58 protein-coding genes (2 of these 58 only partly in view) are annotated in these 56046 nt (G+C 72.0%); 14 read left to right on the forward strand and 44 right to left on the reverse strand.

Annotation, left to right across the window (positions count from 1 at the left end):
• The 6 genes from ku to SD460_RS28030 all read right to left on the reverse strand — a co-directional run.
• On the reverse strand, window positions 1-731 hold the 5' portion of the coding sequence (ku, locus tag SD460_RS28005; RefSeq protein ID WP_290060006.1) for a non-homologous end joining protein Ku. The gene continues 154 nt to the left of window position 1, outside the view; 731 of the gene's 885 nt are visible here — the first part of the coding sequence; it begins with the start codon at window positions 729-731; its stop codon lies off the left edge, out of view.
• Window positions 732-805: 74 nt separating this feature from the next.
• A complete protein-coding gene (locus tag SD460_RS28010) occupies window positions 806-2032 on the reverse strand; it encodes a styrene monooxygenase/indole monooxygenase family protein (protein WP_318306950.1) in 1227 nt (408 codons plus the stop codon).
• Between the two features lie 19 nt (window positions 2033-2051).
• On the reverse strand, window positions 2052-2672 hold the full coding sequence (locus SD460_RS28015) for a GTP-binding protein (protein WP_290060008.1): 621 nt from the start codon (window positions 2670-2672) through the stop codon (window positions 2052-2054).
• Window positions 2647-3015 (reverse strand): DUF742 domain-containing protein, encoded by a 369-nt coding sequence (locus SD460_RS28020; RefSeq protein WP_290060010.1) that lies wholly within the window; start codon window positions 3013-3015, stop codon window positions 2647-2649. The genes SD460_RS28015 and SD460_RS28020 overlap by 26 nt, the downstream gene beginning before the upstream one ends.
• Before the next feature lie 29 nt (window positions 3016-3044).
• The gene (locus SD460_RS28025; protein ID WP_125315245.1) at window positions 3045-3482 is read right to left on the reverse strand and encodes a roadblock/LC7 domain-containing protein; all 438 of its coding nucleotides are present in this window, start codon (window positions 3480-3482) and stop codon (window positions 3045-3047) included.
• Window positions 3479-4717 (reverse strand): sensor histidine kinase, encoded by a 1239-nt coding sequence (locus SD460_RS28030; protein WP_318306951.1) that lies wholly within the window; start codon window positions 4715-4717, stop codon window positions 3479-3481. The genes SD460_RS28025 and SD460_RS28030 overlap by 4 nt, the downstream gene beginning before the upstream one ends.
• Before the next feature lie 349 nt (window positions 4718-5066).
• Between SD460_RS28030 and SD460_RS28035 the strand changes: the two genes are divergently transcribed.
• The 4 genes from SD460_RS28035 to SD460_RS28050 are packed head-to-tail and all read left to right on the forward strand — an operon-like array spanning window position 5067 to window position 10586.
• Window positions 5067-5732 (forward strand): TetR/AcrR family transcriptional regulator, encoded by a 666-nt coding sequence (locus SD460_RS28035; protein WP_290062880.1) that lies wholly within the window; start codon window positions 5067-5069, stop codon window positions 5730-5732.
• On the forward strand, window positions 5726-7459 hold the full coding sequence (locus SD460_RS28040; RefSeq protein ID WP_290062879.1) for an ABC transporter ATP-binding protein: 1734 nt from the start codon (window positions 5726-5728) through the stop codon (window positions 7457-7459). Before SD460_RS28035 ends, SD460_RS28040 begins: the two co-directional genes overlap by 7 nt.
• Window positions 7456-9465 carry an ABC transporter ATP-binding protein gene (locus SD460_RS28045; RefSeq protein WP_318306952.1) on the forward strand — a complete coding sequence of 670 codons (2010 nt, stop codon included), beginning with the start codon at window positions 7456-7458 and terminating at the stop codon, window positions 9463-9465. The genes SD460_RS28040 and SD460_RS28045 overlap by 4 nt, the downstream gene beginning before the upstream one ends.
• A 56-nt stretch (window positions 9466-9521) precedes the next feature.
• Window positions 9522-10586 (forward strand): DNA polymerase ligase N-terminal domain-containing protein, encoded by a 1065-nt coding sequence (locus SD460_RS28050; protein ID WP_318306953.1) that lies wholly within the window; start codon window positions 9522-9524, stop codon window positions 10584-10586.
• Here SD460_RS28050 and SD460_RS28055 read toward each other — a convergent pair.
• The 4 genes from SD460_RS28055 to SD460_RS28070 form a co-directional block, all read right to left on the reverse strand.
• Window positions 10576-10956, reverse strand: coding sequence for an SPW repeat protein (locus tag SD460_RS28055; protein ID WP_318306954.1), 381 nt, complete (start codon window positions 10954-10956; stop codon window positions 10576-10578). The genes SD460_RS28050 and SD460_RS28055 overlap by 11 nt on opposite strands.
• Window positions 10957-11046: 90 nt before the next feature.
• Window positions 11047-11556 (reverse strand): hypothetical protein, encoded by a 510-nt coding sequence (locus tag SD460_RS28060; protein WP_318306955.1) that lies wholly within the window; start codon window positions 11554-11556, stop codon window positions 11047-11049.
• 100 nt (window positions 11557-11656) lie between these two features.
• Window positions 11657-14809, reverse strand: coding sequence for an AfsR/SARP family transcriptional regulator (locus SD460_RS28065; protein WP_438860848.1), 3153 nt, complete (start codon window positions 14807-14809; stop codon window positions 11657-11659).
• A 103-nt stretch (window positions 14810-14912) separates the two neighbouring features.
• Entirely contained in the window at window positions 14913-15617 is a 705-nt protein-coding gene (locus SD460_RS28070) for a DJ-1/PfpI family protein (protein ID WP_290062335.1), read from the reverse strand.
• Between the two features lie 98 nt (window positions 15618-15715).
• Here SD460_RS28070 and SD460_RS28075 point away from each other — a divergent pair, with 98 nt between their 5' ends.
• Both SD460_RS28075 and SD460_RS28080 read left to right on the forward strand, forming a co-directional pair.
• Complete coding sequence (locus tag SD460_RS28075; protein ID WP_290062336.1) at window positions 15716-16693, forward strand: GlxA family transcriptional regulator; 978 nt, start codon at window positions 15716-15718, stop codon at window positions 16691-16693.
• A gap of 71 nt (window positions 16694-16764) precedes the next feature.
• Entirely contained in the window at window positions 16765-18654 is a 1890-nt protein-coding gene (locus SD460_RS28080) for a YibE/F family protein (protein ID WP_290062337.1), read from the forward strand.
• On the opposite strand, the gene SD460_RS28085 is transcribed toward SD460_RS28080, so the two are convergent.
• Complete coding sequence (locus tag SD460_RS28085) at window positions 18641-19282, reverse strand: hypothetical protein (RefSeq protein WP_290062338.1); 642 nt, start codon at window positions 19280-19282, stop codon at window positions 18641-18643. The genes SD460_RS28080 and SD460_RS28085 overlap by 14 nt on opposite strands.
• Window positions 19283-19284: 2 nt before the next feature.
• The gene (locus tag SD460_RS28090) at window positions 19285-19851 is read right to left on the reverse strand and encodes an MBL fold metallo-hydrolase (RefSeq protein ID WP_290062340.1); all 567 of its coding nucleotides are present in this window, start codon (window positions 19849-19851) and stop codon (window positions 19285-19287) included.
• Between the two features lie 147 nt (window positions 19852-19998).
• Here SD460_RS28090 and SD460_RS28095 point away from each other — a divergent pair, with 147 nt between their 5' ends.
• The 3 genes from SD460_RS28095 to SD460_RS28105 all read left to right on the forward strand — a co-directional run bounded on the left by SD460_RS28095 (window position 19999) and on the right by SD460_RS28105 (window position 22509).
• Window positions 19999-20874, forward strand: coding sequence for a peptidylprolyl isomerase (locus SD460_RS28095; RefSeq protein WP_318306957.1), 876 nt, complete (start codon window positions 19999-20001; stop codon window positions 20872-20874).
• A gap of 217 nt (window positions 20875-21091) precedes the next feature.
• A complete protein-coding gene (locus SD460_RS28100) occupies window positions 21092-21871 on the forward strand; it encodes a hypothetical protein (protein WP_318306958.1) in 780 nt (259 codons plus the stop codon).
• A 74-nt stretch (window positions 21872-21945) separates the two neighbouring features.
• Window positions 21946-22509, forward strand: a complete 564-nt coding sequence (locus tag SD460_RS28105) for a DEAD/DEAH box helicase family protein (RefSeq protein WP_290061685.1) — start codon at window positions 21946-21948, stop codon at window positions 22507-22509.
• Between the two features lie 22 nt (window positions 22510-22531).
• Here the strand turns inward: SD460_RS28105 and SD460_RS28110 are convergent, their stop codons facing one another.
• Complete coding sequence (locus SD460_RS28110; protein ID WP_290061686.1) at window positions 22532-23311, reverse strand: enoyl-CoA hydratase/isomerase family protein; 780 nt, start codon at window positions 23309-23311, stop codon at window positions 22532-22534.
• A 73-nt stretch (window positions 23312-23384) separates the two neighbouring features.
• Here SD460_RS28110 and SD460_RS28115 point away from each other — a divergent pair, with 73 nt between their 5' ends.
• Complete coding sequence (locus SD460_RS28115) at window positions 23385-24218, forward strand: alpha/beta fold hydrolase (protein WP_290061687.1); 834 nt, start codon at window positions 23385-23387, stop codon at window positions 24216-24218.
• A gap of 10 nt (window positions 24219-24228) precedes the next feature.
• Here SD460_RS28115 and SD460_RS28120 read toward each other — a convergent pair whose 3' ends face one another.
• From SD460_RS28120 to ruvC, 10 genes are all read right to left on the reverse strand, one after another.
• Entirely contained in the window at window positions 24229-24570 is a 342-nt protein-coding gene (locus SD460_RS28120; RefSeq protein ID WP_290061688.1) for a hypothetical protein, read from the reverse strand.
• Window positions 24570-26234 (reverse strand): AbeC-like domain-containing protein, encoded by a 1665-nt coding sequence (locus SD460_RS28125; RefSeq protein ID WP_290061689.1) that lies wholly within the window; start codon window positions 26232-26234, stop codon window positions 24570-24572. Before SD460_RS28125 ends, SD460_RS28120 begins: the two co-directional genes overlap by 1 nt.
• 237 nt (window positions 26235-26471) lie before the next feature.
• Entirely contained in the window at window positions 26472-28820 is a 2349-nt protein-coding gene (locus tag SD460_RS28130; protein WP_290061690.1) for a RelA/SpoT family protein, read from the reverse strand.
• 168 nt (window positions 28821-28988) lie between these two features.
• Window positions 28989-29507, reverse strand: coding sequence for an adenine phosphoribosyltransferase (locus SD460_RS28135; RefSeq protein WP_318306959.1), 519 nt, complete (start codon window positions 29505-29507; stop codon window positions 28989-28991).
• Between the two features lies 1 nt (window position 29508).
• Window positions 29509-30726, reverse strand: a complete 1218-nt coding sequence (secF, locus tag SD460_RS28140) for a protein translocase subunit SecF (RefSeq protein WP_290061692.1) — start codon at window positions 30724-30726, stop codon at window positions 29509-29511.
• Window position 30727: 1 nt separating this feature from the next.
• Window positions 30728-32527, reverse strand: a complete 1800-nt coding sequence (gene secD / locus SD460_RS28145) for a protein translocase subunit SecD (protein ID WP_318306960.1) — start codon at window positions 32525-32527, stop codon at window positions 30728-30730.
• Between the two features lie 217 nt (window positions 32528-32744).
• Window positions 32745-33158, reverse strand: coding sequence for a preprotein translocase subunit YajC (yajC, locus tag SD460_RS28150; protein WP_290062482.1), 414 nt, complete (start codon window positions 33156-33158; stop codon window positions 32745-32747).
• Window positions 33159-33278: 120 nt separating this feature from the next.
• Window positions 33279-34346: a Holliday junction branch migration DNA helicase RuvB gene (gene ruvB / locus SD460_RS28155; RefSeq protein WP_318306961.1), complete on the reverse strand. Its 1068-nt coding sequence runs from the start codon at window positions 34344-34346 to the stop codon at window positions 33279-33281.
• Window positions 34347-34354: 8 nt separating this feature from the next.
• Window positions 34355-34951 carry a Holliday junction branch migration protein RuvA gene (ruvA, locus tag SD460_RS28160; RefSeq protein ID WP_290062478.1) on the reverse strand — a complete coding sequence of 199 codons (597 nt, stop codon included), beginning with the start codon at window positions 34949-34951 and terminating at the stop codon, window positions 34355-34357.
• Window positions 34948-35532, reverse strand: a complete 585-nt coding sequence (gene ruvC / locus SD460_RS28165) for a crossover junction endodeoxyribonuclease RuvC (RefSeq protein WP_290062477.1) — start codon at window positions 35530-35532, stop codon at window positions 34948-34950. The genes ruvA and ruvC overlap by 4 nt, the downstream gene beginning before the upstream one ends.
• Before the next feature lie 75 nt (window positions 35533-35607).
• Between ruvC and SD460_RS28170 the strand changes: the two genes are divergently transcribed.
• Window positions 35608-36048, forward strand: a complete 441-nt coding sequence (locus tag SD460_RS28170) for a cupin domain-containing protein (RefSeq protein WP_290062476.1) — start codon at window positions 35608-35610, stop codon at window positions 36046-36048.
• Here the strand turns inward: SD460_RS28170 and SD460_RS28175 are convergent.
• The 5 genes from SD460_RS28175 to SD460_RS28195 form a co-directional block, all read right to left on the reverse strand.
• Window positions 36045-36596, reverse strand: a complete 552-nt coding sequence (locus SD460_RS28175) for a DUF4262 domain-containing protein (RefSeq protein WP_290062475.1) — start codon at window positions 36594-36596, stop codon at window positions 36045-36047. The genes SD460_RS28170 and SD460_RS28175 overlap by 4 nt on opposite strands.
• A gap of 86 nt (window positions 36597-36682) precedes the next feature.
• A complete protein-coding gene (locus SD460_RS28180) occupies window positions 36683-37438 on the reverse strand; it encodes a YebC/PmpR family DNA-binding transcriptional regulator (RefSeq protein WP_290062474.1) in 756 nt (251 codons plus the stop codon).
• A gap of 41 nt (window positions 37439-37479) precedes the next feature.
• Window positions 37480-38097, reverse strand: a complete 618-nt coding sequence (gene pdxT, locus SD460_RS28185; RefSeq protein ID WP_290062472.1) for a pyridoxal 5'-phosphate synthase glutaminase subunit PdxT — start codon at window positions 38095-38097, stop codon at window positions 37480-37482.
• Window positions 38098-38275: 178 nt separating this feature from the next.
• Window positions 38276-38596, reverse strand: a complete 321-nt coding sequence (locus SD460_RS28190) for an AzlD domain-containing protein (RefSeq protein ID WP_318306962.1) — start codon at window positions 38594-38596, stop codon at window positions 38276-38278.
• On the reverse strand, window positions 38596-39288 hold the full coding sequence (locus SD460_RS28195; RefSeq protein WP_290060767.1) for an AzlC family ABC transporter permease: 693 nt from the start codon (window positions 39286-39288) through the stop codon (window positions 38596-38598). Before SD460_RS28195 ends, SD460_RS28190 begins: the two co-directional genes overlap by 1 nt.
• 68 nt (window positions 39289-39356) lie before the next feature.
• Between SD460_RS28195 and SD460_RS28200 the strand changes: the two genes are divergently transcribed.
• A complete protein-coding gene (locus SD460_RS28200; RefSeq protein WP_290060769.1) occupies window positions 39357-39920 on the forward strand; it encodes a helix-turn-helix domain-containing protein in 564 nt (187 codons plus the stop codon).
• The gene (locus SD460_RS28205; RefSeq protein WP_290060771.1) at window positions 39917-40867 is read left to right on the forward strand and encodes a toll/interleukin-1 receptor domain-containing protein; all 951 of its coding nucleotides are present in this window, start codon (window positions 39917-39919) and stop codon (window positions 40865-40867) included. Before SD460_RS28200 ends, SD460_RS28205 begins: the two co-directional genes overlap by 4 nt.
• Before the next feature lie 53 nt (window positions 40868-40920).
• Here SD460_RS28205 and pdxS read toward each other — a convergent pair whose 3' ends face one another.
• The 3 genes from pdxS to SD460_RS28220 all read right to left on the reverse strand — a co-directional run bounded on the left by pdxS (window position 40921) and on the right by SD460_RS28220 (window position 44388).
• Entirely contained in the window at window positions 40921-41841 is a 921-nt protein-coding gene (pdxS, locus tag SD460_RS28210) for a pyridoxal 5'-phosphate synthase lyase subunit PdxS (RefSeq protein WP_290060772.1), read from the reverse strand.
• A 90-nt stretch (window positions 41842-41931) separates the two neighbouring features.
• A complete protein-coding gene (locus SD460_RS28215; protein WP_290060774.1) occupies window positions 41932-42915 on the reverse strand; it encodes an ArsR/SmtB family transcription factor in 984 nt (327 codons plus the stop codon).
• Between the two features lie 30 nt (window positions 42916-42945).
• Window positions 42946-44388 carry an FAD-binding oxidoreductase gene (locus SD460_RS28220; RefSeq protein WP_318306963.1) on the reverse strand — a complete coding sequence of 481 codons (1443 nt, stop codon included), beginning with the start codon at window positions 44386-44388 and terminating at the stop codon, window positions 42946-42948.
• A gap of 129 nt (window positions 44389-44517) precedes the next feature.
• Between SD460_RS28220 and SD460_RS28225 the strand changes: the two genes are divergently transcribed.
• The gene (locus SD460_RS28225) at window positions 44518-46626 is read left to right on the forward strand and encodes an elongation factor G-like protein EF-G2 (RefSeq protein WP_290056509.1); all 2109 of its coding nucleotides are present in this window, start codon (window positions 44518-44520) and stop codon (window positions 46624-46626) included.
• Window positions 46627-46683: 57 nt separating this feature from the next.
• Here the strand turns inward: SD460_RS28225 and SD460_RS28230 are convergent, their stop codons facing one another.
• From SD460_RS28230 to SD460_RS28290, 13 genes are all read right to left on the reverse strand, one after another.
• A complete protein-coding gene (locus tag SD460_RS28230) occupies window positions 46684-47187 on the reverse strand; it encodes an XdhC family protein (protein WP_290056508.1) in 504 nt (167 codons plus the stop codon).
• 12 nt (window positions 47188-47199) lie between these two features.
• Window positions 47200-47466 (reverse strand): hypothetical protein, encoded by a 267-nt coding sequence (locus SD460_RS28235; RefSeq protein ID WP_290056507.1) that lies wholly within the window; start codon window positions 47464-47466, stop codon window positions 47200-47202.
• 32 nt (window positions 47467-47498) lie between these two features.
• Entirely contained in the window at window positions 47499-47756 is a 258-nt protein-coding gene (locus tag SD460_RS28240) for a hypothetical protein (RefSeq protein ID WP_290056506.1), read from the reverse strand.
• Entirely contained in the window at window positions 47753-48013 is a 261-nt protein-coding gene (locus tag SD460_RS28245; protein WP_290056505.1) for a hypothetical protein, read from the reverse strand. The genes SD460_RS28240 and SD460_RS28245 overlap by 4 nt, the downstream gene beginning before the upstream one ends.
• Window positions 48014-48023: 10 nt before the next feature.
• A complete protein-coding gene (locus SD460_RS28250) occupies window positions 48024-48506 on the reverse strand; it encodes an NUDIX hydrolase (RefSeq protein ID WP_318306964.1) in 483 nt (160 codons plus the stop codon).
• Window positions 48503-49648, reverse strand: coding sequence for a glycosyltransferase family 4 protein (locus SD460_RS28255; protein ID WP_290056511.1), 1146 nt, complete (start codon window positions 49646-49648; stop codon window positions 48503-48505). The genes SD460_RS28250 and SD460_RS28255 overlap by 4 nt, the downstream gene beginning before the upstream one ends.
• Before the next feature lie 18 nt (window positions 49649-49666).
• Window positions 49667-50584 carry a phosphatidylinositol mannoside acyltransferase gene (locus SD460_RS28260; protein ID WP_290056503.1) on the reverse strand — a complete coding sequence of 306 codons (918 nt, stop codon included), beginning with the start codon at window positions 50582-50584 and terminating at the stop codon, window positions 49667-49669.
• Entirely contained in the window at window positions 50581-51207 is a 627-nt protein-coding gene (pgsA, locus tag SD460_RS28265; protein WP_290056502.1) for a phosphatidylinositol phosphate synthase, read from the reverse strand. Before pgsA ends, SD460_RS28260 begins: the two co-directional genes overlap by 4 nt.
• 89 nt (window positions 51208-51296) lie before the next feature.
• The gene (locus SD460_RS28270) at window positions 51297-51818 is read right to left on the reverse strand and encodes a MarR family winged helix-turn-helix transcriptional regulator (RefSeq protein WP_290056501.1); all 522 of its coding nucleotides are present in this window, start codon (window positions 51816-51818) and stop codon (window positions 51297-51299) included.
• 72 nt (window positions 51819-51890) lie between these two features.
• Complete coding sequence (locus SD460_RS28275; protein WP_290056500.1) at window positions 51891-52433, reverse strand: HIT family protein; 543 nt, start codon at window positions 52431-52433, stop codon at window positions 51891-51893.
• Window positions 52430-54457, reverse strand: a complete 2028-nt coding sequence (thrS, locus tag SD460_RS28280) for a threonine--tRNA ligase (protein WP_318306965.1) — start codon at window positions 54455-54457, stop codon at window positions 52430-52432. The genes SD460_RS28275 and thrS overlap by 4 nt, the downstream gene beginning before the upstream one ends.
• A 132-nt stretch (window positions 54458-54589) precedes the next feature.
• A complete protein-coding gene (locus SD460_RS28285; protein WP_318306966.1) occupies window positions 54590-55204 on the reverse strand; it encodes a malonic semialdehyde reductase in 615 nt (204 codons plus the stop codon).
• Window positions 55205-55364: 160 nt separating this feature from the next.
• Window positions 55365-56046: the final stretch of a sugar transferase gene (locus SD460_RS28290; RefSeq protein WP_290056498.1), read on the reverse strand. It continues 845 nt past the right edge of the window; only the last 682 of its 1527 coding nucleotides appear in the window; the start codon falls outside the window, past its right edge; its stop codon occupies window positions 55365-55367.

Here is a 56046-nt window from a genome sequence, read left to right on the forward strand (position 1 = left end):
TCGACGACGTCGGCCTTGGCGGTGACCGCCGCGGGCTTGGTCGTCTCCTCCCCCGCGACCTTGGCCTCGATCATCTCCTCGAGGGCCTCGCGGTAGTGGTCGTGGTACTTCTCCGGCTCGAACACCGGCTCGGCCAGCGAGTCGATCAGCGAGCCCGCCATGGACAGCTCCTGCGGGCGGATCTGCGGCGGGTCGTCGCGCAGGAACGGGAAGTCGGGTTCGCGGACCTCGTCCGGCCACAGCATCGTCGTCATCACCAGCACGTCGGCGTGCACCCGCAGCACCGCCATGCTCTCCCGCTGCCGCACGGCGACCTTCGCGATGGCCACCTGGCTCGACTTGTGCAGCGCGTCCCGCAGCACGATGTACGGCTTCACCGCGTTCTTCTGCGGCTCCAGGTAGTACGTCCGGTCGTACTGGATCGGGTCGATCGACTCCAGCGGCACGAACTCCAGCACGTCGATCGTGCGCTGCGTGGGCAGCGGCAGGTCGGCCATCTCGGCGTCGGTGATGACGACCATCTCACCGTCGGGCAGCTCGTAGCCCTTGGCGATCTCCGGGTACGGGACCTCGGCGCCGTCGATCGTGCAGAACCGCTTGTACTGGATGCGGCCGCCGTCGGCCTCGTGCACCTGGCGGAGCGAGACGTTCTTGTTCTCGGTGGCCGCGTACAGCTGGATCGGGATGCTGACCAGCCCGAACGACACCGAGCCCTTCCACATCGCCCGCATGCCACGTACCTCCGAGGTCGACTTCACGCTCGGTAATTACCGTAGCCCGAAACGTCCCCCGGCGACAGTCTGATCTAGACCTCTGCCAGGTACTTCTCCCACTTCGCGGGGTCCAGGAACCAGTGCTGGAAGTCGGTCGGGTCGGTGAACCCGTTGGCGAACCGCCGGGCCACGGCCGGGTTCTGGCCCGCCACCCCGAGGATCTGGAGCACGTGCGGGGGCGGCGGGAGGAGCAGCGCGTTGGTCCATTCGGTGACGTGCTGGGCGTACTCCCAGTAGCGCTCGAACGTGGCATCCATCCACGCGGCGTCGAACGGCCGGTCGCCGTGCTCGAGGATCGCGGTCAGGTAGGTCGCCGCGCAGTGGCTCGCGTTGTTCGAGCCCTGCCCGGTGATCGGGTCGTTCGCCACGACGACGTCGGCCATGCCCAGCACCCGCGCGCCACCCGGCAGGGTGCCGACCGGGTTGCGCACGACCGGGGTGTACCCGCCGGCCAGTGCCGCCTTGCCGTCGGTCAGCTCGGCGTCGCGGCAGCGCTCGTACTCCCACGGCACGAACTGCCGCATCAGGTCCAGCAGGCGCGTGAAGTGCTCGGCCGGGGCCGGGTGGTCGCCGAAGCAGTCCAGCGGCCCGCCGGGGATCCCCTCGAAGAACAGGATGTCGCAGTTCCCGCTCAGCGTGTACGCCGGGATCATGAACAGCTCGCCGACGCCGGGCACGATGTTGAACCGCACCGCCTGCTTGTCCGGGTGCTCCGGCCGCGGCCGGACACCGTGGGCGTACGCCAGCGAGAGCGCGCGCATCGGCTTCGTGTACGGCGACCGCTCGGGCACGCGGTCGAACAGCTGCACCAGCTCGCCCTTGCCGGCCGAGATGATCACCAGGTCGTACAGCCGCGCCAGCGCGTCCAGTTCGGACGTCATCACGCCGTGGATGACGAGCTTGCCGCCGCGGTCCTCGAACAGCTCCAGCCAGCCCGCCATCTTCACGCGCTGGTCGACCGACTGCGCGTAGTGGTCCAGCTCGGCGAACCAGTCCAGCGCGCGGCCGCCGTCCGGCGCGGCCACCGACACGCCGAGGCCCTCGACCCGGACGGTCTCGTCCTCCCACTGGTTCAGCCCGAGGTCCCGTTCGTGCTGCAGCGCGTCGTTGAACATGCACTGCGTCGACATCACCCGCCCGGCCCGGATCTCCTCCGGCGTCCGCGCGGACATCACCGTGACGTCGTAGTCCTTCGCCAGCAGCCCGAGGGCCAGCTGCAGCCCGGACTGGCCGGCGCCCACGATCAGGACTCTGCGCATGAAGCTCTTCTCTCCTCGTTCAGGCCTGGGCAACGCTGCCGGCCAGCTCACGCGGCCCGGACAGCACGGCGAGCGACAGCGTGTGGCTGACCAGCTCGGTCAAGGTGGCGATCGCCGACGCGCGGTCACGGGCGTCGCAGGTGACCAGCGGGACGCTCGGGTCGAGCGCGAGCGCGTCGCGCACCTCCTCGAGGTCGTGCACCGGCATGCCCTCGAACTGGTTGACCGCGACGACGAACGGCAGCTCCGAGTCGTTCTCGAAGTAGTTGATCGCCGCGAACGACTCGTCGATCCGGCTGGTGTCGACCAGCACGACCGCGCCGAGCGCGCCGCGGCTCAGGTCGTCCCAGAGGAACCAGAACCGCGCCTGCCCCGGCGTGCCGAACAGGTACAGCAGCAGGTCCGGCCGCAGCGTGATGCGGCCGAAGTCCATCGCGACGGTCGTGGTCGACTTGCCGCCGGGCGGGATCTCGTCGACGCCTTCGCCGGCCTCGGTCATCCAGGCTTCGTTGCTCATCGGCGGCACTTCCGACACCGCGCCGACGAACGTGGTCTTGCCGACACCGAAGCCCCCGGCGACGACGATCTTCGCGGAGATCGTCAGCAGATCGCCCTCAGGCGGGGAGCCGCTTGAGCCCATCAAGGATCCTCTCGAGGACGTTGGTGTCGTGGTGGTAGGCGTGCGCGGTGGGGTGGACGAACACCGCGCCCTGGGAAGCGAGGTCGCCGATCAGCACCCGCACCACGCCCAGCGGCAGGTCCAGCCCCACCGACAGCTCGGCGATCGAGGACCGCACGCGAGCGCGTTCGTAGAGCGAGCGCGATTCGGGCATCAGCGTGTCGCTCAGCGACGGGTCGTACTGCGGGACCGAGACCAGCGTTTCCACCAGCAGCTGGTGGCGGGTGCTGGTGCGGCCGCCGGTGAGCGCGTACGCCCGGATCCGGCGGCTGCGCCGGGGCAAGGCGGTGTCCTTCTCGGACATGGTCTTCCCATCCGTGTCGGGCACGCCCATCACACCCGCGGCCGGCGCGCGGTCAGCACCTGGCGCAGTTCGGCGCGCACCTCGGGGGTGAGCGCGTGGCCGGCGTTGGTGATGAACTGGGTCATCTCGTAGGCGACCACCTTCATGTCCGCCTCGCCCGAGGTCAGCACCGCGAGCCCGGCACCGGAACCGATGCCCATGAAGAGGAAGTAGCCGTGGGTGAGCCGGATGATGATCTGCTCGCAGGCGCCCTTCCCGAACAGCGCCGCGCTGTTGCCGGCCAGGGAGAGCAGGCCGCTGGCGATCGCGGCGAGCTGCTCGGCCTCCGCTTCGCCGACCGAGTCCGACGCGGTCAGCGGGAAGCCGTCGACGCTCATGATCAGCGCGTGGCTGACCCCGTGCACCTTCCGGACGAAGTCGTCGAGCAGCCAGGCGAAGTTCGCCGGTGCCGGGTGGGGGGCGCTCACGGGGCGGTTCCTCCGGGCGTTTCGTCCTGGTGGGCGGGGTTTTCGGCGTGCGCGGCCGCCTCGCCGTCGGCGAACGCGCCGAGGTCGGCGAGCAGCTTCTCGTGCCCGTTCGCCGCCGGTTCCGCGGCCGGGGGCGGCGGTGGCGGCTCGGGGGCGGCGCCGCGGATGCTGCCGGGCACGCGGCGCGGCAGGCCGTTGGCCGTGGTGCCGCCGGTGGCCCGCTCGACCGGCCGGGGCCGGGGGGTGGGCTTGCGCGGCACCGGCGCGGGCTCCTCGCGCGGGAAGGCGCCCGGGCGGCGGCGCGGCAGCCCGCCGGTCACCACCGGTTCGCCGCCGGCCTTGACCGGTTCGGCCGTGACGGTCCGAGTGCCCGACCACGCGTTCTCGGCCAGCTCGGTGACGACGCCGGTGGGCAGCAGCACGGTCACGACCGTGCCGTGCGGGCTGCGCCGGTCCAGGCGCACGGCGACGCCGTGGCGAGCGGCGAGGCGGGCGACCACGGCGAGGCCCATGTGCCGCGCCGAAGCGTCGTCGAGGTCGCCGCCCGCGGCCAGCCGCCGGTTGAGGCCGTCGACGCGGTCGGCGGGGATGCCGATGCCCTCGTCCTCGATCCGGACGAGCACGCTGCCCTGCTCGGTCAGGTGCGCGCTGACGTGCACCGGCGAGCTGGGCGAAGACTGGTTGGCGGCGTTGTCGAGCAGCTCCGCGAGCACCCGGCCCAGGTCTTCGGCGGCGAAGCCGACGACCCCCAGGTGCACCACGCGCCCGATGGTGATCCGGGCGTAGTGGTCGATCGAGGACATCGCGGCGCGCACGAGGTCGAGCACCGAAGTCGCGCGGGCGGCGTCGTCGGCGGTGTCCTGCCCGGCCAGCACCCGCAGGTTCTCGGCGTTGCGCCGCAGCCGAGTGGCGAGGTGGTCGAGCTGGTAGAGCTCGGCGAGGCGGTGGTGGTCCTCCTCCCCCGCCTCGAGCTCCTCGAGCCGCGCGAGCAGCTGGTCCAAGAGGTTGAGGTCACGCAGGGCCACGCTGGCGCAGATCTCGGCCAGCACGCCTTCGTCCGCGGCCGGCGTCGCCGGCTCCAGCTCGGGCCGCGACAGCTCCGCGATGGCCGGCCCCGGCGCGGGCTCGTACCCGGGGTGCTTCGGCGGCGCGGTGAGGTACTGCGCGGCGGCGACCCGCGAGCGGTCCAGCAGGACGCGTGATCGATCCAGGAGTTCCCGGGCCCGGCTCGCCATGTGGTCCCACTTCTTCCTTGCTCAGGTTCGGCAACGACTGCAGCGCCGACCCCCGGGCGGCGATGCCGGACATGCAAGCAGAAAGGTTCGTCGGATGTCCACAGCCGGTCCCCGCGCGATCGCTCGACGTGACCGGATTTCGGGGCCGTCGCTGCTGGTGAGCGCAGTGGGCTAGGCCATTCGGTGCAATTTTGCATCTTGCACCTGGCAACGGAGCGCACATGGCCGCCGATCTCGCAGCCCATCCCCCGCTTTCGCCACGAAATCCCTGGTCGTGCCCGATTCGTCCCAAACTTGCGGGCCACGCACTTTTTTGCGGGGCACGCAAGTTTTTCGCTACACTCCGTTCATGCCGCCGGACGAACCACCACCGCTGACCCTGCGCGAGCGCAAGAAGCGCGAGGCCCGCAAGGCGCTCGCCCAGGCGGCACTGCGGCTGACGCTGGAGCGCGGGCTGGAGAACGTGAAGGTCGAGGACATCGCCACCGAGGTCGGCGTGTCACCCCGCACATTCAACAACTACTTCTCCAGCAAGGAGCAGGCGGTCTGCTCGGTCGTCGTCGACCGGCACGAGGGGATGCGCGAGGCGCTGCTCGCGCGGCCGGACGGCGAGCCGCTCTGGGACTCGGTCAAGCACGCGGTGCTCGAGCAATATTCGCGTGAAGGGGAACCCGATCGCGCGTATGTTGCGCGTATCCGTGAGCTGATGGGACGGCTCATGCTGCGCGGCGAGTTCCTCAACGCCCACGCGGCCGTCGAGCGCGTCCTGGCCGAAACGATCGCGAAACGGGTGGGCGGTGTGGACCACCTGTTGTGCCGGCTGATGGCGGCTTCGGTGGAAAGCGCTGTCCGGGTGGCCTTCACCAACTGGTTCACCACCGAAGGCGAACCGTTCCTGCCGATCCTGGAACGGCTGCTGGACGAGCTTTCCGCCGGGATGCCCACCCTGACCGGCGGCACCGCTGCTCCGAAACCCGAACCGACCACCACTCCACTGGGGGAATCGTTGTGCTAGTCAAGCTCCTGCGCAGCCACCTGCGCCCGTACCGGAGCACGTTGTGGGTGATCGTGCTGCTCCAGCTGGTGCAGACCATCGCGATGCTCTACCTGCCGACGCTGAACGCCGACATCGTCGACAACGGGTTGATCAAGGGCGACATGGACTACATCCTGCGCGTCGGCGCGATGATGCTCGTCATCACGCTCGCGCAGATCGCCGGCTCGATCGGCGCGGTCTACTTCGGCGCCCGCACCGCGATGGCGATCGGCCGCGACATCCGCGCCGGCGTCTTCCACCGGGTGCAGGACTTCTCCGCCCGCGAGGTCGGCCAGTTCGGCACGCCGTCGCTGATCACCCGCACCACCAACGACGTCCAGCAGATCCAGATGCTCGTCCTGATGACGCTGACGCTGATGGTGTCGGCGCCGATCATGTGCGTCGGCGGGATCATCCTGGCGCTGAACCTCGACGTGCCGCTGTCGTCGCTGCTGCTGGTCATCGTGCCGGTGCTGGCGGTCGCGGTCGGCACCATCATCACGAAGATGCGCCCGGCGTTCCGGCTGATGCAGGAGCGCATCGACCGGATCAACCAGATCCTGCGCGAGCAGATCATGGGCATCCGGGTGATCCGTGCGTTCGTGCGCGACAAGCACGAGCGGGAGCGCTTCGACGTCGCCAACGACCAGCTGCTCACCGTTTCGCTGCGAGTGGGCAAGCTGATGGCGCTGATGTTCCCGATCGTCATGCTGGTGATGAACGCCTCCAGCGTCGCGGTGCTGTGGTTCGGCGGCCAGCGGATCGACTCCGGCAGCATGCAGATCGGCGCGATGACCGCGTTCCTGTCCTACCTGCTGCAGATCCTGATGGCCGTCATGATGGCCACGTTCATGTTCATGATGGTGCCGCGCGCGGAGGTCAGCGCCGAGCGGATCAGCGAGGTGCTCGACACCGAGTCGAGCGTCCGCCCGCCGGTGTCGCCGATCCGGCCCGGCGCGGTGCACGGGCACCTGGAGCTCACCGGCGTCGAGTTCCGCTACCCCGGCGCGGAAAAGCCGGTGCTGTGCGACATCTCGCTGATCGGGCGGCCGGGTGAGACCACCGCGGTGATCGGCTCGACGGGCACCGGCAAGACCACGCTGCTCAACCTGATCCCGCGCCTGATGGACGCCACCGCCGGCACGGTGAAGGTGGACGGCGTCGACGTCCGCGACCTCGACCCGGCGGTGCTCGCCCGCGCGGTCGGGCTGGTGCCGCAGAAGCCGTACCTGTTCGCCGGCACGGTGGCGAGCAACCTGCGCTACGGCAACCCGGACGCGACCGACGAGGAGCTGTGGCACGCGCTGGAAGTGGCGCAGGGCAAGGACTTCGTCGAAGCGATGCCCGACGGTCTCGAGTCCCCGATCGCCCAGGGCGGCACGAACGTCTCGGGCGGGCAGCGCCAGCGGATCGCGATCGCGCGGATGCTGGTGCACAAGCCGGAGATCTACCTGTTCGACGACTCGTTCTCCGCGCTCGACTACGCGACCGACGCGGCCCTGCGCCGCGCGCTGGTGTCGGAAACGGCCGAGGCGACGGTGGTCATCGTGGCGCAGCGGGTCAGCACGATCCGCGGCGCCGACCGCATCATCGTCCTCGACGAAGGCCGCGTCGTCGGCACCGGCACCCACCACGAACTCATGGACGGCAACGAAACCTACCGGGAGATCGTGCTGTCCCAGCTCACCGAACAGGAGGCGGCGTGAGCACGACCGAATCGCCCAAAGCCGCCGTCACCGACGCCGGGGAACGGCCGACCGCCGAGCGGCAGCGGAACACCGGTGCCGCGACGGCCGGGCCCGGCCGCTGGATGGCCGGCGGCGCGCCGCCGGAGAAAGCGCTCGACTTCAAGGGTTCGCTGAAGCGGCTGCTGCGGCTGCTGCGCCCGCAGCGGGCCGCGCTCATCGGCGTGCTCGTGCTCGGCGCGGCCAGCGTCACGCTCACCGTGATCGGCCCGAAGATCCTCGGCCAGGCCACCGACGCCATCCTGGCCGGCGTACTCGGCAAGCAGGTGCCGCCGGGCGTCACGAAGGAGCAGATCGTCGCCGGGCTGCGGGCCCGCGGCGACGGCACCCTCGCCGACATCTACAGCCGCGTCGACCTCGTGCCGGGCGTCGGCATCGACTTCGACAAGGTCGGGCAGATCCTGCTCACCGTGCTGGCGCTGTTCGTGATCTCGTCGTTCTTCGGGCTGATCCAGGCCCGGCTGACCACGACGCTGGTGCAGCAGGCGGTGTACCGGCTGCGCGAAGAGGTCGAGGAAAAGTTCTCGCGGCTGCCGCTGAAGTACTTCGACCGCCAGCCGCGCGGCGAGGTGCTTTCCCGCGTCACCAACGACATCGACAACCTGGCGATGTCGTTGCAGCAGACGTTGTCGCAGATCGTGTCGTCGCTGCTGACGGTGATCGGCGTGCTGATCATGATGTTCCTGATCTCGCCGCTGCTGGCGCTGATCGCGCTGCTCACGGTGCCGCTGTCGGCCGTCGTGGCGGCGAAGATCGGGAAGCGGGCGCAGCCGAACTTCATCAAGCAGTGGTCGACGACCGGGAAGCTCAACGCGCACGTCGAGGAGATGTACACCGGCCACTCGCTGGTCAAGGTGTTCGGCCGCCGCGACGAGGCCGCGGCGATCTTCGACAAGCAGAACGACACCCTGTACCAGGCGAGCTTCCGGGCGCAGTTCATCTCCGGCATGATCCAGCCGGCGATGATGTTCATCGGCAACCTGAGCTACGTGCTGGTGGCGGTGATCGGCGCGCTGCGCGTCGCGTCGGGCAGCCTGACGCTCGGCGAGGTGCAGGCGTTCATCCAGTACTCGCGCCAGTTCAGCCAGCCGGTGACGCAGATCGCGAGCATGGCGAACCTGCTGCAGTCCGGCGTCGCCTCGGCCGAGCGGGTGTTCGCGCTGCTCGACGCCGAGGAGCAGGCCCCCGAGCCCGCGTCGCCGGAGCGGCCTTCGCCGGTGCGGGGGCGCGTCGAGTTCCAGGACGTCTCCTTCCGCTACCTGCCGGAGAAGCCGCTGATCGACGGCCTGTCGCTGACCGTGGAGCCCGGCCAGACGGTGGCGATCGTCGGCCCGACCGGCGCGGGCAAGACGACGCTGGTCAACCTGCTCATGCGCTTCTACGAGCTGGACAGCGGCCGCATCACCCTCGACGGCGTCGACATCGCGAAGATGAACCGCGAGGAACTGCGCGACCAGACCGGCATGGTGCTGCAGGACGCGTGGCTGTTCGGCGGCACGATCGCGGAGAACATCGCCTACGGCGCGGACAACCCGACGCACGAGGAGATCGTGGAGGCGGCTCAGGCGACGTACGTGGACCGCTTCGTCCGCACGCTGCCGGACGGCTACGACACGGTGCTCGACGACGAAGGCGGCACGGTCAGCGCGGGCGAGAAGCAGCTGATCACGGTGGCGCGGGCGTTCCTGGCCAAGCCGGTGATCCTCATCCTGGACGAGGCGACCAGCTCGGTGGACACCCGCACCGAGGTGCTCATCCAGCGGGCGATGAACTCGCTGCGCAGCGGCCGGACGAGCTTCGTCATCGCGCACCGGCTGTCCACGATCCGCGACGCCGACGTGATCCTGGTGATGGAGCACGGGCAGATCGTCGAGCAGGGCGACCACGAAACGCTGCTGCACAGCGGCGGCGCGTACGCGCGGCTGTACGCGGCCCAGTTCGCCGAAGCGATGGCCGAGACGGACTGAGGCCCGCCGCCCGGTACCCTGGAAGCTCTTGCGGCGGAAGGGGTACCGGGGCGGCCATGGCCGACAGACTCGAGGAATACCGGGGCAAGCGCGGCAAGGACCGCACCCCCGAACCCTGGCCGGACGGCCCGCCCGAGCCCGGGGACGACGACCTCTTCGTCATCCAGGAACACCACGCCACTCGCCTGCACTGGGACTTCCGGCTGGAGCGCGACGGCGTGCTCGTCTCCTGGGCGGTCCCCAAGGGCCTGCCGCTCTCCCCTGGCGTCTCCCGGCTCGCCGTGCACACCGAAGACCACCCCATGGAGTACCTCACCTTCGAAGGCGAGATCCCGGCGGGCGAGTACGGCGGTGGCCGGATGACCGTGTGGGACACCGGGAAGTACGAAACCCTGCACTGGAACGACCACAAGGTCGAGGTCGTCTTCCACGGCGGCCGCGCCCGCGGCAAGTACCTGTTCCTCAACCGCCACGACGAAGACGACCGCGACTGGACGCTGCGGCGCCTCGACCCCGCCGAGCCCGGCCACGAAGACGCACCCGAATTCCTCGAGCCGATGACGGCGGTGCCCGGCGAGCTGCCCGCCGACGACGACGCGTGGGCGTACGAGTTCGCCTGGGGCGGCCTGCGGACGATGCTGCTGGTCAGCGGCGGCCGCGTGACCGCGCACGACGAGACCGGCGCCGACGTCACCGGGCGCTACCCCGAACTGCACAAGCTCGGCGAAGAGTTCGGATCGACGGAAGTGCTGCTGGACGGCGAAGTCGTCGTGATCAGGGACGGCAAGCCGTCCCCCGAGGGGCTCGAAGAACGCCGGAAGGCCGACGGCGCCGCCGCCAAACGGCTCAAGGCCCACTGCCCGGTCTTCTACTTCGCTTCCGACGTCCTGCACCTCGACGGCAGGCCGACCCTGGACCTGCCGTACACGAAACGCCGGGAGCTCCTCGACGGCCTGGCCGTCGAGGACCGGCACTGGCAGGTGCCGCGCTACTACGCCGGAGGGGGCGAGGCCGTCGCCGGGGCCAGCCGTCAGCACGGCCTCCCCGGCGTGGTCGCGAAACGGGCGGACAGCCCGTACCGGCCCGGCGACTCGGGCGACTGGCTGCTGATCAGGAACTGACGCGCCGCGCGAGCGCCATCCCCGCGACGACGACCACGGCCCCCGCCACGACGTTGCCGATCAGGGCACCGGTCGACGGCGGGGTCTCACCGCCGTGGCGGAGCAGCCACGGCGAGACGGCGGCCCACGCGCCCAGTACCGGGATCACCCAGCCGATCAGCGCGAGGCGGCGGGTGGCCGTGCGGGCGATCGCCAGCGCGATCAGGACCAGGCCGACCAGGGTGTCGCTCAGCGCGAGCACGCCCGCGCCGCCGAAACCGGCGATCCACGGGGCCAGGACCAGGTAGAGCCCGGCAAGCAGGACGAAGCCCGCCGCCGCGCCGATCAGCGCCGTGCGCGGGCGGGGAGCCGGGGTGCTGTGCGAAGTCATCTCCTCACCTCCACCCGCGCGGGTACCCGGCCGTCGCGGCCGGTAACCGGGGCCTGTCCGCCGCCCTCGGAACGGACAGGCCCCGGGACGTCAGCAGCCGCAGGTGTAGTACGTGATGTCCCAGTGGTTGCCTTCGTCGCAGTAGAGGTTGCCGGAGCCGGCCTTCCACTGCGGGTAGCCGTCGCCGCGCAGGCCGATGTAGCCGAAGCTGTTCTTGATGTAGGCGTCGATGCAGCTGTTGTGCGAGATGTCCACCTTGTAGCCGTTGTAGTGGCTGTAGGTACCCGACGCGTGGCCGACCTCGGTCCCGCCGGTGATGTTGATCGCGCAGCCGCTGGCGCGCTTCAGCGTGATGACGCCGCTGACCGTGCTCTGGTTGATCTGCTCGTAGGACGTGCAGGTCGAGTTCGACCGCGTCGTGCAGCCCCCGCTGGACGAGTGGGTCACCCCGGCCGCGGACAGCTGCGAGGCCGCCTGCGCCTGGGTCAGCTTGGTGACCTCGACGCTCGCCGACGCGGTGCCGATCGTGGCGAAGACCACCGTCGCGGCCGAAGCGACGAGCCCCAGTGCCGCCCGCGCCAGAATCCGTTGTGCCGGCATGCCTTGCTCCTTCTCGTGCGACGATCCGAACGGCGGCAGCCAAATCGGGCCGGCCATAACTTCGCCAAACACCGCCGCCGCGGACCGGGGCGCGAGACCCTCAGGTCCTGATCTTCGTCAAGAGTTCACGGCTCCGGTCGCGGGCCGGGGATTCACCGGTGACGCTGGTCAGTTCCCCCAGCGCACGCAGTTCCCACAGCGGGAACCCGAGCTCGCGGAACAGCCCGGCCGAGCTGCGCAGGCACTTCGCGGCCTCGGGCGCGGCGTCCTCGGTCACGTGCGTCCGGCCCAGGCTGAGCAGGGCGTACCCGGCGCCGCGCCGGTCGTGCAGCTCCCGGAAGACGCCCATGGCGGCCAGCAGGTGCCGCCGCGCACCGGCCGGGTCACCGGCGCGGCGACGGGCTTCGGCCAGGCTGCGGTGGGTGTAGGCGGCAGCGTGCCGGTGCCCGATCTGGTCGAACAGCGTCAGCGACCGCGTCAGGCACCGCTGCGCGTCGGCGAGCTCGCCGGCGTCGGCGTGCAGGTCGCCGAGGCTGCGCAGGACGTGCGCCTCCCAATGCCGTTCCCGCGTGCGGACGGCCCCGCCCAGCGCACCGGTGAGCAGGTCGGCCGCCTGGTCGTGGCCACCGTGCCGGCGCAGGACGTCGGCGTAGCGCTTGGCGACCTGGTCGTGCCAGCGGCCGTCGTCGCATTCACGGGCGAGCAGCATGCTCACTTCGAAGCTCTCGACCGCACGCCGTACATCCCCGACGTCTTCGGCGAGCGAGCCCAGCTGAGCGGCGGCGGCCGCCTGCCCGCGCCGGTCCCCGCAGTCGCGCAGCAGGTCCAGCGCCTCCCGCAGTTCGGCTTCGGCGGCCCGCGGGTCCCCACCGTCGAGGTGGACGTCGGCGAGCGCGGCGAGCGCCGTCCCGGTCCCGCGCGGGTCGTCCAGGATCCGGTAGCGGTGCTCGGCCATGACGAAGTAGTTCCGCGCCTGCCGCCAGCGGCCGTGTTGCCAGTGCACCGAGCCGAGGGTGAAGAGCTTCTCGGCCTCCGCCCGCGGATCCCGCCGCCGCCGGGCCGCGGCCAGCCCGGTGACGGTGACCGCACGGGCGGCGTGCCCGAGCCAGGGGGTGCCGGCGAGCGCGGTGCAGGCATCGGCGAGCTGTTCGGTGAGGTCGTGCCACCCGTGCGCCCCGGCCAGCCGCACGGCGGCGGCGAGGTGCCCGGTCTCGGCGGCGGCCCAGGCAGCGGGATCGGCCTCGATCCGGCGCAGCACGGCGGGATCGGGCTTGGTTGGCAGGCGTCGCGGGACCGCCGGGGTTGGCCCGGCCTCGGCAACCCCCGGCTCGCCAGCGGGCCGCCGCGGGACCGCCGAATCCCCCGCGGCACCACCTGGCACGCCAGCAGCCCGAAGTGGCACCGCCCGGCTCGGCCCAACCTCGGCAACCCTCGGCACGCCACCAGGCCGCCGCGGGACCGCCGAATCGCCCGCGGCACCGCCGGGCGCCCGGTGCGCCTGGAGTCCCAGCGCGTGCTCGGCCAGCGCCAACGCCGCCTCGCACGACCGGCGCAGCGCCACCGGATCCACCTCGCCCTGCCGGCCCTCCGCGAGCGCCAGTCGCACGAACGGCGGGACCCGTCCCGACGGGTCCAGCAGGTGCGCGGCCGCCAATGCGTCGAGCCGGTCGCGGGCCTCCGTGGTCGGGCGGTCGAGCAGGGCCGCCGCGGACCAGTCCGGGACCGCGCCGTCGAAGGCCGCGAGCAGTCTCAGCAGCGCCACATCCGCGGCGGGCCGCAGCGCCGACGTCACCGCCGCTCGGACGCTCAGGTCGCCCGCCGTCAGTTCGTCGAGGCGGCGCCGGTCGTCGGACAGCCGCGCGGCCAGCTCCGCGAGTGACAGGTTCGGCCGGGCCGCGAGCCGCACCCCGGCGATCCGGACGGCAAGCGCCAGGCCGCCGCAGTACCCGAGAAGCCGTTGTGCCGCTTCGGGTTCCGCTCGCAGCCGCGACTCCCCCACGATGGCCGAGAGCAGCGCGAAAGCGTCCAATGTGGACAGTGAGAGCACCGGCACCGGGTGCGCGCCGCACAGACCGGGCAGCTCGCGGCGGGCGGTGACCAGCGTGGCGCAGCCGGGACCGCTCGGCAGCAGGGCCCGCACCTGCGCCTCCGACGCCGCGTCCTCCAGCAGCACCAGCAGCCGCCGGTCGGCGGTGTAGCCGCGCCAGAGCCCGGGCAGTCCCGCGCGGTCGGCCAGTTCGGCCGGGGTCGCGCCGAGCAGGCGCAGGAACCCCGCCAGCACGGCCGCGGGTTCGGCGGGCGTGCCGTCCTGGCCGCGCAGCGACGCCGTCAGCTGGCCGTCGGGGAAGCGGCGGCGGACCCGCCAGGCGGCCTGCACCGCCAGCGCCGACTTCCCGGCCCCGGCGGCGCCGTGCAGCACCACCGGCGCCGGCCCCCGCAACGCGCGGGTGACGTCGGCGAGCTCGGCCGCGCGGCCGGTGAAGTCGGGCACGGCGGGCGGCAGCTGGGCGGGCGGCCCCGGCGTCGTCCACTCGGTGCCGGCGATCCGGCGGTACACCGCGACCAGGTCCGCGCCCGGCCACACGCCCGCCTCTTCCCAGAGCGCCCGCCGGGTCCGGCGGAGCACCTCCAGCGCCGATTCGCGGCGGCCGACCGTGCCCAGCGCCGACGCGAGCCGGGCGGCGAACCGCTCGTCGGCGGGCCGCGCCGCGACCACCGGGGCGAGGCGCTCGACCACGGACCGGCCGTCGCCGTCGGCGAGCTCCAGCTCGACCAGCTGCAGCAGCGCCGCCGAGCGCCGGTCCTCCAGCCACAGCTTGTGCGCCTCCAGCAGCGGCCCGCCGGCGACGTCGGCGAACGCGTCGCCCCGCCAGCACGCCAGCGCCCGTTCGAGGGCGCGGCGGCGCTGGGCGCGGTCGTCCGCACCCGCCGACACCCACGTCAGGAACTCGTCCGCGTCCAGCTCACCCGGCTCGACGGCCAGCGCGTACCCCCGCGGCCCGGACCGCAGCCGCTGCCCGGCCTCGGCGGCACCGAGGCCGGGCGAGAGCGTCTTGCGCAGCTTCGACACGGTGACCTGCACGATCGCCGCGGCGCTCGACGGCGCGCCGTCCGGCCACAGCTCGTCGACCAGCGTGTCGCGGCCGACGTACTGGCCGGCGCGGGCAAGCAGGACGGCGAGCAGCCGCCGCGGCTGGGCCGCCGAGGGCAGCGGGACGGAGGCCGTCATCGGACCGAGCACCTGGAACCGCACGGCTACAACACCCCACCCGCGAGATCACCTGATCGAGCGAGCTGAATCTAACCGCCGGGCCCGCGCCACGTCCGCCGATCACCCGGATGGCCGACGACGTCCGTCAGGTGTGCGCGAGCAGCTTCTCCAGCAGCGCCGGGTGCTCGGCCAGGCCTTCCCGCAGGGTGTGCTCCCGCAGCGGCTTGAGGTCGCCGTAGGGCTGGTTCGCCCAGTCCAGCGCGCCCTGCGGCGGCTCGGGGTCGTACTCGATCGCGAACTGGATGTTCGTCGCGACCCGCCGCCCGGCGAGGCGTTCCACCAGGTGCAGCGCCAGGTCGATGCCCGCCGACACGCCGGCGGCGGTGATCACCGAGCCGTCCTCCACCCACCGCCGCGCGACCGGCGTGGCACCGAGCCCGGCGAGCAGGTCGCGGAACATCCAGTGCGTGGTCGCCCGCTTCCCCTCCAGCAGGCCGGCCGCGCCGAGGATCAGCGACCCGGTGCAGACCGACGTCACCAGCTCCGCGCCCCCGGCCGCGGCGCGCAGCCACGCGAGGAGGCGCTCGTCGGCCATCGCCCGCAGCGTCGGCACGGTGCCACCGGGGACCAGCACCGCGTACGGCGCCGGGACCTCCTCGAACGTGTGGCTCGGGGCGACGCGCAACGGCGTGTCCGTGCCGACGGTGTCCTTGGTCGCGCCGACGACGACGGTCCGGTAGCCCGCGTCCATCTGCGCGAGCCCGCTGAGCACCTGGAGCGGGCCCACCAGGTCGAGCGGCGTCAGCCCGGGGTAAACGACGAAGGCGAGGGTCTTCTGCGCATCGGTCATGCCCCGACCATGGCGGGCCGGGCCGCCCGGCGGGCCGCCGGTGTCCGGATTCCTGCGAACCACGTCCGAGCGCCCGGTCCGGCTGCTAGCGTTCGATCATGCCAGGGTCACCCAGACGGGTCGTGATCGTCGGGTACGCCGACGCCGAGCTGCTGGACATCGCCTGTCCCGCCGATGTGTTCGACGCGGCGAACCGGCTCGGCGCGCGGCCGCCGTACGACATCCAGCTCGCCTCCGTCGACGGTCACGGCATCCGCACCTGCGCCGGGCTGGTGGTGCAGCCGCACCTGCGGCTCGACCAGGTCACCGGCGACCTCGACACGCTGGTCGTCGCGGGCGGCTGGGGCAGCCCGGCCGCGGCCGCCGACGAGCGCGTACTGGCCCACGTCCGGCGGCTCGCCCGAGCCAGCCGCCGCGTCGCGTCGGTCTGCACGGGTGCCGAGGTGCTCGCCGCGGCCGGCCTGCTCAACGGCCGCCGCGCGACCACCCACTGGCGCTACGCGGCCCGGCTCGCCCGCGACTACCCGGCGGTGACGGTGGACCCGGTGCCGCTGTACATCCGCCACGGCAACGTCTACACGGCGGCGGGCGTGACGAGCGGGCTCGACCTGACGCTGTCGCTGGTGGAGGCCGACCACGGCCCGACGCTGGCCCGCGAGGCGGCCCGCGCGCTGGTCACGTACCTGCAGCGGCCGGGGAACCAGGCCCAGGTGAGCCTGTTCCTGTCCGGTCCCCCGCCGGAGCACCGCGAGGTCCGCGACCTCACCGCGTACATCGCCGAGCACCTCGGCGAAGACCTGGGCACGCCGGCGCTCGCGGCCCGGGCGGGCATCAGCACCCGCCAGCTCACCCGGCTGTTCGACGCGCACCTCGGCACCACGCCGGGCCGGTACGTCCGGACGATCCGCACCGAGCAGGCGGCCCGCCTGCTGTCCGGCACGGACCTCCCGCTGGCCACGATCGCCCGCCGCTGCGGCTTCGGCTCCACGGAAACCCTGCGGCAGGCCTTCCTCGACCACTTCGACACCCCGCCGTCGGCGTACCGCCGGGTCCACGTCCGCCAGGCGTACGGCTGAGGCATCCGGACGAACCGGGCCGTCGGCGGCCCCTGGCGCGGGCGCCGGGATCCCGCTGTCAGGATGTGCGGGTGGACCGCCCCGACCTCGCCGACGACGACACCGGACCGATTCGCCGGGTCACGGACGAGGTGTCCCCTTCGCCGGGACCCGGGACGTCCGGCACGCCGGGAACGCCCGGGAAACCCCTCCGCCGGACGCCGGCTGACGGTGTTCGCCGCGCGGCCGACCCAGCCCGCCGCCGGACCGACACGGGACCGCAGCGGGTCCCGGCCGAGGTCGCGGCCCCCCGCCCCGGCCGCCGAGCCGACACCGGCGCCCAGCGGATCCCGGCCGGCGAGTCCGCTTCCCGCCGCGGCGACACCGGCCCCCAGCGGGTCCCCACAGGCGACGCACCTTCCCGCCGCGGCGACACCAGCGCGCAACAGGTTCCTCCGGGTGACCCCGCGCCCCGCCGCCGTGGCGACACCGGCCCGCAGCGGGTCCCCACCGACAACGCAACTCCCCGCCGCAGCGACACCGGCCCCCAGAAGATCCCCGCCGGTCACGAAACCCCCCGCCGTGGCGACACCGGCCCCCAGCGCGCCGCAGCCCCAGCCGACCCCGCCGCCCGCCGCGCCCACCGGGGCGACACCGGGCCTCAGCGCACCGCTCGCCGCGGGGACACCGGCCCGCAGCGGGTCGCCGAGGACGGCGTCCGGCCCCGCCGGACAGGCCCGGAACCCGAAGCCGGCCACGGACACGGTCATGGGCACGGCCACGGCCCCGCCGCCCCCGCGTCACGGCGGGTCAAGCTGCTCCTGATCTGGCTGCTCGCCCCGCTCGCGCTCGCCACCGTCGTCGGCATGGTCGTCCTCTACCCCTGGGGCAAGGCCTCGCCGACGAGCGTCGTCCCCCAGGGCACGCCCGTGCACGCGAGCATCACCGCCACCGCCACCGGTCCGTGCCTCGCGCAGGGTCAGGTGCAGGTCGGCGACCAGACCGACCCGAACGCGAAACCCTGCCTGACCGTCGACCTCACCATGACCGACGGCCCGGCGAGCGGGAAGCAGCTCAAGCTGACCGTGCCGATCGAGCCCAGCACCCCGCGGTTCGCCGCCAAGGACGCCGTCGTGCTCGCCTACAACGGCGGGAACGCGGCCGACCCCGCCAGTTTCCAGCTGGTCGACTTCCAGCGCGGGACGCCGCTGCTCGTCCTGGCCGCGCTGTTCGCGGTCGCCGTACTCGTGCTCGGCCGCTGGCAGGGGCTCGCCGCGCTGGTCGCGCTCGGGCTGTCCTTCGCCGTCATCGCGCTGTTCATCCTCCCGGCCATCCTCGCCGGCGAAAACCCCCTGGTCGTGGCGATCGCCGGGGCGGGCGCGATCATGTTCATCGCGCTCTACCTGACCCACGGGCTGACCGCGAGAACGTCCGCGGCGGTGCTCGGCACGCTCGTCAGCCTCGCGCTCATCGGCGTCCTCTCCGCGATCTTCTCCGCCGCGGCCTCGCTGACCGGGCTCGACGACAGCACGTCCACGCTCATCGGCTCGCTCGGGCACGGCATCGACGCGCGCGGCCTGCTGCTCGCCGGCGTCGTGATCGGCGCGCTCGGCGTGCTCGACGACGTCACCGTCACCCAGACCAGCGCCGTCTGGGAGCTGCGCCGGGCCAACCCGGACCTGACCTGGCAGGAGCTGTACCGCTCCGGCCTGCGGATCGGCCGCGACCACGTCGGCTCCGCGGTCAACACGCTCGTCATGGCCTACGCCGGGGCCGCGCTGCCGGTGCTGCTGTACTCGTCGATCTCCGGCGTCGGCCTGGGCGCGCTGCTCGGCAGCGAGGACATCGCGCAGGAGATCATCCGCACGCTGGCTGGCAGCGTCGGCATCGTCGCGGCCGTCCCGGTGACGACGATCCTGGCCGCGCTGATCGCCTCCCGCGAGCCGGCGGCGTACCTCGAGACAGCCGTCAGTCGAGCGTAGCCACGAACCGGCTGACCGCTTCCATCGTGAAGCGCTGCACGTACTTGCCCGACGGCGCCACCGACGCCAGCCGGTAGAGCGGGCGCTCCGCCACGCCGGAACCGCGGGCTTCGGCCTTCAGCTCGGCGACCAGCAGCTCGCCGAAGACGAGGCCGTTCGCCTCGGTGTTGTTCATCAGCGCGTTCGCCAGCTTCCGCAGCTGCAGGATGCCCAGCTCGCGCCCGCCAGTACCGGAGAACACCGCCAGGTCGACCTTCGCGACCTTGCCGCGCTGCCCGGCGTTGACCAGCAGGCTGACCGTGCGGCTGCCCCGGACGTCGCCGACGACGAGGTCGAGCCGGGTCGCGGTGACCAGGTCGACGCGGCGCAGCCCCCAGGTGCGCACGAGCAGCGTCGAGCCCTCCAGCCAGACGCGGCGGCGGATGCTGACCGCCATCACGTACAGCAGCGGCAGGGCGATCACCAGCGCGACGACCAGCCCGGTCACCGTGCCGCCGATCAGCCCGGCGACGCCGCCGAACGCCGCGGCCACGATGACCACGCCGATCAGGCCCGAGATCCCGCGCCGGCGGCGGCCCTTCGGGTCCTCCTCGAACAGCGCCAGCCGTTCGGTCGTCTCCCCGGCCATGCTCAAGCCCCCGTCCCGGCGAGGAACGGGTTGCCCGCGCGTTCCCGGCCGATCGTCGTCGCCGGGCCGTGGCCCGGCAGCACCACCGTGTCGTCCGGCAGGCCCGCCAGCAGGTCCCGCACCGCCTCCGCGACGTCGCCGCGGCCCACCGAGCCGGCGAACAGCGTGTCGCCGGTCAGCGCGAGCCGCCCGCCTTCCGCCGTCTCCAGGACGAGCACCACCGAACCCGGGGTGTGCCCGGGCGCGGGCCGGACGTCGATGTCCAGCCCGGCGAAGGTGCCGGCCTCGAGCGGGACGCTGGCTCCGTCGTGCAGGTCCGCGTCGGCCGGGTGCAGGTGCAGCGGGACGCCGTGCTCGGCCGACAGCTCGGCGGCCGAAGCGACGTGGTCGGGGTGCCCGTGGGTGGCCAGCAGGGCGGCCGGGACCAGCCGGTGCTCGGCCAGCGCGGCGGCCAGCGGACCGGCCACCTCCTGCCCCGGATCCACGACCACGCACGGCCCGCCGGCGGCCTCCGCCAGCAGGTAGCAGTTCGCCTGCAGCGGGCCGCTGCCGAACCCGACGACGAGCACCGAACGCCTCCCGGACATCCGCGCCGGATGGCGCCGATCACGATCGGGTTGAGACTAGCGGGCCCTGTACATGGTCCTCACAGGCTGTGCCCATACACTGCCGCTACCTCAGACGTGTGACACGAGCGGAAACCTGGAGGGTACGGGGTGGCGACCAACCAGCAGCGCCGCGAAGCTGCGAAGCGCAAGCTCGAGAGGCAGCTCGAGCGCCGATTGGAGCAGCAGAAGCGACGCAGGAGGATCGGCGCCGGCGTCGTCGGCGTAGCGGTCCTCGTCGTCGCGGGCGTGGTGGTGTGGATCGTGAGCGCCAACGGCGGTGACAGCACCGACGCGGCCGCGTCGTCGTCGGCCGCCCCGCCGCCGACCGAGGTCCAGATCCCGACGCAGCGCACCGCGCTGCCGAAGCGGGCCACGGCGCTGCCGAACCCGACGACGTGCGACTTCAAGGCCGACACGACGGGCAGCAAGGCGCCGAAGAAGGTGAACACGCCCGACGGCAAGAACGTCCCGTCGACGGGCACGGTGAACGTGACGCTGAAGAGCACCGCGGGCGACATCCCGCTGACGCTCGACCGGGCGCTCGCCCCCTGCGCCGTGCAGAGCTTCGTCAGCCTCGCGAAGCAGAACTTCTACAACGACACCATGTGCCACCGGCTCGGCACCGAAGGCCTGCAGATGCTGCAGTGCGGTGACCCGTCGGCCACCGGTGACCCGCAGACCGACGGGCAGGGCGGCCCCGGCTACACGATGCCGGACGAGGCGTTCCCGGAGATCAAGTACGGCCGCGGCATCCTGGCCATGGCGAAGACGTCCGCCCCGAACTCCGGTGGCAGCCAGTTCTTCATGGTCTACGGCAACGCCGAGGGCCTCCCGGCGGACTACTCGGTGTTCGGCAGCATCAGCGACGAGGGCCTGAAGGTCCTCGACGCGGTCGCCAAGGCGGGCATCGCGAACCCGAACCCGCAGGACGGCACCGGGGCGCCGACCAAGCAGGTCAAGTTCACGGGCGTCACCGTCCAGTAGTTCCGCCTCGCCACGAGAGCTGAACGGGGACCCGCCCGTCCCGGACACCGCGCGCGACGCGGGTCCGGGACGGGCGGGTCCTCGTGCTCGTGTCCGGCTCCGCTCGCGAAGGCCCGCGAAACCGTTCCCCGGGACGGAATCTGAACCACGGCCGCACCGGCCCCGTGTAGGGGGCAACACCGGGACCCGCCGGGGTCGCCGGGGAGAGGTGCCAACCATGGCCGAAAACCGGGCTTCCGCGGTGCGCCGCGTCCTCGGGCGGGCCGGGCAAGCCGGCGCCGCCGGTGTCCTCTTCGCGGTGCTCGCCGGCGGTCCGGCGCTCGCGCAGACCGCGCCGCCCCCGCCGTCGGTCAAGTACTACATCGTGCCGCACGCCGACAACCCGAACGACATCACGCTGTTCAAGATCGCCGAGCGCGCGCTCGGCGACGGCAACCGGTACCCGGAGATCTTCGAGCTCAACAAGGGCAGGCCACGCCCGGACGGCACGCCGTTCGGCGACGCCACGCAGATCGAGCCGGGGCAGGTGCTCCAGCTGCCCGAGGACGCCGAGGACCCCGCCGTGCAGTTCGGGCCGCTGCCGCCCGCGCCCCCGCCCGCCGCGCCCGCCCCGGTGGTGACCGAGGCGCCGTCCGGGATCGGCGCCGGGCTGGCGTCGGCCGTCAGCGGCACCGGGGGCCTGCTGACCGGCCTGCTCGCCGGGCTCTGGTGGCGGCGGCGCCCGCAGCTCGTCCCGCCACCGCCGTTCGAACCCGATTTCGGCGACGACGACGAGTGCAGCGGCTCGGTCTCCGGCACGCTGCCGATCCCGGTCGTGCCCGAGCTGCTGCGCCAGGAACCGATCACCGCCGAGCACTCGATCATCGTGCTCGACACCGCCGACACGCAGGTGATCGCCGCGGTCCGGCCGGGCTCGCGGTTCCACTTCAAGCTGGGCGGGCCCCCCGATTTCGCCGACGGCTCGACCGTGCTCGTCGTCGACGACGACGGGCGGTGACCGGCCCTGCGCTGAACGGCTCAACCGGCGCCGGAACTCTGGCCTCGGCCCGCCGGTGCCGCAATAGTCGAACGATGACCTCGGATCCGTTCGGGACCCTGCGCAAGGCGCTGTGGATCGGCGGCGCCCCGTGGACCGGCAAGTCCACGGTCGCGCGCCTGCTGGCCGATCGCCACGGGCTGACGACCTACCACCACGACGCCCGCGCCCGCCCCGGGCGCGTGCCCGGGGACGACGTGCCGGCCCGCGAGCAGCTGACCGCGGTGCTGGCGGAGTTCGAGCAGCGCTTCCAGCGGGCGCTCGACGAGCTGCGCGCGTGGGAGTCGCCGCGCCCGATCGTCGCCGAGGGCTCGGGCCTGCACCCGGAACTCGTGGCGCCGCTGGTGGATTCGCCGCGCCGGATGGTGCTGCTGGTGCCGACCGAGCTGTTCCGCCAGCACCAGCTGCGGCACCGGCCGGACGAGCCCGAGATCCCGGAGCAGCGCAGCCGCCTGACGCGCGACCGGATGCTGGCCGCGCAGGCGGTCCGCGCGGCGCGGGCCCGCGGCATCCGGGTCATCGAAATCGACGGCCACCTCGATCCCGCCGGGGTCACCGACGTGGTCGCCGAGCACTTCCGCGAGTACCTGGACGCCTGACTTCCCCGGCGGGGGAAGGGTTTCAGCGGAAGGTGAAGCGCGGCGGGCGCCGCTCGAGGAACGCGGCGACGCCCTCCGCGTAGTCCTCGCCGTGCAGGGCGTCGGAGCGGATCTCCTCGACCTCGGCGTCCGGTTCACCCTGGCCGTCGACGATCTTCTCGATGATCCGGTTCATCCCGCGGATCGACGCCTGCGAACGCGAGCACAGCGTCGCGATGAACTCCGCCGTCGACGCTTCCAGCGACTCCGCCGGGAAAACGTCGTTGAGGAGGCCGATCTCGCGGGCGCGGCCCGCGGTGATCAGCTCGCCCGAAAGCAGGAAGTACTTGGCGTGCGCCGGGCCGATCAGCGAGACCAGCTGGCGCGTCGAATCGAAGTGGTAGACGATGCCGAGCTTCGCCGGGGTGATGCCGAACCGGGAACCCTCCGCGGCGAACCGGAAGTCGCACGCGACCGAGACCTGGCAGCCGCCGCCGATGCAGTTGCCCTGGATCATCGCCACCGAGGGTTTGCGCATCGCGGTCAGCGCCGCCACCGCGCCCTCGACCGCCTTGTCGTAGCTCGCCGCGCCGTCCGCCGTCGTGCGCAGCTCACCGAATTCGCTGATGTCGGCGCCCGCCGAGAAGTGCCGGCCGGAGCCCGCGATGAGCAGCACCTTCAGCGCCGGGTCGGCCTCCACCTCGGCCACCACGTCCGGGAGCGCCGACCACATGCCGTAGGTGATCGCGTTCATCTTTTCCGGCCGCGTCAGCGTGAGGCGGGCGACCTCGCCGTCGCGCGTCAGCTCGAATCCGTCGGTCATGGTTGGCACCCTAGCTTCTCGCCCTGAGCGAAAACTGCGGTGTGTGACACGGTCGGGTGGCTAGTTTGGGGCCATGGCGATGATCGAAGTGGGCGGGACGGCGTTCGGCTACGACGAAGCGGGTGAGGGGCCCGCGGTCGTGCTGCTGCACACGGCGATCGGCGACCGCCGGATGTGGGACGCCCAGTTCACCGCGCTCGCCGCCACGCACCGGGTGATCCGCTACGACCGCCGCGGCTTCGGCGAAACCGGCGGCGGGCCCGGCGAGTTCGCCCACTACGAGGACCTGCTGGCGCTGCTCGATGCCCGGGGGATCGAGCAGGCCGCGCTCGTGGGGGCGTCCATGGGCGGGGCGTGCGCGCTCGACGCCGCCCTCGCCGCGCCGGAGCGGATCACCCGGCTCGCACTGCTCGGCTCCGGCCTCACCGGGCACGAGTGGCCGGACCACATGCAGGCGGACATCGCGCGCCTGACCGCCGAGGCGTTCACGCCCGAACGGCTCGCCCACTACCTCGCCCGCGAAGGCGACCTCGACCCGGCGGACGTGCGGGCGATGGCGGACGCCAACATCCGGTACCTGGTCGCGGGCCCGGCGCGTGACGTGTCCGTGCTGCCGGCCGAGATGCTCGCGCTGGTGCGGGAAATGTGCGCGCAGGTGTACCGGCGCGAGTGGACGGCTCCACAGTGGACGGAGCGGATCCCGGACACCCGGCACCGGCTCGCCGAGATCACCACGCCCGCACTGGTGGTGATCGGGACGGCGGACGCGCTCGGCCTGATCGAGCTGTCCGCCCACCTGGCGGAGTCGCTGCCGAACGCGGAGCTGGCCGAGCTCCCCGACACCGGCCACCTCCCGTCGATGGAACGCCCGGACGAGGTGACCACCCTGCTGCGCAAGTTCCTCTGAGGACAGTGGCTCAGGTGAAGATCTTCTGGACCTGGTCGGAAATCTTCGCCACCAGCTCGGAGAACTGGGCGAGCCCGCCCAGCAGGCCCTTGACCTTCTCCCACCGGCTGCGCACCACCGCGGGCTCGGCGGCGTCGGCGTCACGCAGGTCGGCCGCGAGGTCGGTCAGCGTGTCCTCCAGGACCTCCTGCTTCGCCAGCTCCTGGCCGCGCACCTCGGCCGTGAGGCGCTCGACGAGCTCCAGCAAGGACGAGACCGCGGCCTCTCCCCCGCCGCCCTCGATGCCCGTCTGGGTGATGTCGCCCGAGTTGTCGCGTCCGATGCTGACCTTGTTCGAAATCCGGTGTCCCATCAGGCCTCCGTCCTGGTCGCCCCGCCGGGCTTGCCGGACGGGCGCGAGCGCTGGCCGCGCACCCCGGTCTGGGTGATCGGGGCGCGGTTGTCACCCTCGATGGTGACGTCGTTGTTGACCACGACCGCCGCCTGCTCGTCGAACTTGGCGGTCGAGAACCCGGCGTCGGCCAGGAGCTTGCCGATCGCCGGGAGCAGCCGGCTTTCGATGATCTTCTCGTAGCGTTCGATGTCCACGAGCTGGAAGTAGTCGGTGAAGCGGTTCACCGAGCCCAGTTCGCGCAGCGTCTGCGCGGCGCCGTAGCGGTCCGGGTCGAGGACGCCGGGCTCGCGCCCGGGCCGCCGGATCCAGGACGCCAGGTTCGCGATCCGGCCCGGCAGGCTCGCCGGCATCTCCAGCCACGACAGCAGTCCCTGGCCGAACGGGCGCAGCGAGTCCGGCCGCATCTTGTCCACCGCCCGGTATTCGGCCTTGACCGGCGGCAGCATGAACGGCGTCCACTCGACGTACAGCGTCGTGTCGTCCACCGCGACGTGCAGGAAGGTGGTCAGCACCAGTTCCCGGTCCCAGGTTTCGACCTGGAAGCAGAGGTAGTAGCGCGCCCATTCCTTCGGCTCGGTCCGGAGCCGCTCGACGTGCGCCTCGGGCAGCCGGGTGAGCGGCGGGCGCTCGATGTCCGGCAGGTAGGCCGCGGCTTCCGGCTCCGCCAGGTGGTCGATGAGCTCGGCGGCCGGGGTGAACACCGCCTCGGTCACGGTCAGCCCGGCCAGCCGCCGGTCCGGCGACAGCGCGCTCGAGGCGCGGAGGTTCGCGATCGCCGCGCGGATCCCCTCGTACAGCGCGACGGTGGTGAGTTCCGGCCGGGGCTCCGGCGCGTCCTCATCGTCTTCGACGCGCTCCAGCGGGATCGCCATCGACCAGGCCGCCCGCCGGAACCCGGCGCCCACGAACGGGTTGTAGCCGCGGTACACCACCAGCGGTGCACCCGGCGCGCCGGCGAATTCGTCTTCCCCGCGGTACCGGGCGAGCTGCCCGCGGAAGTCTTCGGTGAACGCCCCGCTGAGGCTGCCGGTGTCCGGCGCCGGCGGGGCCAGGCGCCGGAAGCGGGTCGTCAGCAGGTTCCACAGCGACCACCGCTCCATCGTCACCACCACGAGCACCACCACGGCGAGCACGATGCCGACCACCAGCCGGGCCGTGCCGCTGCCGGAAGTCTCGTCGTAGTAGTCGTCGGCCCGCACGGCGTACCGGCTGCGGGGGTCCTCGAAGAGCACGTCCGAGTAGGTCAGCACCAGCCAGGCGACCACGATGGAAAGGCCGATCACGACGAGCGTCTTCGGGTTGAAGGGCCGCTGGGTCGAGTAGGCGGTCTTGCCCGCCCGGGCGGCCACGAGCAGGACCGACAGCACGATCCAGGCGTACAGCAGCAGGTTGTCCCACGACAGCGCGACGACGACGGCCATCAGCAGCACCAGGATCACGTCGTAGTTCTTCCGGCGCGCCCGGGCCCGCACCGCTTCGGTGAGAACGCGGCCCGCGTCGATCCCCGGCGACGCCGGGACCGGCCGGGTGGGCTCGACGAGGAATTCCTTGATCGCCCGGGTGCTGTAGCCGGGGTCGAGGTAGGACGCCGCGCACAGGTACCGCGTGGTGTCGTCGGACATGCTGCTCCTTCCGGCGCAACCGCGCATTTCCGGCCCACCTGCAATTTGCAGACCGTAGCATGCTGCCGACGATTCCAGGGACGGTATTTAGACCGTGGCCACCGTTCCGGGAATCGTCGAAGGACAATTCCCGGACACGACGTGACGACAATTCCGTTAACCGTGCTCGGCGCGCCCGATCAGGTCTTCGCTGCACTCCCGCAGCACTTCTCCCAGACGGTGCACGGGTGTGCGGCCCTAGGAAGCCGACGTCACGCGGTAGACGTCGTAGACGCCTTCCACGCCGCGGACCACCTTGAGGACGTGGCCGAGGTGCTTCGGGTCGCCCATCTCGAACGAGAAGCGGCTGACCGCGACCCGGTCGCGGGACGTGGTCACCGAAGCCGACAGGATGTTGACCTTTTCGTCGGCCAGCACCTTCGTCACGTCCGAAAGGAGCCGGTGCCGGTCGAGCGCCTCGACCTGGATCGCCACCAGGAACACCGACGACGCCGACGGCGCCCACTCGACCTCGACCAGCCGCTCGGGCTGGGACTGCAGGTCGCCGGCGTTCGTGCAGTCCGTGCGGTGCACCGAAACGCCGCCGCCGCGGGTCACGAAACCGAGGATCTCGTCGCCCGGCACCGGGGTGCAGCAGCGGGCGAGCTTGGCCCAGACGTCGCTGGCGCCCTTGACCACGACGCCGACGTCGTTCGAACCGCGGCGCCGGGTGACGGTCGAGGGCGTCGCGCGCTCGGCGAGCTCTTCCTCCGCCGCGTCGACGCCGCCGATCAGCGCGACCAGGCGCTGGACGACGTGCTTCGCGCTGGTGTGGCCCTCCCCGACCGCCGCGTAGAGCGACGAGATGTCGGCGTGGCGCAGCTCGGTGGCGACCGCGCCCATCGACTCCGCGGAGACCAGCCGCTGGATCGGCAGGCCGACCTTGCGGATCTCCTTGGTGATGGCTTCCTTGCCGCCTTCGATCGCCTCGTCGCGGCGTTCCTTGGCGAACCACTGCCGGATCTTCGCGCGCGCCTTCGGCGAGCCGGCGAACTGCAGCCAGTCCCGCGACGGGCCCGCGTTCTCCGCCTTGGAGGTGAAGATCTCGACGACTTCGCCGTTCTCCAGCTTCCGCTCGAGCGCGACCAGGCGGCCGTTGACGCGGGCGCCGATGCAGCGGTGCCCGACCTCGGTGTGCACGGCGTAGGCGAAGTCGACCGGCGTGGACTCCACCGGAAGCGTGATCACGTCACCCTTCGGCGTGAACACGAAGATCTCGCGCGAGGCCAGTTCGTAGCGCAGGGACTCGAGGAAGTCGCCCGGGTCCGCCGCTTCCCGCTGCCAGTCGAGGAGCTGGCGCATCCACGCCATCTCGTCGACGTCCATGGCGTTGCCGTTGTGCGTGCCCTTGGTTTCCTTGTAGCGCCAGTGCGCGGCGATGCCGTACTCGGCCGTGCGGTGCATCTCGTACGTGCGGATCTGCACCTCGAGGGGCTTGCCGTCCGGGCCGATCACCGTGGTGTGCAGCGACTGGTAGACGCCGAAGCGCGGCTGCGCGATGTAGTCCTTGAACCGGCCGGGCACCGGCTGCCACAGCGCGTGGACGACGCCCATCGCGGCGTAGCAGTCGCGGACGTCCTCGACCAGGATCCGTACGCCGACCAGGTCGTGGATGTCGTCCAGGTCGCGGCCGCGGACGATCATCTTCTGGTGGATCGAGTAGTAGTGCTTCGGCCGGCCCTCGACCTTCGCGGTGATCCGCGACGAGACGAGGTTGCTGGTCAGGTCGGTGATGACCGAGCGCAGGTAGATGTCACGAGAGGGCGCGCGGTCGGCGACCAGGCGCACGATCTCGTCGTACTTCTTGGGCTGCAGGATCGCGAACGCGAGGTCTTCCAGCTCCCACTTGACCGTGGCCATGCCGAGCCGGTGCGCGAGCGGGGCGAGGACTTCCAGCGTTTCGCGGGCCTTGCGGGCCTGCTTCTCCGGCGGCAGGAAGCGCATGGTGCGCATGTTGTGCAGCCGGTCGGCGAGCTTGACGACCAGGACGCGGGGGTCCTTGGCCATCGCGATGACCATCTTGCGGATGGTCTCGGCCTCGGCGGACGTGCCGAGCTTGACCTTGTCGAGCTTCGTGACGCCGTCGACGAGCTCGGCGACCTTCTCGCCGAAGTCGGCCTTCAGGCTTTCGACGGCGTACCCGGTGTCCTCGACCGTGTCGTGCAGCAGCGCCGCGACCAGGGTCGTGGTGTCCATGCCCAGCTCGGCGAGGATCGTCGCGACGGCGAGCGGGTGGGTGATGTAGGGGTCGCCGGACTTGCGCCGCTGGTTCCGGTGCAGCTCTTCGGCGACGTCGTAGGCGCGCTGGAGCAGCCCGAGGTCGGCGTTGGGGTGCAGCTCGCGGTGGATGACGGCGAGGGGCTCGAGGACCTGCTTGACCGGGGCGGCGCGCTGCGCGGTGATCCGGCGGGCGAGGCGGGCCCGGACGCGGCGGGTCGCGGACGGGCTCGGCGCCGCGCCGTTCGGCTTCGGCGGCTGGGCCGCCGCCTGCCCGTTCTGCTGGGCGCCCTCTTTCGAGGGCACCGCGGCGTCGAGCTCCTGGCTCACCCGCACCTCCTGCTGCTCGTGCGGCCTTCGGACCACCAGGGTAGCCGTTGCGCCTCGCAGCCCTGTCGGGTGCGCCCGTTCAGGGGGATGCCGAGGCTCCGACCAGCGGGTACCCGCCTCGTGAGTGTTCGGTCGGGTTCTAACCCGACCGAACACTCACGACCGGGGTCAGCAGGTCTGGAGGGCGTGCACCTTCCGGCCGCCGAGGACCTGGCGGCCGCCCAGCGCGCCGAGCTCGAGGACCACCGACACGCCGTCGACGACCGCGCCCGCGTCCTCCAGGAGCTTGCCGGTCGCCGCCACCGTGCCACCGGTGGCCAGGACGTCGTCCAGGATGGCGACGCGCTGGCCCGGCCGGACCACGCCGGCCGGGAGCTCGACCGTCGCCGTGCCGTACTCCAGCGCGTAGTCGACGCGGCCCGCCACCTGCGGGAGCTTGCCCGGCTTGCGGATCAGCACCACGCCGAGACCGCGGGCGTACCCGACGGCCGCGGCGAGGAGGAACCCGCGGGCTTCCACACCTGCGAGCGCCTCGACGCCGGGTTCGAGCGTGGCGGCCAGCGCGTCGGTGACCGCCCGGAACGCGCCCGCGTCCGCGAAGAGCGGGCTCAGGTCGCGGAACAGCACGCCGGGCTCGGGGAAGTCCGGCACCTCGGCGATCAGGCCGAGTGCCTCGTCCAGCTCCACGTCAGCGCTTCCGCTTGCCCGCCGGGCGCTGCTTCTGGATCCGGGCGGGGACGCTGGCCGCGGCCGCGTACGCCTTCTCCTTGCGCAGTTCCTTGGCCAGTGCGTCGTCGTCCGTGGCGTCGAAGTCCTCGTCGCCCGCCGCCTTGCGCGCCTGGGTGACGCGGCGCTGGCGGACGCGCTCGGCCTGCTGCGCGTACTTCGGGTCGCGCATCTTGAAGTCGACCAGCAGCGGCGTGGCCAGTGCCACCGACGACAGGACGCCGACGAGGGTACCGGTCAGCTGCACCAGCGCCAGGTCCTGCAGCGTGCCCGAGCCGAGCAGCACGTAGCCGACGACCAGCAGGCCCAGGATCGGCAGCAGCGCGATGAACGCCGTGTTGAACGACCGCATCAGGGTCTGGTTCAGCGCCAGGTTCGCGGCCTCGCCGTACGTGCGGCGGGTCAGCCCGAGCAGGCCGCGCGTGTTCTCGCGGACCTTGTCGAACACCACCACCGTGTCGTAGAGCGAGAACCCGAGGATCGTCAGCAGGCCGATCACGGTCGCCGGCGTGACCTCGAACCCGATCAGCGAGTAGACACCCGCGGTGACCAGGATGTCGTGCAGCAGCGACACGAGCGCCGCCACGGCCATCCGCGCGTCGAAGTAGATCGCCAGGAAGATGACGACCGCGACGAGGAACACCCCGAGCGCGAGCAGCGCCTTCTGCGAGATCTCCCCGCCCCAGGACGCGCTCACCGCGCTGTCGCTGATCGTCTGCGCGCTGGGCTGGCCGTTGCCGGCCTTCGGACCGAGGTCGTTGAACAGGCCCTGCTTGAGCTTGGCGACGTCGGCCGCGTTCAGCGTGTCGGTGCGGATCTGGATGGTCGCCGCGTTGCCGCTGCCGACCTTCTGCGCCTCCGAGGCCGGGCGGCCGAGCGCCTTCTGGAACGACTCCTTCGCCTGCTCCTCGGTGATCACGCCGTGGATGCCGTTGGCGGGCATCTGGATCTGCGTGCCGCCCTCGAACTCGATGCCGAGGTTGAAGCCGCGGAACACCATCGACGCGAGGCAGACCAGCACCAGCGCGGCGAAGAACATGTACCAGCGCTTGCGCTTGCCCACGACGTCGAACGCGCCGGTGCCGACGTACAGCCGGTGGAAGACGCTTTCCTTCTTGCCGGGCTTGGCGGCCACCTTGGCGTCGCCGTCGGCGTCCGTACCCAGTTCTTCGACCCCCACGTCAGGCCTCCTTCACGTTCGCGCGGCCGACCGAGGTCGACTTCTTCCGCTGCGAACCCAGTTGCTGCACGGCGCCGAGGCCCAGGTTCCTCGGATTGGACAGGAACGCGTTCTTGGACGTGGACACGATGGCCACCAGCGGGTGCGTCACCAGGTACACGACCACCAGGTCGAGCACCGTGGACATGCCGAGGGTGAACGCGAAGCCCTGGACGTCACCGACCGCGATGACGTACAGGATGGCGGCGGCCAGGAAGCTCACCGCGTCCGAAGCCAGGATGGTGCGCCGGGCGCGGACCCAGCCGCGCGGCACCGCGGACCGGAACGTCCGGCCCTCCCGGATTTCGTCCTTGAGCCGTTCGAAGTAGATGACGAACGAGTCCGCCGTGATCCCGATGGCGATGATCAGGCCGGCGATGCCCGCGAGGTCCAGCGTGTAGCCGATCCAGCGGCCGAGAAGCACCAGCACCGCGAACACCAGCGCGCCGGACAGGGCCAGCGACAGGATGGTGAGCACGCCGAGCAGCCGGTAGTAGAACAGGCAGTAGACGAACACGACCAGCAGGCCGATGCCGCCGGCGATCAGGCCGGCCTGCAGGGACGCGAGGCCGAGGGTCGCCGACACCGTGGTCGCGTCCGACGACGCGAACGACAGCGGCAGCGAGCCGTACTTCAGGATGTCCGAGAGGTCTTTCGCCTCGGTCTGCGTGAACTTGCCGGTGATCTGGGTGTTGCCGTCGAGGATGGCCACCTGGATGTTCGGCGCGGACACGACCTGCGTGTCGAGCACGAACGCCGCCTGCTGGCCGGTGTTCTTCGAGGTGAAGTCCGCCCAGATCTTGGTGCCCTCGCCCTTGAAGCTGAGGTTCACCACCCACTGGCCGCGCTGCTGGTCGTAGCCCGAGGTCGAGTCGGCGATCTCGGTGCCCGGCAGGAACTCCGGCTCCAGCAGGTACTTGTACGTGTCGTGGTCACCGCAGGCGACCAGCGGCAGCTTCGGGTCGTCGTTGCCCTCGAGGGGGTCCTTGGCGTTGGGCGCGCAGGTCAGCGCCGCCATCGCCTTCGCGACGAGCTCCTGGTTCGCCTGGCCGTCGGCACCGATCAGCTTCGGGTCCTGGCGCACCGCCTTCGCGGCCTGGATCTGCTTGGCGGTGTCCGCGTCGACGGACCCGTCGTCCGCCGGGGCGGGCGCCTGGCTCGACGGCGGCGGCGTGGCGCTGCTGCTCGGCGCGGCCGGGGTGGTGCTCTGCTGCTGCGCGGGCGCGGCGGCGGCACCGCCACCCCCGGCGGCCGGGCTCGACGGCGGCGCGCTCGAGGCCGACGGCGGCGCGGAACTGCTCGGCGCGCCGGACGTCGGAGCACCGGACGTCGGCGTGCCGGTGGCCGGCGGCGGGGTCGTCGGCTGCGGCGGCACGACCGGCTGCGTCGCGTTCGCGACGACCTTCCGGAAGCCCAGCTTCGCGGTCTTGCCCAGGTTCTTCGCCTGGTCGCCCTGCTCACCGGGGACGGTGATGACGACGTTGTTGCCGTCGAGGAGGACCTCGGTGCCGCTGACGCCGATCCCGTTGACGCGCCGTTCGATGATCTGGCGCGCCTGGTTCAGGGACTCCCGCGTCGGCTGGCCGCCGTCGGGCGTGCGGGCGGTGAGCGTGACCCGGGTGCCGCCCTGCAGGTCGATGCCCAGCTTCGGGGTCGGCTTGTGGTTGCCGGTGAGGAACACCAGCGCGTACAGCGCGATCACGATCAGGGCGAACAGGGCGAGATAGCGTCCCGGGCGGAGATGCCCGGCTGAAGCTGCCACAGTGCTTCGGTCTCCTCGGACGGGGTGGACCCCAACGTTGCGGTGCCCGCCCGGAGGGTTACCGGGAGGGACTGTGTGCGATTCACTCCCGGGCACGGGTATGACGGCGGACACGCACGCAGCACCGAGACACTACTCGGTGCTGCGTGAGCCCGGCGTTGCAGGCCACACCGACTTTCGTCGGGGCTTTCGCGGCGTGCCCGGGAGGAACGCGGGGTTACTTCTTGCCGTGCTCCAGCGGCGGCGCCACCTGCGCGGTGGTCTGCGGCTCTTCGGCCTTGGCGGCGGCGTCGGACTCGGTGATCGACTCCGCGGCGGGGGCGTCGGCCGTGTCCACGTCGTCGGTGGCGTCCTCGTCGGTCTCGACGACCGGCTCGACCTTCTCGCGGACCGCGAGCCGCAGCCAGGTGGTGACGACGCCGGGCGCGATCTCGATGTCGATCGTGGTGTCACCGGACGTGTCCGCGACGGTGCCGTAGAGACCCGAAGTGGTCATCACGCGGTCACCGGGCGCCAGGCTGTTCTGCAGATCCTGCTGCGCGGCCTGCTGCTTCTTCTGCTTGCGCGTGCTCATGACCAGCGGCACGGCGAGGACGAGCACGAGCAGCAGGGGCAGCAATAGCTGTTGCATGATTCTCCGTTCGACGGACACCGGGCCCAGCCGAAATGTCCGGTTTTTGGGTATGTGCTCTGGTCAAGTGTGCCAGGTACCAGCGCGGACGCCAGCACCCACCCAACGGTTCCGCGCCGCTCAGTCCTGCTCGAACGGCGAGAGCCCGCCCGGGTCGGGGCGCCCCGGGTGGTCGGCGGGCGGCACCAGGCCGAGGTGCTCCCAGGCAGCCGCCGTGGCGACCCGGCCCCGCGGGGTGCGGGCGAGCATACCGGCGCGCACCAGGTAGGGCTCGCAGACCTCTTCCACGGTGGTCGCCTCCTCCCCCACGGCGACCGCCAGCGTCGAAATCCCGACCGGACCGCCACCGAACGACCTGGTCAGCGCGGTGAGCACGGCCCGGTCGAGCCGGTCGAGGCCGAGCTCGTCGACGTCGTAGACGGCCAGCGCGGCGCGGGCGACCTCGAGGGTCACCTTGCCGTCGGCGCGGACCTCCGCGTAGTCGCGGACGCGCCGCAGCAGCCGGTTCGCGATGCGGGGCGTGCCGCGCGAGCGGCCGGCGATCTCCTGGCAGCCGTCGCGGTCGATCGGGATGTCGAGGATCGTCGCCGCCCGGCGCACGACCAGTTCCAGCTCGGTGTCGGTGTAGAACTCCATCTGGCCGGTGAAGCCGAACCGGTCGCGCAGCGGCCCGGTCAGCGAGCCCGACCGCGTGGTCGCCCCGACCAGCGTGAACGGCGCGATCTCCAGCGGGATGCTGGTGGCGCCCGGTCCCTTGCCGACGACGACGTCGACCCGGAAGTCCTCCATCGCGAGGTACAGCATTTCCTCGGCGGGGCGGGCGATCCGGTGGATCTCGTCGATGAACAGGACGTCGCCGGGCGCGAGGTTGGACAGCATCGCGGCGAGGTCGCCGGCCCGTTCGAGCGCCGGGCCCGAGGTGATCCGGATGGCCGCGCCGAGCTCGGCCGCGACGATCATCGCCATCGACGTCTTGCCCAGCCCGGGCGGGCCGGACAGCAGGACGTGGTCGGGCGGCACGCCGCGGCGGCGCGCGCTCTCCAGCACCAGCTCCAGCTGCTCGCGCACACGCGGCTGCCCGACGAACTCGTCGAGCTTGCGCGGCCGCAGCGTGCCCTCGACGGTCTCCTCGCCGGTCTGGGCCCACGCCGAGAGGGCTTCCTCTTCCTCCACGGCTTCATACTCCACGGCCGCGCCTACCGCTTCCGGCCGAGGGTGGCCAGTGCGGCGCGCAGCACGCTCGCCGTCGTGTGGCCGTCACCGTCGGCCAGGACCTTGTCGACGGCCTGCTCGGCCTGCTTGGCCGGGAACCCGAGCCCGGCCAGCGCCTCGACGACTTCGGCGCGCAGCGCGCCGGGCGCGGTGACCGCGGGCGCGCCGTCGGCGCCGCCGAGCGCGGTGACCTTGTCCCGCAGCTCGAGGGTGAGCCGTTCGGCGCCCTTGCGGCCGATGCCGGGCACCGACGTGAGCACGGTGATGTTGCCTTCGACCAGCGCGGCGCGCAGCTTTCCGGGGTCGAGCACGGCGAGGGTCGCCAGCGCGAGCCGCGGCCCGATCCCGGACACCGTCTGCAGCAGCCCGAACAGCTCGCGCGCGTCGGCGTCGGCGAACCCGAACAGCGTCAGCGAGTCCTCGCGCACGACCAGCGCCGTGTGCAGCCGGGCTTCCTCGCCGCGGCGCAGGGTCGCCAGGGTCGCCGGGGTGGCCTGCACGGCGAAGCCGACCCCGCCGACCTCGACCACGACGTGGTCCAGGCCGACACTGAGGACTTCTCCGCGTACCGACGAGATCATCGTGCTGCTCCTGGGTTCTTCGCTTGCTTCGCCGCGGCGGCGAGGCGGGCCTTGTGGGTGCGGGCCATCTCGGCGGCGCGGGCTTCGGCCTCGGCGAGCCGCGCGCGCATCGGCTCCCGCCAGAGGTGGCAGATGGCCAGCGCGAGCGCGTCCGCCGCGTCGGCCGGGTGCGGCGCGACCTCGAGGTTCAGCAGGCGCATGACCATCGCGGTGACCTGCGCCTTGTCGGCGCGGCCGGAGCCGCTGACGGCGGCCTTGACCTCGCTGGGCGTGTGGAACACGACGGGCAGGCCGCGGCGCGCGGCCGCGAGCGCGACCACCCCGCCGGCCTGCGCGGTGCCCATCGCCGTGCGGACGTTGTGCTGGGCGAAGACGCGCTCGACCGCCACGGCCTGCGGCTTGTACCGGTCCAGCCACCGCTCGACCTCGTCGGAGATGCCGAGCAGCCGGTGCGCCAGGTCGGCGTCGGGCGGGGTCCGCACCACGTCGACGGCGACGCAGCGGACGGCCCGGCCCTTGCCGCCGTCGACCACCCCCAGGCCGCACCTGGTCAGACCGGGGTCGACCCCGAGCACCCGCACCCGCTTTTCCCTCCGCCGCGAACATCCGTTCGAGTTCGCAGGTTACTGGGCGCGGGCTGCGGCAGGATGGGTGACATGCCGGAGCCGAAGGATTTCGTCACCCACCTGGGTCTTCAGCCGCTGCCCGTCGAAGGGGGGCGGTGGGCGCAGAGCTGGCGGTCGGACACCGGGTCCTCGATCTACTACCTGCTCATCGCGCCGGAGTTCTCCGCGCCGCACCGGCTGGACCGCGTCGAGGTGTACGCGCACCACGCGGGGGCGCCGGCCGCGATGGTGCTGCTGCACCCGGACGGCTCGGTCGAGCGACCGGTGCTGGGCACCGACGTCGCCGCCGGGGAGCGCCCGCAGGTGGTCGTGCCCGCCGGGACGTGGCAGGCGACGGTGACGACCGGCGAGTGGAGCTTGCTGGGGACGGTCGTCGTGCCGCCCTACACCGACGACTGCGTCGAGTTCGCGGCCGCCGCGGAGCTGGCCCGGCAGTACCCGGAAGCGGCGGACGACCTGCGGAAGTTCTAGGGGCCGTCGACGCCGGGGGTCCAGCTTTCGGGGTCGCCGCTCTCGGTCAGCACCGGCTGCCACGTGGCGAAGCCCTCGGGCGCGTCCGGGTGCCAGGGGAACTTGCCCTCCGGCGTCGCGACGATCAGCTGCAGCGCCGGGAAGTCGCCGTCCGGGTAGATGAGGAAGGCGGTGCCGAAGTACTCCGGGTAGTGGCCCTTGTTGACCCGCTCGAGCACGACCGGGACGCCGTCGAAGAAGTCGTCGTAGCGCTTGCCGACCTCGAAGATCTCGCCGTTGGCCGCGCGGTCGACGTAGGCGTCGAGCAGGACCGCGCCCATGTGGTCCGGGAGCCCGACGACGACGGCCTCGGGCACGTTGTGCAGCGCCCACGCGCAGGCGGTGAAGCAGTAGCCGGCACCCTCGTCGTCCCCGGCGACCGTGACGACGGCGTTCCCGCGTTCCTTCGCCTGTTCCTCGATCCACGCGACGAGACGCTGTTCGTCGGGTGTCAGTTCGGCGGCGAGATCGGCGGAGGCGGCGGGGGTCGTCGAGGTCACGGCGCACATTCTGCCTGACGATCCGGGGAGAACACAGGGCCCGGGCCGGAAACTTTCCGGCCCGGGCCCGAACGCGTTGCGGTGCTGGGGAAAACTCAGCCGACTTCGGCGAGGACCTCGTCCGAGACGTCGAAGTTCGCGTAGACGTTCTGGACGTCGTCGCAGTCTTCGAGGGCGTCGATCAGCTTGAAGACCTTCTTCGCGCCGTCGGCGTCCAGGGGGACGCTGACCGACGGGAGGAACGTCAGTTCCGCCGACTCGTACTCGAACCCGGCTTCCTGCAGCGCCTTGCGCACCGGGACCAGGTCGCCGCCTTCGGAGACGATCTCGAAGCTGTCGTCGAGGTCGTTGACCTCTTCGGCACCGGCGTCGAGGACCGCCATCAGGACGTCGTCCTCGGACGCGTCGCCCTTCGGCATGATCACGACACCCTTGCGGGTGAACATGTAGGCGACCGAACCCGGGTCGGCGAGGGAGCCGTTGTTGCGCGTGAGCGCGGTCCGGACCTCCATCGCGGCGCGGTTCTTGTTGTCGGTGAGGCACTCGATCAGCACCGCCACGCCGTTGGGGCCGTAGCCCTCGTACGTGATGTTCTGCCAGTCGGCGCCGCCCGCCTCTTCACCGGCGCCGCGCTTGCGGGCGCGCTCGATGTTGTCCTGCGGGACCGAGTTCTTCTTCGCCTTCTGGATGGCGTCGTAGAGCGTGGGGTTGCCATCCGGGTCGCCACCACCGGTGCCCGTGCGGGCGGCCACCTCGATGTTCTTGATCAACCGCGCGAAGAGCTTGCCGCGCTTCGCGTCGAGGTTGGCCTTCTTGTGCTTCGTGGTGGCCCACTTGGAGTGGCCGCTCATCTCTCCTCCATCTGTTCCGTACCCCGGCCGGGCACCGCGTCTCAGGCTGCCTTCCGCACGAGGTCGACGAACAGCCGGTGCACCCGCACGTCGGGCGTCAGCTCCGGGTGGAACGCGGTCGCCAGCACCGCCCCCTGCCGGACCGCGACGATCCTAGCGGTCTCGTCGTCCACCCCGGGCACGCCGCTGACCGTGGCCAGCACTTCGACGCCGTCCCCGGCCTTCTCGACCCACGGTGCCCGGATGAAAACGGCGTGCACGTCGTCGTCGATGCCGGCGAAGTCCAGGTCGGCCTCGAAGGAGTCGACCTGCCTGCCGAAGGCGTTGCGCCGGACGACGACGTCGAGCCCGCCGAGCTGCTGCTGGTCGGGCCGCCCGTCGAGGGTCTGGCGCGCGAGCAGGATCATCCCGGCGCACGAGCCGAAGGCGGGCATGCCTTCGGCGATGCGCGCTTTGAGCGGTTCCAGCAGCTCGAACGTCTCGAGCAGCTTCGACATCGTGGTCGACTCGCCACCGGGCAGCACCAGACCGTCCACTTCGGACAGCTCGGCGGCCCGGCGCACGGGCACGGCCCGCGCCCCCGCTTCGGCCAGCATGGCGACGTGCTCGCGCACGGCACCCTGCATGGCGAGCACACCGACCACCGGTTCCGACGACACCCGACCTCCCGAAAGACCTTCCCACCAGCCTAGACGCTGTAGCCGCGGAGCGACGCGGCAGGTCAGCCCGGCTCCCGGAGCGCCCCAATGTGGCGTTGGTTGCGTCCAGCGCACCCAATGTGGCGTTCGGTGCGTCCAACGCACCGAACGCCACATTGGGGCGCTTGAGGCCGAGCGGTCAGGGCACGCCGGCCAGGCGGAGCAGGGCCGCCGTCGCCGCGGCCGCCACGACCACCAGCACGAACGGCGCCTTCCGCCACGCCAGCACCCCCGCCACCAGCACGCCGGCCGGCCGGGCGAAGCCCGCGAAACCGTGGCCCTCGGTCAGCGCGCTGACCGCGACCAGCGCCGCCAGCAGCACCACCGCCGCCAGCGCCATCAGCCGCTCCGCACGCGGCGACAGTTTCACCCGGCTGCGCAGCACCGGCCCGGCGAAGCGGAACGCGAACGTCCCCAGCGCCAGCACCGCCGTGCCGATCAGCAGGTCCACGCCGTCCATCAGCGGGCCTCCTGCAGCTCGGGCTCCTTGGCCGCGACGCCGACGACGACCCCGGCCAGCGCCAGCAGCACCGGCAGCCCCGCGGGCAGGAACGGCGTCGCGGCCAGCGCGACCACCACCCCTGCCAGCACGGGCAGCCGCGCCGCCCGGTCGCGCAGGGCCGGCAGGACGAGGGCGAGGAGCACCGCCGGGAACGCCGCGTCCAGGCCGAAGACGTCGGTGTCGCTGATCGCCGTGCCCGCGAACGCGCCTGCGACGACACCGGCGTTCCAGCAGGCGAACAGGCCGATCCCGCAGACCCAGTACGCCGCGCGGCGCTGGTGCGCCTCGCGCTGGGAAAGCGCGAACGCGACCGATTCGTCGATCATCAGGTGGCTGCCCACGAGCCGGCCGGCCCACCGCCGGCCCAGGACGTCGCCGATCGCGAACCCGAACGGCAGGTGCCGCGCGTTGGCCAGCAGCCCGGCCAGCACGGCGGCGAACGGGTTGCCGCCCGCCGCCACGATCCCGATGAACATGAACTGCGACGCGCCGGCGAACACCAGCAGCGACATCAGCATTGGCAGCCACAGCGGGAAGCCGGAGCTCACCGCGATGGCACCGTAGGAAACGCCCACGAGACAATCGGCGACGCAGACCAGGCCGATGTCCCGGGTGACGCCCCGATCGAGTGTTCGCCATATCGAACGCATGTGTTCTATAGTGAACACTCGGGCCGGTGTTCGTCAAGATGAACAGACAGACCGATGGAGCGAACGGTATGGCACCACCACCCACGGGCGCACCCCTCGACATCATCGCGGCCTCCCTGCGCCGCGAGCGCACCCGAGCCGGCTTGTCCCTGACCGAGGTCGCGAAGCGCGCCGGCCTGGCCAAGTCGACGCTGTCCCAGCTCGAGTCCGGCACCGGCAACCCCAGCGTCGAGACGCTGTGGGCCCTCGGCGTCGCCCTCGACGTACCGTTCTCCCGCCTGGTGGAGCCGGAGCGGCCGAAGGTGCGCGTGGTCCGCGCGGGCAAGGGCCCGACGGTGTTCGCCGAACACGCCGATTACGCGTGCACGCTGCTGTCGGCGTGCCCGACGGGCGCCCGCCGGGACATCTACGTGGTACGCGGCGAGCCGGGCACGCCCCGGCGGTCCGACCCGCACATGACCGGGGTGGTCGAGCACATCGTGCTCTGCGCGGGCCGGGCGCGCGTGGGCGTGCTGGACGAGCCGGAGGAGCTGCTGCCCGGGGACTACATCTCCTATCCGGGGGATGTGCCGCACATCTTCGAAGCCTTGGAGCCCGGTACTTACGGGGTGGAGATTTCGGAGTACGTGTGAGTCACCAGCCGCACCCGGCAAGTCGATCGGGCACCGATCTGTTCATTTCTTACGCGCGGACCTCGGCACCGCACCGGGAGTGGGTTCGCCTGCTCGCCGCCCATTTGAAGGCGATCGGGTTCGACGTCTTGATCGACGCCGACGACGACTACGGCGACAGCCTGACCGGCTTCATGCGGCGCGTCACCGAGGCCGAGCACGTGCTCCTGATCGTCGACGACAACTACGTGGAGCGGGCTGACAAACTGCCGGATTCCGGCGTCGGCGTGGAGAATCGCTGGATCTCCGAGGTCTACGAAGACCGTCCGCCGACCTGGCTCTCCGTGCTGTTCAAGGGCAACCTCGGGCGCCGGCTCCCCGCTTGGCTCGCCCACCGGGAGCCGAGGGGGTTCCCGTTCGACCGCGATGAATCGAAGATCGATGACTTCCCCGGCTCCGAGCAGATCGAGGACCTCTGGCGCTGGATCGAGGGACTGCCGGCGAACCGCGACAGCCAGACGCCGATCGCCACCTTGCGCGAGCGTGCAGCGCGCCTCGAGAGGCAGGCGCGGAAGGGTGAGCCCTCGCAGTACCGGAGCCCAGCGCTGACGGGACAGACCTGCTTCAAGGTCGCCGACGCGCCCGACAAGGTGTTCCGCTGGGGTCTGAGCGCAGCTGAATTCGCCTTCAAAGTCAGCGAATGCGGAGCCGACTCGATCTATGTGTACAGCGATCCGGTCATGGCCGTGGGCGTGGTCAGATCCACGGAATTTCCGGACTCGGACCTGGAGCAGCACCTCACGCCGGGACGCACGGTCGTCGCCCACATCGGAAAGGTCGTGGTCCTCCTGAACGAGCACGGCCGCCTCGCCGTGGTCGAGATCTTGGACGTGCAACGGGAGCAGACCCGAGGCACTTACGTCGCGCCACACGTCACCTTCCGCTGGCGAGTCGTCGAGACCTCATAGCCGAACAGCGAGCAGCCCCGCAGCCGATCGGCCACGGGGCGGCTCGCCGCTGGTCACCAGCCGCGGTCGGCGAGGCGGTGCGGCTCCGGGAGTTCCTCCACGTTGATGCCCACCATCGCCTCGCCCAGGCCGCGCGAAACCTTCGCCAGCACGTCCGGGTCGTCGTAGAACGTCGTCGCCTTCACGATCGCCTCCGCGCGCTGGGCCGGGTTGCCGGACTTGAAGATGCCCGAGCCGACGAACACGCCCTCCGCGCCCAGCTGCATCATCATCGCCGCGTCGGCCGGGGTGGCGATGCCGCCCGCCGTGAAGAGGACCACCGGGAGCTTGCCCGCCTGGGCCACCTCGCGGACCAGCTCGTAGGGCGCCTGCAGCTCCTTGGCCGCCACGAACAGCTCGTCCTCGGGCAGCGACGTCAGCTTGCGGATCTCGCCGCGGATCTGGCGCATGTGCGTGGTGGCGTTGGAGACGTCGCCGGTGCCGGCCTCGCCCTTGGAGCGGATCATCGCCGCGCCCTCGGTGATGCGGCGCAGGGCCTCGCCGAGGTTGGTCGCGCCGCAGACGAAGGGGACCGTGAAGGCCCACTTGTCGATGTGGTTGGCGTAGTCGGCCGGGGTGAGGACCTCGGACTCGTCGATGTAGTCGACGCCGAGGGACTGCAGGACCTGCGCCTCGACGAAGTGGCCGATGCGGGCCTTCGCCATCACCGGGATCGAGACGGCTTCGATGATGCCGTCGATCAGGTCGGGGTCGCTCATCCGGGCGACGCCGCCCTGGGCGCGGATGTCGGCGGGCACGCGCTCGAGCGCCATCACCGCGACCGCGCCGGCGTCTTCGGCGATCTTGGCCTGGTCGGCGGTGACCACGTCCATGATCACGCCGCCCTTGAGCATCTCGGCCATGCCGCGCTTCACCTTGGCGGTGCCGGTGAAGGACTGGACGGTGCCACTGGGGGTGGTCTGCTGCTCGGACACGACGGGGCCTTTCCAGAAAGAGAACGGGGGGTGACCACTCCGAGCGTAGGTCGGCGGTGGACCCTTCAAGCAGGCCAGTGCGCGGCTATCTCAGCAGTCCACTTCCGGCACGCCGCCGACCAGGACTTCCGCGGCCCGCGTGCGTGCGTAGAGCACGTGACGTCCGGCACGGTGCCCGCTGACCAGGCCCGCGGCCTTCAGGACGCCGAGGTGCTGCGACACCGCCCCGGCGGTCAGCCCGGTCCGGCGGGCCAGTTCCGCGGTGGACGCCGGCGCGGCGAGCTCGGTCAGCAGCATCGCGCGGCCGCGGCCCACGACGCCGGCCAGCGCGGCAGGCGCGGTGGCCGTGCCGGTCTCCCACAGCGTCGCGATCCCGCGCGGCGGGTAGCGCAGCACCGGCTGCCACCGCGGGTCGGTCTTGGAGAACACCCGCGGCCAGACGAACGCCGACGGCACGAGCACCAGACCACGCCCGTCGAGCGGCACGGCGGCGTGCAGGTGCCGGTGCGCCACCGTGAGCGTGCCGCCCTCCCACCGGACCAGCGGCGTGAGGTCGTTGAACAGCTCGGCGGCCCCGCCCTGGGCGAGCAGCCGCGACCGGTGCAGCACGTCGGCCTCGAGCAGCGCCCGGATCCGCGGCCAGTCGGGCGCCAGCACGAGGTCCCAGTACCGCTCCATGAGCGTCGCGAGCCGCTCGAGGCCGGCTTCGGGATCGCGGTGGAAGCGGTTCAGCGCCGTCGACCGCGGCCCGGCCATCGCGTCGAGCTCGCGCCGGACCAGGCGGGCGGGGACGTCACGCAGGTCCGCGAGCTCGTCGGCCAGCTCGGGCAGGGGCGTCGACGGCGTGCCGGCCAGGAACCCGGGCAGGTGCCGCAGCGGGACGAGGTCGCGCAGCAGCCCGATGTCCAGGCCTGCCTCGTCGAGCGCCGCGGTGGCGCGCTTGACCCACGGCAGGTGCAGCGCGTGCGCCCCCGGCTGGTTGAGGACGCGGACGCTCGCGACGATCTCCCACGCCGGGGAGAACGCGAACCGGGTGTGCGCCAAGTCCTCTGTGGAGAATGCCAGGTCGAGCACGCGCTGCCTCTCTGCGAGATTCCGAGCAGCTTAAGTCGCTCCGATGTGGACGGTCGACCGGGGCTCCGAAAGTCCTTGCGGGAAAGCGAAAATTCCTCGCGGGTCATACTTCCGGGCGACCTCGCGCAGCCTCGGCAGGTTCACCCCGTAGTACGCCTCGGCCCAGTCCGGCAGCTCCGGGTCGAGGTAGTTGACGTACCCGGTGGTGCCGAATTCCGGGCCGAGCCCGTCGCGCACCGCGGCGAGCGCGCGCCGCGCCCCGGCCTCGCCGCCGTCGCCCGGGGCCGCGCCGTGCAGGAACTGGAAGCTGGCCAGCGCGGCGCGGTGCGGGAACGCCGTGTCCCGGGCGCCGACGCGGGCGATCGCGCCGCCGGCGGAGTCGATGAGCGTGCCCACGCCCGGATCGCGCACCAGCACCTCGACGACCGCGGCCGGGTCGGGAGCGGGCCGCAGCAGCATCCGCGACGTCCCGACGTACGCCGCCCGCGCCGCGGCCGCCCCGGGCCGGGACTCCGGCTCGTCGAACGACCGCATCGCGCTCAGGTGGTCGAGCACCCGCGTGCCGCGCTCGGCCGGTGGTGTGCCGACGCGGCGGACGAGGTCGTCGAGCAGCTCCTTCAGCCGGGCTTCGGTGCCGAGAAATGTACCGCCGGCGTTCGCGGTGACCGCGTCGATGTTCACCCCGCACCACAGCTCGTCCGGCATCGCGGGCAGCCACTCCTGCCACGCGGCGAACAACGCGGCCTGGGTGCCGGACGGGAATTTCAGCGCGAAGGTGACGACGTCGAGCAGCGGCACGGTCCGGAACGTGAATCCGGTGACGATGCCGAAGTTGCCGCCGCCCCCGCCCCGCAGCGCCCAGAACAGGTCCGGCTCCACCGACCGCGACACCGTGCGCACCCGCCCGTCGGCGGTGACGATCCGCGCGGCCTCCAGGTGGTCGCACGTCAGCCCGTACTTCCGGTCGAGCAGGCCGACACCGCCGCCGAGGGCGAGCCCGGCGATGCCCACCGTGTCGCAGCTGCCCGCCGGGAGCACCCGCCCGGCCGCGGCGAGCGCCGTCGCGATCGGCCCGAGCCGGGCGCCGGCGCCGATCTCCGCGCGGCCGTCCGGGCGCACCTCGACGCCCGAAAACCGGCTCAGGTCCACGACGATCCCGCCGTCCACTGTGGAATAGCCGGGGTAGCTGTGCCCGCCGCTGCGAGCGGCGACCGGCAGCCCGTGCCGCGCCGCGAACCCGAGGGCCGCCTGGACGTCTTCGACGCGCGCGGCGCCCACGACCGCCGCCGGCACCCGGTCGTCGTACATCGTGAAGAAACCCTGCTTGGCCTCCGGGTAGCCGGGGTCCGACGGGCGGAACAACGGCCCCGAGAGCCGTTTCCGCAGCCGCTCCCAGTCGTCCGGCGGCGGCCACCCCGCCAGGCCCGCCACCGGCACCGCTCCGGAAATCCGCAAGAAAGCCCGCCTGTCCACGTCACTCCCCCCGCCCCGTGTCCCCTGGGCATTCGGCTGGTCCCCGGGGCCCTGCCTTGCCGTGACCAGGGTAGCGGGTGTGTGATCGAGGACACATCCCGTACACCAGCCGTTCGCCGAGGAGTCGTCATGGCAGACAAACAAGCCAAGAACGCCGACACCGGGGCCGCCGTCGCTGTGGACGACCCCGCGAAGGTGCGCAACGTCGTGCTCGTAGGCCCGTCCGGTTCGGGGAAGACCACCCTCACCGAGGCCCTCCTCGCCGCCTCCGGCACGGTGCCCCGCGCGGGCTCGGTCGTCGACGGGACCACGGTGTGCGACCACGACCCCGCGGCGGTCCGCCAGCAGCGCTCGGTCGGCCTCTCCGTCGCACCGGTGCTGCACCAGGGCCACAAGATCAACCTGATCGACACGCCGGGGTACGCGGACTTCGTCGGGGAGCTGCGGGCCGGGCTGCGCGCGGCGGACGCGGCGCTGTTCGTCGTCTGCGCCGCCGAGGGCGTCGACGCGGCGACGGTCGCGGTGTGGGAGGAGTGCGCCGCGGTCGGGATGCCGCGCGCGGTCGTCGTCTCCCGGCTCGACCACCACCGGGCCGACGCGATGGCCGAGATCGCCGCCTGCCAGGCCGCGTTCGGCGCCGGCGTGCTGCCGCTGTACCTGCCCGCCGGCGACGGCCTGGTCGGGCTGATCACCCAGCGGTACTTCGACTACTCCGCCGGGTCCCCGCCGAAGATCGGCGAGCCGGATCCGGCCGAGCTCGAACGGCTGGGCGAGGCCCGCAACGAGCTGATCGAAGGGATCATCGCCGAGAGCGAGGACGAGTCCCTGATGGACCGCTACCTCGCCGGGGAGGAGATCGCCGAAGAAACCCTCATCGCCGACCTCGAAACCGCTGTCGCGCGCGGGTCGTTCCACCCCGTCATCCCGGTGTGCTCGACCAGCGGGATCGGCCTGACCGAGGTGCTCGACGGGATCGTCCGCGCGTTCCCCTCGCCGCTGGAGCACCGGCCGCCCGACGTCACCACGCCCGACGGCGGGACGCACGCCGCCATCACCGCCGACCCCGCGGGCCCCCTCGCCGCGGAGGTCGTCCGGACGGCCGTCGACTCCTACGTCGGCCGGGTGTCGCTGGTCCGGGTGTTCTCCGGGACGCTGCGCCCCGAGCGGCCGGTGCACGTGTCCGGGCACGGCCTCGCCGAGCGCGGCCACGAGGACCACGACGCCGACGAGCGCGTCGCGCACCTCTACTCCCCGCTCGGCGCGAACCTGCGGGAAGTGCCCTACTGCGTCGCGGGCGACCTGTGCGCGCTGACGAAGGTCGGCTCGGCCGAAACCGGCGACACCGTCTCCTCCCCCGACGACCCGCTGCTGATGGAGCCGTGGGCGATGCCGGAGCCGCTGCTGCCGGTGGCGGTGGTCGCGAAGACCCGCAGCGACGAGGACACCCTCGCCCGCAACCTCTCCCGGCTGGTCGCCGGCGACCCGACGCTGCGGCTGGACCGCAACGCCGAGACCGCGCAGCTGGTGCTGTGGTGCATGGGCGAGGCCCACGCCGACGTCGTGCTGTCGCGGCTGCGGGCGGGCGGCGCGGACGTCGACACCGAACCGGTGAAGATCAGCCTGCGTTCGACGTTCGCCAAGCCGGCCAAGGGACACGGGCGGCACGTCAAGCAGTCCGGCGGGCACGGCCAGTTCGCCGTCTGCGACATCGAAGTCGAGCCGCTCCCGCGCGGCGGCGGGGTCCAGTTCGTCGACAAGGTCGTCGGCGGCTCGGTGCCGCACCAGTTCATCCCGAGCGTGGAGAAGGGGGTGCGGGCCCAGCTGCAGCGCGGGCTGGCCGACGGGCACCCGGTGGTCGACGTCAAGGTGACGCTGGTCGACGGCAAGGCGCACAGCGTCGACTCCTCGGACGCGGCGTTCCAGACGGCCGGCGCGCTGGCCCTGCGGGAGGCGGCGGCGAACGGGCACATCACGATGCTCGAGCCGCTGGAGGAGGTGGCGATCCGGCTCCCGGACGAGCACCTCGGCACGGTGCTGGGCGACCTGTCGTCCCGGCGCGGCCGGGTGCTGGGCACCGAGGCCGACGACGGCGGCCGCACGGTGATCCGCGCGGAGGTGCCGGCGACGGAGCTCGTCCGGTACCTGATCGACCTGCGCTCGATGACGTCGGGCACGGCGACGTTCACCCGCCGCCACGCCCGTTTCGAGCCGATGCCGGAAGGGATGGCGGTCCACTGACCCGAGCTCGTGAGTGTTTAGGACGGTTAGAACCGTCCTAAACACTCACGACCGGCGTCAGAAGGCGAAGCCGCCGGGACGGCCGTTGCGGTCGGCGAGCAGGCCGGCGAGGGTCGCGATGGCGATCTCCGGCGGGGTGCGCGAGCCGATGTTCAGCCCCACCGGCCGGTGCACGCGGGCGATGTCGGACTCCGCGACGCCGAGCCCGCGCAACGCGGCCTCGTGCGGGCCCGGATGACGGGGGTTGCCGAGCACGCCTATCCACCGGGGCTTCTGGTCGAGCGCGGACTTCAGCACCTCGCCGAGCTCGGGCCGGTGGTGGTCGGTCACGACGACGTCCGCCGAGCCGTCCAGCGGGGGCAGCGTCGTGGCGGCCTCGACGCCCTCGGGCCCGTCGGTCACCCGCGCGGCGTCGGGCTCGTACAGCGCGACGTGGTAGCCGAGCTCGCGCGCGAACGTCAGCAGGTGCCGCGAAACCGGCGACGCGAACACCGCCACCAAGGTCCGCACGTCCGGGTCCGCCGCCGCGGTGCCGTGGGCGACGTCGCAGGTCTCACTCATGCGGCCAGTCTGTCAGCCGCCGCCTTGTTCGCCCACCGTCACGCGGAACTGCCACACGTCGGTCTTGCCTTTGACCAGCACCAGGTACCCGTCGGTCACGCGCAGGACGACCCGCTTCTGCGGCGACGACGGCCGCGGCGGCCGGTGCTGCTTGGCCAGCAGGTACGCCTCGCCGAGCGCGGTGTCGCGGTCGGGGTAGCCCGCCGCGTCGGCGACACCCCAGCCCCGGCCGTCGCCCGCGCCGCCCTGCTCTTCGATGACCACCCACCACGTACTCATGCCGGTCCGACGCGGCGGGGCCCGGGGTGGTTTCAGATCTCTTCGAGCACGCTCAGGCGGAAGTGGAAGGTCGACGTCCGGCCTTCGACGATCACCAGGTACCCGCCGGGACCGCGCAGGACTTTCCGCGCCTTCGGCGACCAGGGGTAGGCCGGCTGGTACTCCCGGGCGAGCCGCTCGGCTTCGGCTTCGGCCGTGGCCCGGTCGTCGTAGGGGAAGGTCTCGGACAGCGACCAGTTCCGGCCCTCACCGGCGCCGCGCTGCTCCTCGACGACCACCCACCAGCTCACGCCGGTGCCGCCACGGTCTCGCCGAGCGTCACGCGGAAGTGGAACGTCGCCGTGCGGCCGGTCGCGATCACCAGGTACCCGTCGCCGACCCGCAGCACCTTGCGCTCCTTCACGCTCGACGGGTGCACCGGCTCGTGCTCGAACGCGAGCCGTCGCGCGACCTGGTCGGCGTGCTCGCGGTCCCCGCCCGCCGGCTTCGTCTTGGTGACGTTCCAGGCGCGCGCGTCACCGGCGCCGCGCTGTTCTTCGACGACCACCCACCACACGTCAGACCTCCGGCTCGGCGAACTCGAAGTACTCCGGCAGCGGCGCCGTGCCCGCCAGCTTGAAGTACCGGACCTTGCGCCGCCGTCGCAGCCTCAGCGTGTCGCGGACGGCGTCGTTGTGGACGCGGCGGGCGATCACCACCCGGTGCTCGGCGTCGGTGAGCTCCTCGGCCAGCTCGGCCGGCAGCGCGGCCCGGTCGACGCGGCTCAGGTGCAGGGTCAGCTCGTTCTCGTCGGCCTCGCGGTCGGCGCGCGGGGCCGCTTCGGCGCGCTCGGCCGACGTCCGCAGCACCGGGTCGCCGACCAGGGCCGCGACCGCGCGTGCCACCACCGCCCGCCGGGCCAGGGCCGCGTCGAGGGCGGCCCAGCCCGCGTCCGTGCGGACGTGCAGCCGGTCGAGGCGGTTCGCCGTCGCCACCAGGAAGAGGCCACCGGCCACGACGACCAGCGCCAGCAGCGGCAGCAGCCACTCGAGCACGCTCACCGGGCGAGCTCCCCCTCCGGCGCCGCCACGCGCCGCGGGTCGGCGGCGATCGCCGTCTCGTAGACCCGCAGCACCTGGGTGGCCACCACCGCCCAGTCGAACATCGTCACGTGCTCCCCCGCCGCCGCGGCCAGGGACGCCCGACGCGCCGGGTCGCCGAGCAGCTCGCGCAGCCCGTCCGCGAGCGCCTCGGGGTCGCCGGTCGTGGCGAGCATCCCGGCGTGGCCGTCGTCGAGCACCCGCCGGAACGAGTCGAGGTCGCTGGCCAGCACCGCCGTGCCCGCCGCCATCGCCTCGGTCAGGATCATCCCGAAGCTCTCGCCGCCGGTGTTGGGCGCGCAGTAGACGTCGACGCTGCGCAGGGCCTGCGCCTTGACGGCGTCGTCCGCCTGGCCGAGCAGTTCGAGGTGCGGTGCCAGCTCCGGGCCGGCGTCGCGGCGCAGCTGGGCGGCGTCCCCGCGGCCGACGACGACCAGCCGCAGGTCTTCGAACTCGGGGAGGATCCGCCGCAGCGCCTCCAGCAGCACGCCCATCCCCTTGCGCGGCTCGCCGAAGCGGCCGACGAACCCGACCGTCCCGCCGGCCCGCGGGTAACCCGGCAGCGGCGCCGCCGAGGAGAAGAACTCGACGTCGACGCCGTTGGGGATCTCCACGGCGTCGCCGCCCGCGTGCTCGACCTGGACCCGGCGGGCGAGCGCGGACACCGCGATCCGCGCGGTGATCTTCTCCAGCAGCGGCCGCAGCACCGGCTGGAACGCCGACAGCGTGCGCGAGCGCGTGGTCGCGGTGTGGAACGTCGCCACGATCGGGCCGTCGGCGATCAGCAGCGCGAGCAGCGAAAGGCTCGGCGCGGCCGGTTCGTGCAGGTGCAGGACGTCGAAGTCGCCGTCGCGGATCCAGCGGCGCACCCGGGCGTAGGACACCGGGCCGAACTGCAGCCGCGCGACCGAGCCGTTGTACGGGATGCCGAGCGCCTTGCCCGCCGGGTGCACGAAGTCCGGCAGATCCGCGTCGTCGTCGGCGGGCGCGAGCACGGAGACCTGGTGCCCGCGCGAGAGCAGGGCCTTCGTCAGGTCGATCACGTGGCCCTGGACCCCGCCGGGCACGTCGAACGAGTAGGGGCAGACGATCCCGACCCGCAGCGGGCGCGCGGCCACAGCTCAGCTCGCTTCTTCGAGGCTGACCCGCTCGCCGGCCTCGAGGTCGGCGGGCCAGAACTTCTGGAGCATGTGCCAGTCGGCGGGGTGCGCGGCGATGTCGCCGGCGAAGATGTCGGCCAGTGCCTGGGTGGCGGCCGGGACCTCGGCGCGCGCGGTGACGCGGATGCGCGGGTGCAGCCGGATCTGCCAGCCGTCCTCGGTGAACCAGCAGCCGGCCGGGATCAGCGCCGCGCCGGTCGTGGCGGCCAGGCGCGCCGGGCCGCCGGGGAAGCGGGCCTGTTCGCCGAAGAACTTCACCGGGATGCCGCTGGTGGTCAGGTCGCGGTCGCCGACCAGGCAGACGGCCTTGTTCTCGCGCAGCCGCTTGAGCAGCACGCGCATCGCGGAGCTGTCGCCGGTCAGCGGCACGATCTCGAAGCCGAGCGACTCGCGGTACTCGACGAACCGGCGGTACAGCGATTCGGGCTTGAGGCGTTCGGCGACGGTGGTGAACCCGCCGAGGTAGTCGGCCAGCCAGACGCCGGCGATGTCCCAGTTGCCGCTGTGCGGCAGCGCCATCACCGCGCCGTTGCCCTCGGCGAGCGCCGCGTCCAGGTTCTCGACGCCGGTGATGGAGGCGGCGACCTTGTCGCTGACCTCCTTCTGGTCCATCGACGGCAGCCGGAACGTCTCGTGCCAGTACCGGGCGTACGAGCGCATCGCGCGCCGGGTGAGCTCGTCCATCTCGACCGGGTCGGCCTGCGGGACGACGCGGGCGAGGTTGGCGCGCAGCTGCCGCACTCCCCCGCCGTCGCGGCGGACGGCGAGGTCGGCACCGAGCGAGAAGACCGTGCCGCCGAACCCGGCGGGCAGCCAGCCGGCCAGCCGCCAGCCCGCCGCGTAGCCGAAAGCGCTCAGCCGCTCGGTCAGCTTGGTCATGCCGGCTGCTCCCCGGTGGCCGCCTCGCGCGCCGCTTTGGCCACGGCCGCGAACCGCTGCAGCAGCGTGATGACCGACAGCACGGCCAGCAGCCAGAGCGTGACGTCCACGGTGTACGGGATGCCGAAGCCGTGCAGGCCGGTGCCGACCAGCGCGATGATCAGCCGCTCGGCGCGCTCGACGAGCCCGCCGTCCACCGGCAGGCCGGACGCGTCCGCGCGGGCCTTGACGTAGGAGATGACCTGGGCGAGCACCAGGCACAGCAGCGCGGCGGCGGCGGCCGGGTGGTTGTCGTCGACGACGAAGCACCACCAGGCGATGGCGGCGAACAGCGCGCCGTCGACCAGCCTGTCGCACGTCGCGTCGAGCACCGCGCCGAACGGGGTGCCGTAGCCGCGGGCGCGGGCCATGGCGCCGTCGAGGAGGTCGAGCATGGCGAAGCCCCACACCGTGAAGGTGCCCCAGAGCAGGTAGCCGTTCGGGAAGAAGGCCAGGGCGCAAATGACGGCGCCGGCGGTGCCGAGCACGGTCATCACGTTCGGGGTCAGCCCGACGCGGACCAGCGCCTGGCCGATCGGATCGGTGACGCGGGAAACGGAGGCACGCGCGAAGATGTTGAGCATCGTTTCGTCAGAGGCACCTGGCTACGAGGGTCGGGTGGGCGAATGCAGCCTATCCACCCGCCGCGGCGGCACCGACGCGCCGCCCCGCCTCAGCCCGATTTCGAGAGCTGGCTCTCGTGCTCCCGCTCCTCTTCGGCCGCCTGCGCGGCCGCGCACTTCGGCGAAAGGCGCTGCCGGATCGCGGCGCTGATTTCCCCGAGCGCGACGACCTGTTCCGGCGTCAGCGGGTCGAAGAGGCTCTCGCGGACGGCCTCGACGTGCCCCGGGGCAGCCGCTTCGAGCGCGGCGAAACCCTCCGGCGTGAGCACGGCCCAGGCCCCGCGCTTGTCGGTCGGGCAGGCCTCCCGGCGCACCCAGCCATTGGCTTCCAGCCGCGCGACGGCGTGCGAGAGCCGGCTGCGCGACGCCTGCCGCGCGTCGGCGAGCTCACTCATCCGCAACCGGCGGCCGGGTGCTTCGGAAAGCGAAACGAGGACTTCGTAGTAGGTGTGCGGCATGCCCGAGTCGTGCTGCAGCTGGCCCTCGAGGTGCGCGCTGAGCATGCGGGTGGCCGCGTTGAACTCACGCCAGACGCGCTGTTCGTCGTCGCTGAGCCATCGGGTTTCGGACATACCCCCATCATACCCTCGGTTGAACACTCAATCAGCGTTTACCGGTTACGGCATCCGAGCGTTTCCGAATGGTCACCAAGCGTCGGCGAGCAGGTCCCGCGTTTCGCCCAGCAATTGCGGGAGCACCTTCGTCTGCCCGATCACCGGCATGAAGTTCGCGTCCCCGCCCCAGCGCGGAACCAGGTGCTGGTGCAGGTGCGCCGCGATGCCCGCGCCGGCGATCACGCCCTGGTTCAGGCCGATGTTGAACCCGTGCGCCCCCGACACCGCGCGGATCACCTTCATCGCGTGCTGCGTGAACTCCGCGACCTCGCGGGTCTCCTCGACCGTCAGCTCGGTGTAGTCCGCGACGTGCCGGTACGGCACCACCATCAGGTGGCCCGGGTTGTACGGGTACAGGTTCAGCACCGCGTACACCGTCTCGCCGCGCGCGACGATCAGCCCCGTTTTGTCGTCCAGGGAAGGGATACGGCAGAACGGGCAGCCGGTGTCCTCATCGCCGTCCGGCTTGTCCTGACCCTTGATGTAGGCCATCCGGTGCGGGGTCCAGAGGCGCTGGAACGCGTCCTGGACCCCGGCGCCCTGCTGCTCGACGAGCTCCGGACCGTCACTCACCGAACGACCGTCTCCAGCGCCTCGGCCGAGGGCGAAGCGTTCTCGCGGCGCTCGACCCACTCGACGATCGCGGCCACGGCGGCGTCGACCGGCACGCCGTTGATCTGGCCGCCGTCGCGGAAGCGGAACGACACCGCGCCCGCCTCGACGTCCTTCGCACCGGCCAGCAGCATGAACGGCACCTTCTGCGTGGTGTGCGTGCGGATCTTCTTCTGCATACGGTCGTCGCTGGCGTCGACCTCGGCGCGGATGCCCTTGGCGCGCAACGCCTTCTCGATGGCCTGCAGGTGCTCGACCTGGTCGGCGGTGATCGGGATGCCGACCACCTGCACCGGCGCGAGCCACGCCGGGAACGCGCCCGCGTAGTGCTCGGTCAGCACGCCGAAGAACCGCTCGATGGAGCCGAAGAGCGCGCGGTGGATCATCACCGGGCGCTGGCGCGAGCCGTCCGGCGCGGTGTACTCGAGCTCGAACCGCTTGTTCTGGTTGAAGTCCAGCTGGATGGTCGACATCTGCCAGGTGCGGCCGATGGCGTCCTTGGCCTGCACCGAGATCTTGGGGCCGTAGAAGGCCGCGCCGCCCGGGTCCGGGACCAGCTCGAGGCCGGAGTCGACGGCGGCCTGCCGCAGCGTCTCGGTGGCCTCCTCCCACTCCCAGTCCTCGCCGATGAACTTGTCGGAGTCCCCGCGGGTGGACAGCTCGAGGTAGAAGTCGGAAAGGCCGTAGTCGGCCAGCAGGTCGAGGACGAACTTCAGCAGCGACCGGAGCTCACCCGGCATCTGCTCCTTGGTGCAGTAGATGTGCGAGTCGTCCATCGTCAGCCCGCGCACGCGGGTGAGGCCGTGCACCACGCCCGACTTCTCGTAGCGGTACACCGTGCCGAACTCGAACAGCCGCAGCGGCAGCTCGCGGTAGGACCGCCCGCGCGAGCGGAAGATCAGGTTGTGCATCGGGCAGTTCATGGCCTTGAGGTAGTAGTTCTCCTCGTCGAACTGCACCGGCGGGAACATCGTGTCCGCGTAGTACGGCAGGTGGCCGGAGGTGTGGAACAGCTCGCCCTTGCTGATGTGCGGGGTGTTCACGAACTCGTAGCCGGCCTCTTCGTGGCGGCGGCGCGAGTAGTTCTCCAGCTCGCGGCGGATGATGCCGCCCTTGGGGTGGAACACCGGCAGGCCGGAGCCGATCTCCTCGGGGAAGGAGAACAGGTCGAGCTCGGCGCCGAGCTTGCGGTGGTCGCGGCGCTCGGCCTCGGCGATGCGCTCGAGGTAGGCGTCCTGCGCCTCGGCCGACTCCCACGCGGTGCCGTAGATCCGCTGCAGCTGCGGGTTCTTCTCGCTCCCCCGCCAGTACGCCGCGGCGACGCGGGTCAGCTTGAACGCGGGGATGAACTTCGTCGTCGGCACGTGCGGCCCGCGGCAGAGGTCACTCCAGACACGTTCCTTGGTGCGCGGGTCGAGATTGTCGTAGATGGTGAGCTCGCCCTCGCCCACCTCCATGACCTCGGAGGTGTCCACTTCGGACTTGAGGTCGACCAGTTCGAGCTTGAACGGCTCGTCCGCGAGCTCCTTCTTGGCCTCGTCGACGGAGTCGAAAACGCGCCGGGAGAACTGCTGGGCCCCCTTCACGATCTGCTTCATGCGCTTTTCGAGCGCCTGCAGGTCCTCCGGGGTGAACGGAGTGTCCACGGCGAAGTCGTAGTAGAAGCCGTCTTTCACCGGCGGGCCGATGCCGAGCTTGGCCGCCGGGAATTGCTGCTGGACGGCTTGGGCGAGCACGTGGGCCGCCGAATGGCGGATGACGCTGCGCCCGTCTTCGGTGTTCGCGGCGACCGGCTCGACTTCGGCGTCGGCCTCGGGCGCCCACGCGAGGTCGCGCAGCTTCCCGTCGGCGTCGCGCACCACGACGATCGTGTCCTCGCCCTTGGTCGGCAGGCCGGCTTCGCGGACCGCCGCGCCCGCCGTAGTGCCCGCCGGTACCACCACACGGGAGGCGGCCACGGGGGAAACGGGGGGCGACTGGGACACGATCTGCTCCTCAAGCTGGAGTGACAAAGACGACCCCGTCGATGCTAGTCGGCGGCTCGCGGGCGCCTCACGCGCGTCCGGGAACGCCGGACGGGCCGCCCCGGGTTCCCGGAGCGGCCCGTCCGAACGGCGTCAGAGGGTCTCGACGACCTGGTCGAAGTCGAGGCGCGGCAGGCGGTCGAACCACGGGTTCTCGCCCGGCTTGCCGACGTTCACCACGACCAGCGAGCGCCACTTCTTGTCCGCGAAGAACTCGTCGTCGACGCCCTGGGCGTCGAAGCCGGTCATCGGGCCGGCGGCCAGGCCGGCGGCGCGGACGCCGATGATGAAGTAGCCGACCTGCAGCAGCGAGTTCAGCTTGGAGAACTCGACGCGGCCCTGCTCGTCGGAGAAGTTGTCCTTCACCTGGGGGGCGTGCGGGAAGACCTGCGGGATGTTCTCGTGGAAGTCGACGTCCGCGGCGAGCACGACGGTCAGCGGAGCGGCTTCGGTCTTGTCCCGGTTGCCCGGCGACAGGTGCGGCAGCAGGCGGGCCTTCGCCTCGGCGGTCCGGAGCACCAGCGCGCGCAGCGGCTGGGTGTTCATCGACGTCGGGGCCCACTTGACGAGGTCGTAGATCGCGCGGACCTGCTCCTCGGTCACCGGCTCGGAGCTGAAACTGTTGGCCGTGCGGGCCTCGCGGAAGAGGAGGTTCTGGACGTCCGCGGGGACCTGGAGGCCTTCGGTCTGCTCGGCAAAGGTGGTCATCGGGCTGGGTTCCTTCCGGTGGTCGGTACCCGGTCCAACCAGGTTGAGCGTTGAACTATTTCGCGTTCAACCAGTTGTGTGAATCACAGCCGAAGACACGGCCGCCGACCCCCTCCAGCGGGGTCGGCGGCCGTGGGCGGAGCGCGCGGGTCCGGTGGGCTCAGTAGGCGCCCTGGCCGCCCATCACCGCGCGGAAGGTCTTCCAGAGGATCACCAGGTCGAGCGCCAGGGACCAGTCCTCGACGTAGCGCAGGTCGAGCCGGATGCTCTCCGCCCACGTCAGGTCGCTGCGGCCGCTCACCTGCCACAGCCCGGTGAGCCCCGGCTTCACCAGCAGGCGGCGGCGGGCGTCGGGCGCGTACTGCGCCGTCTCCTCCGGCAGCGGCGGGCGCGGGCCGACGAGCGACATCTTCCCGGACACGACGTTGAACAGCTGGGGCACCTCGTCGAGCGAATACCGCCGCAGGAAACCACCCACGCGGGTGACCCGGGGATCGCGCTTCATCTTGAACAGCGGCCCCGCGCCTTCGTTGTCCGCGGCCAGCGCCTGCTTGATCTCGTCGGCGTTGGTGACCATCGTGCGGAACTTGAGCATGGTGAAGACGGCGCCGTCGCGGCCGACGCGGCGCTGGCGGTAGATCACCGGGCCGCGGTCGTTCAGCTTGATCGCGAGCGCGATCACCAGCAGCAGCGGCGAGAGCATCGTCAGCAGGAAGGCCGAGCCGCAGCGGTCGACGACCTCCTTCACGACCCGGCGCCCGCCGGTGAACATCGGCGCCGTGACCCGCAGCAGCGGCATGCCGAGCACGCCGGTGACGTTGAGCCGCGGGCCGGCGACCTCC

It is taken from the genome of Amycolatopsis solani (genome assembly GCF_033441515.1).
In the GTDB taxonomy this organism is placed as follows: domain Bacteria; phylum Actinomycetota; class Actinomycetes; order Mycobacteriales; family Pseudonocardiaceae; genus Amycolatopsis; species Amycolatopsis solani.

What these genes read in the sequence shown, in the direction of transcription:
- SD460_RS28010 (WP_318306950.1), bottom strand. Translation starts at nt 2,032, where the DNA reads ATGCGCAGAGTCCTGATCGTGGGCGCCGGCCAGTCCGGGCTGCAGCTG.
- SD460_RS28015 (WP_290060008.1), bottom strand. Translation starts at nt 2,672, where the DNA reads ATGGGCTCAAGCGGCTCCCCGCCTGAGGGCGATCTGCTGACGATCTCC.
- SD460_RS28020 (WP_290060010.1), bottom strand. Translation starts at nt 3,015, where the DNA reads ATGTCCGAGAAGGACACCGCCTTGCCCCGGCGCAGCCGCCGGATCCGG.
- SD460_RS28030 (WP_318306951.1), bottom strand. Translation starts at nt 4,717, where the DNA reads ATGGCGAGCCGGGCCCGGGAACTCCTGGATCGATCACGCGTCCTGCTG.
- SD460_RS28035 (WP_290062880.1), top strand. Translation starts at nt 5,067, where the DNA reads ATGCCGCCGGACGAACCACCACCGCTGACCCTGCGCGAGCGCAAGAAG.
- SD460_RS28050 (WP_318306953.1), top strand. Translation starts at nt 9,522, where the DNA reads ATGGCCGACAGACTCGAGGAATACCGGGGCAAGCGCGGCAAGGACCGC.
- SD460_RS28055 (WP_318306954.1), bottom strand. Translation starts at nt 10,956, where the DNA reads ATGACTTCGCACAGCACCCCGGCTCCCCGCCCGCGCACGGCGCTGATC.
- SD460_RS28060 (WP_318306955.1), bottom strand. Translation starts at nt 11,556, where the DNA reads ATGCCGGCACAACGGATTCTGGCGCGGGCGGCACTGGGGCTCGTCGCT.
- SD460_RS28070 (WP_290062335.1), bottom strand. Translation starts at nt 15,617, where the DNA reads ATGACCGATGCGCAGAAGACCCTCGCCTTCGTCGTTTACCCCGGGCTG.
- SD460_RS28075 (WP_290062336.1), top strand. Translation starts at nt 15,716, where the DNA reads ATGCCAGGGTCACCCAGACGGGTCGTGATCGTCGGGTACGCCGACGCC.
- SD460_RS28085 (WP_290062338.1), bottom strand. Translation starts at nt 19,282, where the DNA reads ATGGCCGGGGAGACGACCGAACGGCTGGCGCTGTTCGAGGAGGACCCG.
- SD460_RS28100 (WP_318306958.1), top strand. Translation starts at nt 21,092, where the DNA reads ATGGCCGAAAACCGGGCTTCCGCGGTGCGCCGCGTCCTCGGGCGGGCC.
- SD460_RS28105 (WP_290061685.1), top strand. Translation starts at nt 21,946, where the DNA reads ATGACCTCGGATCCGTTCGGGACCCTGCGCAAGGCGCTGTGGATCGGC.
- SD460_RS28110 (WP_290061686.1), bottom strand. Translation starts at nt 23,311, where the DNA reads ATGACCGACGGATTCGAGCTGACGCGCGACGGCGAGGTCGCCCGCCTC.
- SD460_RS28115 (WP_290061687.1), top strand. Translation starts at nt 23,385, where the DNA reads ATGGCGATGATCGAAGTGGGCGGGACGGCGTTCGGCTACGACGAAGCG.
- SD460_RS28120 (WP_290061688.1), bottom strand. Translation starts at nt 24,570, where the DNA reads ATGGGACACCGGATTTCGAACAAGGTCAGCATCGGACGCGACAACTCG.
- SD460_RS28125 (WP_290061689.1), bottom strand. Translation starts at nt 26,234, where the DNA reads ATGTCCGACGACACCACGCGGTACCTGTGCGCGGCGTCCTACCTCGAC.
- yajC (WP_290062482.1), bottom strand. Translation starts at nt 33,158, where the DNA reads ATGCAACAGCTATTGCTGCCCCTGCTGCTCGTGCTCGTCCTCGCCGTG.
- ruvA (WP_290062478.1), bottom strand. Translation starts at nt 34,951, where the DNA reads ATGATCTCGTCGGTACGCGGAGAAGTCCTCAGTGTCGGCCTGGACCAC.
- SD460_RS28170 (WP_290062476.1), top strand. Translation starts at nt 35,608, where the DNA reads ATGCCGGAGCCGAAGGATTTCGTCACCCACCTGGGTCTTCAGCCGCTG.
- SD460_RS28175 (WP_290062475.1), bottom strand. Translation starts at nt 36,596, where the DNA reads ATGTGCGCCGTGACCTCGACGACCCCCGCCGCCTCCGCCGATCTCGCC.
- SD460_RS28180 (WP_290062474.1), bottom strand. Translation starts at nt 37,438, where the DNA reads ATGAGCGGCCACTCCAAGTGGGCCACCACGAAGCACAAGAAGGCCAAC.
- SD460_RS28190 (WP_318306962.1), bottom strand. Translation starts at nt 38,596, where the DNA reads ATGGACGGCGTGGACCTGCTGATCGGCACGGCGGTGCTGGCGCTGGGG.
- SD460_RS28195 (WP_290060767.1), bottom strand. Translation starts at nt 39,288, where the DNA reads ATGCGTTCGATATGGCGAACACTCGATCGGGGCGTCACCCGGGACATC.
- SD460_RS28200 (WP_290060769.1), top strand. Translation starts at nt 39,357, where the DNA reads ATGGCACCACCACCCACGGGCGCACCCCTCGACATCATCGCGGCCTCC.
- SD460_RS28225 (WP_290056509.1), top strand. Translation starts at nt 44,518, where the DNA reads ATGGCAGACAAACAAGCCAAGAACGCCGACACCGGGGCCGCCGTCGCT.
- SD460_RS28230 (WP_290056508.1), bottom strand. Translation starts at nt 47,187, where the DNA reads ATGAGTGAGACCTGCGACGTCGCCCACGGCACCGCGGCGGCGGACCCG.
- SD460_RS28235 (WP_290056507.1), bottom strand. Translation starts at nt 47,466, where the DNA reads ATGAGTACGTGGTGGGTGGTCATCGAAGAGCAGGGCGGCGCGGGCGAC.
- SD460_RS28260 (WP_290056503.1), bottom strand. Translation starts at nt 50,584, where the DNA reads ATGACCAAGCTGACCGAGCGGCTGAGCGCTTTCGGCTACGCGGCGGGC.
- pgsA (WP_290056502.1), bottom strand. Translation starts at nt 51,207, where the DNA reads ATGCTCAACATCTTCGCGCGTGCCTCCGTTTCCCGCGTCACCGATCCG.
- SD460_RS28270 (WP_290056501.1), bottom strand. Translation starts at nt 51,818, where the DNA reads ATGTCCGAAACCCGATGGCTCAGCGACGACGAACAGCGCGTCTGGCGT.
- SD460_RS28285 (WP_318306966.1), bottom strand. Translation starts at nt 55,204, where the DNA reads ATGACCACCTTTGCCGAGCAGACCGAAGGCCTCCAGGTCCCCGCGGAC.